Annotated in this window: 54 protein-coding genes, 2 pseudogenes and 3 riboswitches; of the genes and pseudogenes, 16 read left to right on the forward strand and 40 right to left on the reverse strand. The window is 34.5% G+C overall.

The features are described from left to right. Positions 1 to 335: 335 nt before the first annotated feature. The gene (locus tag ACIQ4I_RS19740; RefSeq protein WP_403099267.1) at positions 336 to 1670 is read right to left on the reverse strand and encodes an NCS2 family permease; all 1335 of its coding nucleotides are present in this window, start codon (positions 1668 to 1670) and stop codon (positions 336 to 338) included. 129 nt (positions 1671 to 1799) lie between these two features. Continuing rightward, positions 1800 to 1901, reverse strand: a riboswitch (purine riboswitch). A gap of 188 nt (positions 1902 to 2089) precedes the next feature. Between ACIQ4I_RS19740 and ACIQ4I_RS19745 the strand changes: the two genes are divergently transcribed. Beyond that, positions 2090 to 2716: a pentapeptide repeat-containing protein gene (locus ACIQ4I_RS19745; RefSeq protein WP_403099269.1), complete on the forward strand. Its 627-nt coding sequence runs from the start codon at positions 2090 to 2092 to the stop codon at positions 2714 to 2716. 513 nt (positions 2717 to 3229) lie between these two features. Here ACIQ4I_RS19745 and ACIQ4I_RS19750 read toward each other — a convergent pair. From ACIQ4I_RS19750 to ACIQ4I_RS19815, 14 genes are all read right to left on the reverse strand, one after another. Further along, entirely contained in the window at positions 3230 to 3364 is a 135-nt protein-coding gene (locus tag ACIQ4I_RS19750; protein ID WP_340925378.1) for a hypothetical protein, read from the reverse strand. 413 nt (positions 3365 to 3777) lie between these two features. Beyond that, positions 3778 to 5331, reverse strand: a complete 1554-nt coding sequence (gene guaA, locus ACIQ4I_RS19755; RefSeq protein ID WP_403099271.1) for a glutamine-hydrolyzing GMP synthase — start codon at positions 5329 to 5331, stop codon at positions 3778 to 3780. A 132-nt stretch (positions 5332 to 5463) separates the two neighbouring features. Then, positions 5464 to 5565: riboswitch (purine riboswitch) on the reverse strand. Between the two features lie 35 nt (positions 5566 to 5600). Further along, complete coding sequence (locus ACIQ4I_RS19760; protein ID WP_403099273.1) at positions 5601 to 7841, reverse strand: transglutaminase domain-containing protein; 2241 nt, start codon at positions 7839 to 7841, stop codon at positions 5601 to 5603. Then, the gene (locus tag ACIQ4I_RS19765; protein WP_403099275.1) at positions 7838 to 9058 is read right to left on the reverse strand and encodes a DUF58 domain-containing protein; all 1221 of its coding nucleotides are present in this window, start codon (positions 9056 to 9058) and stop codon (positions 7838 to 7840) included. The genes ACIQ4I_RS19760 and ACIQ4I_RS19765 overlap by 4 nt, the downstream gene beginning before the upstream one ends. Then, positions 9055 to 10002, reverse strand: a complete 948-nt coding sequence (locus tag ACIQ4I_RS19770; RefSeq protein ID WP_397540149.1) for an AAA family ATPase — start codon at positions 10000 to 10002, stop codon at positions 9055 to 9057. The genes ACIQ4I_RS19765 and ACIQ4I_RS19770 overlap by 4 nt, the downstream gene beginning before the upstream one ends. Before the next feature lie 139 nt (positions 10003 to 10141). After that, complete coding sequence (locus ACIQ4I_RS19775) at positions 10142 to 10828, reverse strand: ABC transporter ATP-binding protein (protein ID WP_403099277.1); 687 nt, start codon at positions 10826 to 10828, stop codon at positions 10142 to 10144. After that, complete coding sequence (locus ACIQ4I_RS19780; protein ID WP_403099280.1) at positions 10825 to 11640, reverse strand: ABC transporter permease; 816 nt, start codon at positions 11638 to 11640, stop codon at positions 10825 to 10827. The genes ACIQ4I_RS19775 and ACIQ4I_RS19780 overlap by 4 nt, the downstream gene beginning before the upstream one ends. Next, positions 11637 to 12092, reverse strand: a complete 456-nt coding sequence (locus ACIQ4I_RS19785; protein ID WP_403099281.1) for a nitrous oxide reductase accessory protein NosL — start codon at positions 12090 to 12092, stop codon at positions 11637 to 11639. Before ACIQ4I_RS19785 ends, ACIQ4I_RS19780 begins: the two co-directional genes overlap by 4 nt. Next, positions 12089 to 13375 carry a right-handed parallel beta-helix repeat-containing protein gene (locus tag ACIQ4I_RS19790; protein ID WP_403099282.1) on the reverse strand — a complete coding sequence of 429 codons (1287 nt, stop codon included), beginning with the start codon at positions 13373 to 13375 and terminating at the stop codon, positions 12089 to 12091. Before ACIQ4I_RS19790 ends, ACIQ4I_RS19785 begins: the two co-directional genes overlap by 4 nt. Positions 13376 to 13441: 66 nt before the next feature. Further along, a complete protein-coding gene (locus ACIQ4I_RS19795) occupies positions 13442 to 14056 on the reverse strand; it encodes a nitrous oxide reductase accessory protein NosL (RefSeq protein WP_403099285.1) in 615 nt (204 codons plus the stop codon). A gap of 483 nt (positions 14057 to 14539) precedes the next feature. Next, on the reverse strand, positions 14540 to 15364 hold the full coding sequence (gene nadE, locus ACIQ4I_RS19800) for an ammonia-dependent NAD(+) synthetase (protein WP_403099287.1): 825 nt from the start codon (positions 15362 to 15364) through the stop codon (positions 14540 to 14542). Further along, complete coding sequence (locus ACIQ4I_RS19805; RefSeq protein ID WP_403099290.1) at positions 15364 to 16848, reverse strand: nicotinate phosphoribosyltransferase; 1485 nt, start codon at positions 16846 to 16848, stop codon at positions 15364 to 15366. Before ACIQ4I_RS19805 ends, nadE begins: the two co-directional genes overlap by 1 nt. A gap of 145 nt (positions 16849 to 16993) precedes the next feature. Continuing rightward, positions 16994 to 17497: a methylated-DNA--[protein]-cysteine S-methyltransferase gene (locus tag ACIQ4I_RS19810; protein ID WP_403099292.1), complete on the reverse strand. Its 504-nt coding sequence runs from the start codon at positions 17495 to 17497 to the stop codon at positions 16994 to 16996. Further along, on the reverse strand, positions 17494 to 18069 hold the full coding sequence (locus ACIQ4I_RS19815) for a bifunctional transcriptional activator/DNA repair enzyme AdaA (protein ID WP_403099295.1): 576 nt from the start codon (positions 18067 to 18069) through the stop codon (positions 17494 to 17496). The genes ACIQ4I_RS19810 and ACIQ4I_RS19815 overlap by 4 nt, the downstream gene beginning before the upstream one ends. Before the next feature lie 133 nt (positions 18070 to 18202). Here ACIQ4I_RS19815 and ACIQ4I_RS19820 point away from each other — a divergent pair, with 133 nt between their 5' ends. From ACIQ4I_RS19820 to ACIQ4I_RS19835, 4 genes are all read left to right on the forward strand, one after another. Then, positions 18203 to 19099, forward strand: coding sequence for a DNA-3-methyladenine glycosylase family protein (locus tag ACIQ4I_RS19820; RefSeq protein ID WP_403099298.1), 897 nt, complete (start codon positions 18203 to 18205; stop codon positions 19097 to 19099). A gap of 76 nt (positions 19100 to 19175) precedes the next feature. Continuing rightward, positions 19176 to 19907: an ABC transporter ATP-binding protein gene (locus ACIQ4I_RS19825; RefSeq protein WP_403099301.1), complete on the forward strand. Its 732-nt coding sequence runs from the start codon at positions 19176 to 19178 to the stop codon at positions 19905 to 19907. After that, positions 19904 to 20659, forward strand: coding sequence for an ABC transporter permease (locus ACIQ4I_RS19830; RefSeq protein ID WP_403099303.1), 756 nt, complete (start codon positions 19904 to 19906; stop codon positions 20657 to 20659). The genes ACIQ4I_RS19825 and ACIQ4I_RS19830 overlap by 4 nt, the downstream gene beginning before the upstream one ends. Before the next feature lie 369 nt (positions 20660 to 21028). Then, positions 21029 to 22000 carry a proline dehydrogenase family protein gene (locus ACIQ4I_RS19835; RefSeq protein WP_403099306.1) on the forward strand — a complete coding sequence of 324 codons (972 nt, stop codon included), beginning with the start codon at positions 21029 to 21031 and terminating at the stop codon, positions 21998 to 22000. Between the two features lie 70 nt (positions 22001 to 22070). Here ACIQ4I_RS19835 and ACIQ4I_RS19840 read toward each other — a convergent pair whose 3' ends face one another. The 5 genes from ACIQ4I_RS19840 to desA form a co-directional block, all read right to left on the reverse strand. Next, positions 22071 to 22676 carry a response regulator gene (locus tag ACIQ4I_RS19840; RefSeq protein WP_403099309.1) on the reverse strand — a complete coding sequence of 202 codons (606 nt, stop codon included), beginning with the start codon at positions 22674 to 22676 and terminating at the stop codon, positions 22071 to 22073. A 568-nt stretch (positions 22677 to 23244) separates the two neighbouring features. Then, complete coding sequence (gene bioA / locus ACIQ4I_RS19845) at positions 23245 to 24606, reverse strand: adenosylmethionine--8-amino-7-oxononanoate transaminase (protein ID WP_403099312.1); 1362 nt, start codon at positions 24604 to 24606, stop codon at positions 23245 to 23247. Beyond that, a complete protein-coding gene (gene bioD / locus ACIQ4I_RS19850) occupies positions 24593 to 25306 on the reverse strand; it encodes a dethiobiotin synthase (protein ID WP_403099314.1) in 714 nt (237 codons plus the stop codon). Before bioD ends, bioA begins: the two co-directional genes overlap by 14 nt. Before the next feature lie 22 nt (positions 25307 to 25328). Continuing rightward, positions 25329 to 25871 (reverse strand): biotin transporter BioY, encoded by a 543-nt coding sequence (locus ACIQ4I_RS19855; protein ID WP_403099316.1) that lies wholly within the window; start codon positions 25869 to 25871, stop codon positions 25329 to 25331. Between the two features lie 280 nt (positions 25872 to 26151). After that, positions 26152 to 27234, reverse strand: coding sequence for a Delta(5) desaturase DesA (desA, locus tag ACIQ4I_RS19860; RefSeq protein ID WP_403099318.1), 1083 nt, complete (start codon positions 27232 to 27234; stop codon positions 26152 to 26154). 450 nt (positions 27235 to 27684) lie between these two features. On the opposite strand from desA, the gene rpoN reads away from it, so the two are divergent. Beyond that, a complete protein-coding gene (rpoN, locus tag ACIQ4I_RS19865) occupies positions 27685 to 28980 on the forward strand; it encodes an RNA polymerase factor sigma-54 (RefSeq protein WP_403099320.1) in 1296 nt (431 codons plus the stop codon). An 82-nt stretch (positions 28981 to 29062) separates the two neighbouring features. On the opposite strand, the gene metH is transcribed toward rpoN, so the two are convergent. The 4 genes from metH to ACIQ4I_RS19885 form a co-directional block, all read right to left on the reverse strand. Then, positions 29063 to 32497, reverse strand: a complete 3435-nt coding sequence (gene metH / locus ACIQ4I_RS19870) for a methionine synthase (RefSeq protein ID WP_403099322.1) — start codon at positions 32495 to 32497, stop codon at positions 29063 to 29065. After that, positions 32478 to 34337, reverse strand: coding sequence for a bifunctional homocysteine S-methyltransferase/methylenetetrahydrofolate reductase (locus ACIQ4I_RS19875; RefSeq protein ID WP_403099325.1), 1860 nt, complete (start codon positions 34335 to 34337; stop codon positions 32478 to 32480). Before ACIQ4I_RS19875 ends, metH begins: the two co-directional genes overlap by 20 nt. A 234-nt stretch (positions 34338 to 34571) precedes the next feature. Continuing rightward, positions 34572 to 34670: riboswitch (SAM riboswitch) on the reverse strand. 278 nt (positions 34671 to 34948) lie between these two features. After that, positions 34949 to 35611, reverse strand: a complete 663-nt coding sequence (locus ACIQ4I_RS19880) for a class A sortase (RefSeq protein WP_403099328.1) — start codon at positions 35609 to 35611, stop codon at positions 34949 to 34951. Positions 35612 to 35768: 157 nt separating this feature from the next. Continuing rightward, entirely contained in the window at positions 35769 to 37157 is a 1389-nt protein-coding gene (locus ACIQ4I_RS19885) for a protoporphyrinogen oxidase (protein WP_403099330.1), read from the reverse strand. A 267-nt stretch (positions 37158 to 37424) separates the two neighbouring features. On the opposite strand from ACIQ4I_RS19885, the gene ACIQ4I_RS19890 reads away from it, so the two are divergent. After that, positions 37425 to 39449 (forward strand): Na+/H+ antiporter, encoded by a 2025-nt coding sequence (locus ACIQ4I_RS19890; RefSeq protein WP_403099333.1) that lies wholly within the window; start codon positions 37425 to 37427, stop codon positions 39447 to 39449. A 47-nt stretch (positions 39450 to 39496) separates the two neighbouring features. Here the strand turns inward: ACIQ4I_RS19890 and ACIQ4I_RS19895 are convergent, their stop codons facing one another. The 4 genes from ACIQ4I_RS19895 to ACIQ4I_RS19910 form a co-directional block, all read right to left on the reverse strand. Then, entirely contained in the window at positions 39497 to 41413 is a 1917-nt protein-coding gene (locus tag ACIQ4I_RS19895; protein WP_403099336.1) for an acyltransferase family protein, read from the reverse strand. A 485-nt stretch (positions 41414 to 41898) separates the two neighbouring features. Continuing rightward, entirely contained in the window at positions 41899 to 42837 is a 939-nt protein-coding gene (locus ACIQ4I_RS19900; RefSeq protein ID WP_403099339.1) for a nucleoside hydrolase, read from the reverse strand. A 289-nt stretch (positions 42838 to 43126) separates the two neighbouring features. Then, positions 43127 to 44290 carry an endonuclease Q family protein gene (locus tag ACIQ4I_RS19905; RefSeq protein ID WP_403099342.1) on the reverse strand — a complete coding sequence of 388 codons (1164 nt, stop codon included), beginning with the start codon at positions 44288 to 44290 and terminating at the stop codon, positions 43127 to 43129. A 119-nt stretch (positions 44291 to 44409) separates the two neighbouring features. Continuing rightward, entirely contained in the window at positions 44410 to 44559 is a 150-nt protein-coding gene (locus ACIQ4I_RS19910; protein WP_403099345.1) for a hypothetical protein, read from the reverse strand. Between the two features lie 129 nt (positions 44560 to 44688). Here ACIQ4I_RS19910 and ACIQ4I_RS19915 point away from each other — a divergent pair, with 129 nt between their 5' ends. The 3 genes and pseudogenes from ACIQ4I_RS19915 to cotJC form a co-directional block, all read left to right on the forward strand. Next, entirely contained in the window at positions 44689 to 44913 is a 225-nt protein-coding gene (locus tag ACIQ4I_RS19915) for a spore coat associated protein CotJA (RefSeq protein WP_403099348.1), read from the forward strand. Further along, complete coding sequence (locus tag ACIQ4I_RS19920) at positions 44910 to 45173, forward strand: spore coat protein CotJB (protein WP_403099349.1); 264 nt, start codon at positions 44910 to 44912, stop codon at positions 45171 to 45173. Before ACIQ4I_RS19915 ends, ACIQ4I_RS19920 begins: the two co-directional genes overlap by 4 nt. Positions 45174 to 45213: 40 nt before the next feature. After that, positions 45214 to 45444: pseudogene (cotJC, locus tag ACIQ4I_RS19925) on the forward strand (spore coat protein CotJC); the annotation flags it as partial. Between the two features lie 60 nt (positions 45445 to 45504). Here the strand turns inward: cotJC and ACIQ4I_RS19930 are convergent. Then, positions 45505 to 45654 (reverse strand): hypothetical protein, encoded by a 150-nt coding sequence (locus tag ACIQ4I_RS19930; RefSeq protein ID WP_403099352.1) that lies wholly within the window; start codon positions 45652 to 45654, stop codon positions 45505 to 45507. A gap of 171 nt (positions 45655 to 45825) precedes the next feature. Between ACIQ4I_RS19930 and ACIQ4I_RS19935 the strand changes: the two genes are divergently transcribed. Then, the gene (locus ACIQ4I_RS19935) at positions 45826 to 46350 is read left to right on the forward strand and encodes a hypothetical protein (protein ID WP_403099354.1); all 525 of its coding nucleotides are present in this window, start codon (positions 45826 to 45828) and stop codon (positions 46348 to 46350) included. 354 nt (positions 46351 to 46704) lie between these two features. On the opposite strand, the gene ACIQ4I_RS19940 is transcribed toward ACIQ4I_RS19935, so the two are convergent. From ACIQ4I_RS19940 to ACIQ4I_RS19960, 5 genes are all read right to left on the reverse strand, one after another. Then, a complete protein-coding gene (locus ACIQ4I_RS19940) occupies positions 46705 to 47535 on the reverse strand; it encodes a hypothetical protein (protein WP_403099357.1) in 831 nt (276 codons plus the stop codon). Positions 47536 to 47686: 151 nt separating this feature from the next. Further along, on the reverse strand, positions 47687 to 47923 hold the full coding sequence (locus ACIQ4I_RS19945) for a hypothetical protein (RefSeq protein ID WP_403099359.1): 237 nt from the start codon (positions 47921 to 47923) through the stop codon (positions 47687 to 47689). Further along, the gene (locus tag ACIQ4I_RS19950) at positions 47923 to 48102 is read right to left on the reverse strand and encodes a hypothetical protein (RefSeq protein WP_403099361.1); all 180 of its coding nucleotides are present in this window, start codon (positions 48100 to 48102) and stop codon (positions 47923 to 47925) included. The genes ACIQ4I_RS19945 and ACIQ4I_RS19950 overlap by 1 nt, the downstream gene beginning before the upstream one ends. Next, on the reverse strand, positions 48086 to 48277 hold the full coding sequence (locus ACIQ4I_RS19955; protein WP_403099364.1) for a helix-turn-helix transcriptional regulator: 192 nt from the start codon (positions 48275 to 48277) through the stop codon (positions 48086 to 48088). Before ACIQ4I_RS19955 ends, ACIQ4I_RS19950 begins: the two co-directional genes overlap by 17 nt. 494 nt (positions 48278 to 48771) lie before the next feature. Then, positions 48772 to 49413: a recombinase family protein gene (locus tag ACIQ4I_RS19960; RefSeq protein WP_403099367.1), complete on the reverse strand. Its 642-nt coding sequence runs from the start codon at positions 49411 to 49413 to the stop codon at positions 48772 to 48774. A gap of 517 nt (positions 49414 to 49930) precedes the next feature. On the opposite strand from ACIQ4I_RS19960, the gene ACIQ4I_RS19965 reads away from it, so the two are divergent. After that, positions 49931 to 50101: a hypothetical protein gene (locus tag ACIQ4I_RS19965; RefSeq protein WP_403099370.1), complete on the forward strand. Its 171-nt coding sequence runs from the start codon at positions 49931 to 49933 to the stop codon at positions 50099 to 50101. A 245-nt stretch (positions 50102 to 50346) separates the two neighbouring features. Here the strand turns inward: ACIQ4I_RS19965 and ACIQ4I_RS19970 are convergent, their stop codons facing one another. Continuing rightward, positions 50347 to 51840: a recombinase family protein gene (locus ACIQ4I_RS19970; RefSeq protein ID WP_403099373.1), complete on the reverse strand. Its 1494-nt coding sequence runs from the start codon at positions 51838 to 51840 to the stop codon at positions 50347 to 50349. 58 nt (positions 51841 to 51898) lie between these two features. On the opposite strand from ACIQ4I_RS19970, the pseudogene ACIQ4I_RS19975 reads away from it, so the two are divergent. Then, positions 51899 to 52249: pseudogene (locus ACIQ4I_RS19975) on the forward strand (manganese catalase family protein); the annotation flags it as partial. A 57-nt stretch (positions 52250 to 52306) separates the two neighbouring features. Here ACIQ4I_RS19975 and ACIQ4I_RS19980 read toward each other — a convergent pair. Then, on the reverse strand, positions 52307 to 52807 hold the full coding sequence (locus tag ACIQ4I_RS19980) for a pyridoxamine 5'-phosphate oxidase family protein (protein ID WP_403099376.1): 501 nt from the start codon (positions 52805 to 52807) through the stop codon (positions 52307 to 52309). A 320-nt stretch (positions 52808 to 53127) separates the two neighbouring features. On the opposite strand from ACIQ4I_RS19980, the gene ACIQ4I_RS19985 reads away from it, so the two are divergent. The 3 genes from ACIQ4I_RS19985 to ACIQ4I_RS19995 all read left to right on the forward strand — a co-directional run bounded on the left by ACIQ4I_RS19985 (position 53128) and on the right by ACIQ4I_RS19995 (position 54767). Next, the gene (locus ACIQ4I_RS19985; protein ID WP_403099379.1) at positions 53128 to 53796 is read left to right on the forward strand and encodes a DUF421 domain-containing protein; all 669 of its coding nucleotides are present in this window, start codon (positions 53128 to 53130) and stop codon (positions 53794 to 53796) included. 127 nt (positions 53797 to 53923) lie between these two features. Then, positions 53924 to 54175, forward strand: coding sequence for a DUF3243 domain-containing protein (locus tag ACIQ4I_RS19990; protein WP_403099382.1), 252 nt, complete (start codon positions 53924 to 53926; stop codon positions 54173 to 54175). Between the two features lie 163 nt (positions 54176 to 54338). Further along, positions 54339 to 54767 carry a YugN family protein gene (locus tag ACIQ4I_RS19995; RefSeq protein ID WP_403099385.1) on the forward strand — a complete coding sequence of 143 codons (429 nt, stop codon included), beginning with the start codon at positions 54339 to 54341 and terminating at the stop codon, positions 54765 to 54767. A 140-nt stretch (positions 54768 to 54907) separates the two neighbouring features. Here the strand turns inward: ACIQ4I_RS19995 and ACIQ4I_RS20000 are convergent, their stop codons facing one another. The 4 genes from ACIQ4I_RS20000 to ACIQ4I_RS20015 all read right to left on the reverse strand — a co-directional run bounded on the left by ACIQ4I_RS20000 (position 54908) and on the right by ACIQ4I_RS20015 (position 57636). Then, entirely contained in the window at positions 54908 to 55084 is a 177-nt protein-coding gene (locus ACIQ4I_RS20000) for an asparagine synthase (RefSeq protein ID WP_403099388.1), read from the reverse strand. Between the two features lie 74 nt (positions 55085 to 55158). Beyond that, positions 55159 to 55479 carry a DUF378 domain-containing protein gene (locus tag ACIQ4I_RS20005; RefSeq protein WP_403099390.1) on the reverse strand — a complete coding sequence of 107 codons (321 nt, stop codon included), beginning with the start codon at positions 55477 to 55479 and terminating at the stop codon, positions 55159 to 55161. A 333-nt stretch (positions 55480 to 55812) separates the two neighbouring features. Continuing rightward, complete coding sequence (locus ACIQ4I_RS20010) at positions 55813 to 56877, reverse strand: methyl-accepting chemotaxis protein (protein ID WP_403099392.1); 1065 nt, start codon at positions 56875 to 56877, stop codon at positions 55813 to 55815. Between the two features lie 45 nt (positions 56878 to 56922). Next, on the reverse strand, positions 56923 to 57636 hold the full coding sequence (locus tag ACIQ4I_RS20015) for a hypothetical protein (protein ID WP_403099393.1): 714 nt from the start codon (positions 57634 to 57636) through the stop codon (positions 56923 to 56925). Between the last annotated feature and the right edge of the window lie 35 nt (positions 57637 to 57671).

The raw sequence follows: 57671 nt of genomic DNA on the forward strand, positions 1-57671 counted from the left end.
TTGTCACTAACAGAAGTTAGTGATCAAAGTTTATTGATTAACGTCTTGCTTGTTCAGTTTTCAAGGTTCATATCTTGTCGTCATCTTAACGACTTTTATATCTTATCACGTCTAATTTACAAAGTCAACAACTTTTTATCAGAAGTTTTAAGTCATAATTTGTTTTTTGCTTCCTCGTAACGAGTCAACGTCATTTACTATACTCCCATATTAACTAGTTGTCAACGTTTTAATTTAAAATAATAATGATTTTATTAAAACTTTTACTCTCCTTCTATAGTAAACACAAAAAAACAGCTTCCCTTAAAAGGAAAGCTGCTAAATTATTATTAAAATTATCTTACCCAAATAAAGTATGAAAGGAATACGAAGAATAAAACATACATTAATGGATGTACTTCTTTTTTACGTCCTGCAAGTAACATTGTAATTGGATAGAAAATGAACCCAACTGCTATACCAGAAGCAATACTATAACCCATTGGCATCATGAACATTGTCATAAACGCTGGTACTGCAATTTCGAATTTATCCCATTCAATTAAACGTAATGATGATGCCATCATTACCCCAACAATTACAAGTGCAGGAGTTGTTACCGCTGTTGTTACGACACTTAGTAATGGCGAGAAGAATAACGCTAGTAAGAAAAGCACACCGACTACAACTGCTGTAAAACCAGATCGTGCACCTGCACCAACACCAGCAGTAGATTCAACATATGCAGTAGTAGTTGAAGTACCGAAGATAGAACCAACTGTTGTACCTAATGCGTCCGCTAATAAAGCTTTACCTGCACGGGGTAATTTATTGTCTTTTACTAATCCTGCTTGGTTTGCTACGGCCATTAAAGTACCTGCAGTATCAAAGAAGTCAACGAATAAGAATGTTAATACAACGACAAGGAACTTTACATTAAATAATGATGCTGGATCATGAATAATAGGATCTAAAGCAACACCGAATGTTGGTGCTACACTTGGAATTGATGAAACTACTGTTTTTGGTACGTCTACTAAACCAAAAATCATACCAATAATTGCTGTAATCACCATACCATAGAAAATACCCGCTTTTACTTTACGTGCTAATAAAATAACAGTTATAAATATACCAGCGATTGCTAGCAATACATTACCATCTGTGAAATCACCTAAAGTAACAAATGTACTTTTATTTGCTACCACAATACCTGCATTTTTTAAACCAACAAAAGTTATAAATAAACCGATACCTGCAGAAACAGCATATTTTAGCTGAACCGGAATAGCATTGATAATTGTTTCTCGAATACCTGTTAATGAAAGAATAATAAAGATAACACCTGAGAAGAATACGCCTGTTAAACCTGTTTGCCATGGAATATGGTAAGTTAAAATTACAGTATAGGCAAAGAATGCATTAAGTCCCATACCCGGTGCTAGTCCAATTGGATATTTTGCAATAAAACCCATTATAAACGAACCAACTGCTGCAGCTAAAGCTGTTGCTACAAATACTGAGCCATAATCCATACGCATTGCATCTGGTAAATCTTTCACATCTGCTAGCGTTAAAATAAGTGGATTTAACGCTAAAATATATGCCATTGCTAAGAATGTTGTAACTCCACCAATTATCTCTCGGCGGTAATTTGTGCCAAGTTCTTCAAATTGGAAATACTTTTTCATGATTAATCCTCCGTATGCCGTCTTATACGTCTTAGAGAGTAAAAAAGACAATCAACTTCAATTTCAAGTTGACTGCCTACGATTCTTTACAAGTTATTCAAACCTTGCAAAGATATAATAGAAGGTATTTTCCTTCTTCTTATAAATCGTAGTCAAGTCATTTACGGTAACTCGGTAGAAACTTTCGGGCCATATTCCCGACATTATACGACGACGTTATTTAATTTACTTTGATAATATATCATGCTTTTATTACTATTTCAACACTTTTTCCGAACGTTTTTGGATTTTAATTATCTATAGTTCGTGAATAAGACTAACATTAACGTAACTGTGTTATGCTACCAATAATAATTATTTACTTTTCCAAACAATATGTGACACTATATTCACTAAATAACAACTAGCGAGGCGATTTAATGGACAAGATCATGGAACCTTCAAAAAAATACTCACAAACCATCCAAAATGATTCTATTATGCTCGAAGAAATTGAAGAAAATACACACTTAATTGATTGCGAAGTTGATTGTCGTTTTGGAAGAAAGCAATTACAAGAAGTGCAGTTTGAAAATTGCCAATTCTTAACAAGCGATTATACTCAAACGGAATTCTTAGATATCATTTTCAAAAAATGCGATTTATCTAACTTTGACTTTAATAAATCTATATTTTACCGCTGCCAGTTTCAAGCTTGTAAACTAATAGGCTCCCAGTTTATCGGCAGTAAATTCAAAAATGTATTTTGGCAAGATTGTTTGATGAATTATTCTATTTTCTCCGAAAGCAAGTTGAATCAAGTTTGCTTCGAGGGAAATCAATTAGAAGAAGCTTTCTTTCAGGATGTTCGTTTTGATAAAGTAGAATTTCTAAAGTGCAATTTACAACTAGCAGATTTTACAGAGAGTAATTTAAATCGTTTAGATTTTTCAACTTGTGATTTTATTGATATTAAATTATCACCTAACTTAGCAAAAGGATTATCAATTCGCTTTGATCAAGCAGCTGCAATTGCGATAATGCTTGGTGTTACGATTAAAAACTAGAAAAAGCTCACTTATCGCATAAAGATAAGTGAGCTTCTTTACAATATTGGATTCACTACAAGCGCCATACACAATCCTTTCTTCTAAACAGATTACAGACATACCCTTCTTCGTACTGCTCATCATACGCATCAAGCTTGCCATCTTTAACAACAACCGCATCAAATTCAGCACTGGAAGCATTGCAATTAGGTATAGAGGTTAGCAAATTCTAGGAACAGCAACCTAAGAAAGAAGAAGATAAACGTAATCGTGACGCAATCGGAGAGTATATGCTGAAAGCTAATAAATCTGTGCTACTTCCCCCTTATTCGGTAACAAGAAACAGAAACTTTAAAGATGAAAACACAAATACAGAAAATAAACCTACTGAGTAATCGGGAGGTTTATCACTATTTATACAATAATATGTGGTTGATTATTTAGAAACAAAAAAGAACGCCATTAATGCGTCCTCTTAATTTCTAATTCTATTCTAAGGGAGATTTTAGTCTTCCTATGTTTTCATTCATATTATTTATCTGTTTGTTTTTGCTTTTTTTTCAAATACTCCGCACGTATTTTTTCAAGTTGCTGCTTTTTATCAAATTTGGCAGGCTTGTGTTTTTCATGATACTTTGCGACAGCCACCTGACCTTTGGTATCCAATTGATATTTCCCCACTTTGTTCACCTACTTTTCTTGTCTTTAAAGAGAATCTATTCAACAAATATAATATACCTTATTTTACTGAAGTAAACCTTTTTACTTTATTAGTGTACTGCCTATCCTTGCATATATCAGTAAAAACTTAGTGAAATAATCCATAGCCAAATGGTATTCATTCTACTTATCTTTACGACCTTAAATTTGCTGATTCATTTTAAAGTCATCAATCAAGTCGCTAATTTTAACTAAAACAGAAAACTCTTTTAGTTATTTGTTATAAATAACTAAAAGAGTTTTTAATTTTTGAAATATAAATAGTTGTACGTTAATCACTGATTTAGTTCTTAACAAACTACGTTAGACATTGATATGACTGCATTTATAACCTGTTTAGTTTATATTACTGAACAGTCCTATTCCCACTCAATAGTAGCTGGTGGCTTAGAAGTAATATCATACAGTACGCGGTTAACATGATCTACTTCGTTTACGATACGTACAGAGATTTTCTCTAGTACGTCATATGGGATACGTGCCCAGTCAGAAGTCATACCATCAATTGATGTTACGCCACGGATACCGATTGCGTAGTCGTAAGTACGGCCGTCGCCCATTACTCCGACAGAACGGATATCTGGTAGTACGCAGAAGTATTGCCAAATGTCGCGGTCAAGACCAGCTTTTTTGATTTCTTCACGTAGAATGAAGTCTGCATTACGTACGATTTCTAATTTATCTTCTGTTACTTCGCCAAGTACGCGGATACCTAGACCAGGACCAGGGAATGGTTGACGCCATACTACTGCTTCAGGAAGACCAAGTTCTAAACCAAGTGCACGTACTTCGTCTTTGAATAGAGTGTTAAGTGGTTCGATAAGTTCGAATTTCATGTCTTCTGGAAGACCGCCAACGTTGTGGTGAGATTTGATTGTTTGTGCAGTTGCTGTACCAGATTCGATAATATCAGTGTAAAGAGTACCTTGAGCTAAGAAGTCCATGTCAGTAAGTTTAGCTGATTCTTCATCAAATACGTAAATGAATTCGTTACCGATGATTTTACGTTTTTGTTCTGGGTCAGATACGCCTTTCAGTTTGTTCATGAAGCGTTCACGAGCATCGATTTTGATAAGTTTCATATCGAAGTCTTCAGTGAAAGTTTTCATTACTTGTTCAACTTCACCTTTACGGTTTAAGTTGTGGTCTACGAACATACAAGTTAATTGGTCACCGATTGCTTTGTGGATTAAAACCGCTACAACTGATGAGTCTACGCCACCTGAAAGTGCGCAAAGGACTTGTTTGTCACCAACGATGTTACGGATTTTTTCTGTTTCAATTTCGATGAAGTTCGCCATTGACCAGTCGCCTTTACAGCCACAAATGTCTAATGCGAAGTGACGTAGTAAGTCGTTACCGTATACAGAGTGACGTACTTCTGGGTGGAATTGTACAGCGTAGAATTTACGTTCTGGGTTTGCCATAGCAGCGATCGGGCAAGAGTCGCTTGTAGCGATTGTAGTAAAGCCTTCTGGAGTAGCTGTTACTAAGTCACCGTGACTCATCCAAACAACTTGTTCTTCTGGTGTATCAGCAAATAATCTGTTTGCTTCAAGCACTTTAACTTCTGCTTTACCGTATTCACGGTGAGACGCAGCTTCTACTTTACCACCTAGAGTATGCGCCATTAATTGCATACCGTAGCAAATACCTAAGATTGGTAAGCCTAATTCAAATATTTCTTCGTCGATTTTGAATGCATTGTCGTCATAAACAGAGTTTGGACCACCTGAGAAGATGATACCTGTAGCATTCATGTCTTTTAACTCTTGTGCTGTGATTGTATGTGGGTGCAACTCACTGTAAACACCGAACTCACGAATACGACGTGTAATTAATTGATTATATTGACTACCGAAATCAAGAACGATGATTTTTTCTTGATTTTTTAGTTGTGTACTAGCTGACAACAGTTCCACCTCTTCTATATTTTATAAATGACTACGTCTCTTATATAGTCGCATTATGAAAAGAACGCGTTGAAAGTATTGCTCTTCCTACGCGTTCAGTTTCTCCAAAAGGCAAATAAACTATGTCTAAAACATAGCTATATTTGCCTTCATAGTCAAACTATTTACGGTAGCTTGGTAGAAACATTCGAACCATATTTCCGAACATATACGAGGGTAGTTCAATTATTAATAATTTTTCTCAATTTTACAGGTTATATGAGGCAAAATCAACCGGTTAAATGATTGATTAAATATTTCCAACATTCTTTTATTTTATCCTTATCGATTATAGAAGTCTCTTTACTATATATTTTTTTCTCATATGCTCGAGTCAAAATACTCATGTGATGCGTCCCAAAATGAGCATCTACTTGTTTCGCAAAATCTCCTAAGGTTTGTCCCTGTGCTTTCGACAATCCGATTAAAGAAAGCTGCTTCAATAAATCTTCATACATTTTATCTATTGGAATATTATTATGCCCTCTTAAGCGATATTTCATCAATAACCATTTTGGCATCCATTTTCGGCGAGTAAAGTATATTAGCATTGCAAGTGCTAATATAATGATAACTGGTATGATAATCGCTTTGTTCACTTGATTATTCGTAGCTTGTTTCAGATTGTGTTTTTTTTCTTTTTCCTGTTTTTGCTTTTTCTTTTCTTCTATTTTTGCTTTTTCTTGTTTGTCCTTTTTCTTTTGCTCCGCTTTCTTTTTCTTTTTCTTTTCTGCTTTTGCTTGATCATTTTCTTTTTGCTTAGGATTAATGGTACCTTCCGTTTGATTGTCTTTTACATCATCCAATACATTATCAAATCCATTGAAGCCGATTGTAGGTTCAAAAGCCATCCAACCAACTCCTGGTAAATATGCTTCTACCCATGAATGAGCATTATTGTTTGTTACAACAAAATGATGTGTATCATCATTGGAAATGACCTCATCTCCTTCTGAGAAGCCTTTAACCCAACGTGCTGGAATTCCTAATGTACGGAGCATAACAACCATAGAAGTTGAAAAGTTATCACAATAACCTGATTTTGTTTCAAAAAGGAATTGGTCAACATAATCTTGCTTTTTTGAAGGAATCGCTACATCATTACGTGAATACTTATAACCGTTATATTGAAAATATGAAACAATTGCATTTGCTTTATCGTATAAGTTTGTCTCATCTTTCGTTATTTCAACAGCTAGTTTCTTTACTCGTTTCGGTAAAGAAGCAGGAAGTTGCAAATATTGATTATAGTCCTTCGAAAGTTTCTTTAAATCAGACTTTCTTGTTTTTTCCAATGCCTTCAAGCTATATTCAGGTGTTGAATAGGACATTGAATAATGTGGCAAAAGAACCCTTTTTTCATTTATGGTTGGGCGGATTTTTTCACCATCAATTTCAATATAAAAAGATTTCTCATCATTGGGTTGATCAATGGTTTTCAACCCATTAGGTTGTAATATAAATTTATAATTTTTCTTTAAAGTAATCGTAGCTTCATCTATATTCTTCTTTTTACCAGTTTTCATCGACATTGGAATTTCATCACCATAGCCAAAGGTATGAACATAAATATCGCCTTTTTTACGTTCCCATCCTTTTCCGGTATAGATATTCTTTGTTTCCACACGCCAATATTGATTTTCCTTAGCAGTTGCTTCAAATACAGGACGATTATCTTCTTCGAATGGGCCACCCAGTTTACGATCGTCTTCAACATAACCAATTTTACCAATACCGCTATTTTGACTATTTTGCCAATTTACGAGGCTTTCAATAGGCTCAGGGACATTAACCATTGCCTGTTTTTTAGGCATTATATACGCAAATGCCGTACTACCAATAATCATGACAATAAGCGGAATCATTAACATAGCATAATGCCTTGGTTTCCATTTAACCTGGCTATTTGTAAATAAGCGATTGATAAACAATACACCCATTAGTAATATCCCTAGTACCATAACACGAATGATTGCATATTTTGCATCGTAATTTGTCAGTGTATCTAACAAGCTTAAGAATATGATAGTTGTTAAAAAGAAATAGAGTACAGAATGCTTTACTGTTAGCCAGTGATGAATCAGATAGATTGTCATCCATAACAATACAAAAAATAATATACTGCGAAATGAATCTGTCACTCCATCCCAATTTCCGTCCACGAGCGCTTGAATACTAATAACAAATTCATCTGCAATTTTCATAAAACTCTCTACAGAAAATACTTTCGTCCCCATATACACATACATTAAAAACCAGATTACATAAAGCATTTTTATAATAAACGACAGCACACCATTTAGATTGAGAATATTACTACCTAAACAAATTAATACGAAGATAAGAAATAAACTGAGATGCCCTGTATTTGTAAGTTGTACTACTGGTACAAGCCATTCTACTAACATTAAAAAAATAATGAGATAAAGACCAATTAAGCTCGCCCATTTCATCACAGGTGAATTCATCATTTCAACACCTCCGTAAAGGCATTTGCAAATTCCTGATGCGTTATAGAGATTACAAGAATACCGTTTTCCTTTGCGATAGTTTCTAATTTCTGCTCATGCTCTGAGATACTTTGTGCAGGAGTTCGAACAATAAAACAAATTGCTCCTTGTGACTTTCCAGAAACCTTTTTCAAAATATTAAGCCACTCAGATGTCAATGAATTCGTAACAAAATAGATCATTGCCGCATTTACCAAGGCACGATTTTGTCCAAATTTATGTTCAACTTTTTCAATCGGCTGAGGCTGTATACCTGCTAATTGATACATTGCCTGCTGCAATTGTTCTTCTGTTTGAATCAGATCAAAATAGAACTGCTTTTCACCTGCGGATAGAAAAGACATCGTTAAATGTTGACTTACAACTGCAGATAAAATCGAAGCACATAACTCAACTTTTTCTTCGAATATCTCTGATGGTGAACCATCAAGTACAAGACAAATTTCTTGAGATTGTTGATCTTCAAATTCCTTCGTTTGTAAATTTTGCGTTTTCGCAAATGTTTTCCAATGAATCCATGTCATACGATCCCCTGGTTGATATTCACGAATACCCGACACCATTGTCGTATCACGAACAGCGTTATTTCGTGCTGACCCTGCGCCGCTACTTTTGGTTAAACGCAATGGCGTATAGGTAAGTTTTGTAACTTTTGGATAAACAACAACTGATCGTTTTGCTGGAATTAAAGCTGTTTTTTTGACCCATCCAAAAAAATCAGTAATTGTTAGTTCAATGCCTTCTAGTTGATGATGGCCACGTGGCATATTAGGAATTTCATAGTTCCAAGACAATTGTTTTTTCATACCCATCATGAAGAAATGCCGTGTTTGATCAGCTGCTTCTTCATCGAAAATCTCACTCGGCATGCTTTCTTGAATAACCGTATAAAGTAATGGAAAACGTGATTTTCTAGTTAATGTCATCCTCATACGAAGGGAATCTCCATGTTCCAAATGCCCAGTAAGCATTGTTCTTTCAACCGAAAATTGTTTTAATGGTACAAAAAACAGCATGATAGAATACAGTGCAAAAGGGAAAAACATGAAAAAGATAAACCAACTAACAAATCCCCCCTGCATCAATGCAAAGCAAAGCGAAATAGCTAACAGTAATACAACCATTACAAGACGTGTAATAGCTTGTGATAGCCATCGGATTTTATATCTCTTCATCATTTCGAAGCCCTTTTAATCGGTACAGTTGTATTAATCATAACGCGTCCAATAATTTCTTCAGGTGTAATCCCATCATATCGTGCTTCTGGCTTCAATATTAGACGATGAGAAAAGACGAATGGCGCCAAAAATTGCACATCATCTGGCGTCACATATCGACGACCTTTTAATAATGCATAAGCTTGCGATGCCTTCATCAAAGCAATTGAGCCACGAGGACTTGCACCAAGATAAACATATTGATGTTCTCTAGTTGCCCTTGCAAGATCAACAATATAACCTTTAACCAGCTCATCAACATGAACAGTTTTCACTTCTTGTTGTAATTCCTTTAATTCTTCTAACGAAACAACTGCCTTTAGTGATTCGATCGGACGTGTTCCTTCTGCTCTACGCAAAACTTCAATTTCATCATCATGGCTTGGGTAACCCATCTTCAATTTCAATAAAAAACGATCTAACTGAGCTTCAGGCAGTGGATATGTCCCTTCATGTTCAATCGGATTTTGAGTGGCCATTACAAAAAATGGTTTTGGAATTTGCAATGTTTCACCATCGATGGTTACAGCTGCTTCTTCCATCCCTTCTAGTAGGGCAGATTGTGTTTTTGGAGATGTTCGGTTAATTTCATCCGCCAATACGATGTTCCCCATAATTGGACCCGGACGGAAGTGGAATTCCATATCTTTGGGATTATAAATGGATACACCTATTACATCTGAAGGGAGTAAGTCTGGTGTGAACTGAATACGTTTAAAATTAGCACTTACTGATTTTGAAAGTGCACGTACCATCATTGTTTTCCCTACACCAGGTACATCTTCAAGCAAAACATGACCTTCTGCCAATAATGCTACAACACTTAATTCAGCAATATGTTTTTTACCAATCATCACTTTTTCTATATTTTTGATAATGGATTGTAGCTTTTCCTGTGTCTCCATTCGTTGTCCTCCTGTAAATTTCTCGTCTATGCGTTTTCTCTTTTATTTCCTCAATTAACATTATTATAGCATGACTATTTTCGACACTTACAAAAAACACGACTTAATGATTAGTCGTGTTTTTTAAACGATATTACACTTATTCCTTTTTTGAACTGATTTCATGCATAAAAAGTTCCTCTAAATGTATTGTTTTTGACTCTTGTAAAACAGATTTAATATTACCATGTCTTAAAACCCTTCCTTCATGTAATAAAAGAACATCATCTGCAAGTTCTTCCGCAAAGGAAAGTAGATGAGTAGAAAATAAAATAGTTTTCCCTGCATCCTTTTGTTCCTGTAATATATTCTTCAACTCAGCAATCCAACGAATATCTAATCCATTTGTTGGCTCATCTAAAATAAGTAACTGTTCGTCTCCTAAAAGAGCTTGTGCTAAGTTTAATCGTTGTCTCATCCCTTTAGAAAATTGACGAACACGTTGCTTCCTATATTCCCATAATCCAACTCGTTTAAGTACTGTTTCAATCTCTCCTGATGGAATCTTCTTTAAACCAGCAAGTAACTGCAAGATCTCAAGTGCCGTCAAAGTTGGCGGAAAGTTCACATCATCTGGCATATATCGAATGGAAGGATTAATAGCCCAATTTAATTCCCCACTATTTGGCTTTTCTTCCCCAATTAGAAGGCGGATTAACGTACTTTTCCCAGCACCATTTCCACCCGCTAAAGCTATTATCCTCCCCTCTTGTAAGATAAACGAAACATCTAGTAAACCTTGCTCTTTTGAATATTTTTTTACTAGTTTTTCCCCTTCTACAATCATGCTTGACGCCCCCTTTTCTCCAATAACCATTTTGCTAATAAAATCGGAAACACTATCCATAAGATTGTAATGACTGCATAAAGTAAGTAACCTACTGGAGAACTGTAAAACTCAGTAAAACTATAAAATGATGGTCCTAATACGGATGTTTGATCTGAGAAAAGAAAATAACCAAATCGAATCCATTCAGCTGGATTAATATGAATCATTACAATGGTTATTTTTTGCAAAACATGACCAGCTACCACAGTACCAACAGCCATCAAAGCATACGATATTAACAATAATGACAAAGCCCATACAACTAATGATACAGCTAAAGCATGTAAACGGTTCTTGGCCAAGATTCCACATAGTATAGCAATAGATGAAAAAATAAGCATCGTCAAAATGGATAAGCCTAAAAAAATAGTAGGAAAATGAATTTGCCCGGAAATTCCGTTCATAGTTAATACAACACCAAAAGCTAGCAATAAAATGAGCGTAAAGGATAACAGCAACGCAATGTATTTTCCGATAATATATTGAATAACGCTCAATGGATAGGTTTTTAATAACGAAAACCAACCAGACTCTAAATCACTTGCGACGCCCATACTACCTATTGTTAAGATAAATAAAGGGAGTAGGAATAGTAGTAGATTTAGAAAACTTGCGGTTTGTCTTGTAAATCCTAGATCATTGGGTAAAGCAATTTGTTGAATAAGGGATATAGACGCAAAGACGAAGACAAATAGCAATGCTACCGATTGCATCCATCGGCTCCGTAACATTTGTCTCCATTCTAAACGTATAAATAGGTGATTTCTCAATGGTGCACACCCCATTTAAAAGTTTTTAAATCTGCAAAACCTAATAGTTCTCCCTTATCCGATTTTTTTATATAGTTCTTTGCACTGTCTTTTGTTTTAAATGCAATTACGCCATAAGACATGGGTGTCCAAATATCTTTGTTATAAACGTAGGTTGCTGTTTTAACATTTAGCCATTCCTTACCACTTTGATCCTTGATAAAGGCTTCTCCTAAATCTTTCTCATTCATATTTTTCATATATTCTATTAAACAACCAATATCATCAAACACTTGATAATCACCGTTTGTTAATGCAATTTCACCAGCAAAATCTTTATAGACAATACTCATATTGCAAACTTTACAAACATCCGTTTCGCTTACAATCTCTTTTGGTTTGTATTCTTTATTGCCACAAGCTTGTAGTAGTAATACTGCGGTGAAAATACCTAATAAAAATCGTTTTTTCATGATTGTATTTCCTTTCTCCAAAACCATAGTATTGATAGCATAACAACTATTCCTATAAATACTTTTCCTGTATTTACTGTATTTTCTTGTTCCATGTTAATTGCACTATGCATCATTGGTGCTTTGTCGACTAGTTGTTTTTTCTCAATTGCATTTGTTTGTCGGTCCATTTCATTTAACAAAACGACACTTGGTGATTCGATAAAATATTGATAAGCTGGTTGCCTTACCATCCATTGTCCAAAACTTTGTAGTGCAACATAAGGACGATCACCAATACCATCATCATTTACATCAATTCCTGCATAATCATCATAATAATTTCGAGCTATATGACTGTTTGTCCCATCTGAACGAAGATTCACTATATTACCAATAAAATCGTTTTCCTTCACATGGTTCTTTTCATTGGAACGAATTAATTCTACTGCCGTTTGGTTCATTAAAAAGGTATTCTTTTGTATCGTTGAATTTGTTAAACTTTGAGCAGAAATGGCAGTACGATTAGATTGAAATTTGTTCTCTTCACTTTTAATATTTTTGGATTGAAACAAAGTCATTCCAGATGCATTCAATCCACTTTGAGCAATAATATTATTTGTTGACAGTATTGCATTTTCAGACATCATCAACATAATCCCAGTTACATTTCTTTTAAATGTATTGTTATTTGCTTGACCATTTTTCACAAACATAAAATGGATTCCATATCGGCCATTTTGAATATTATTAGAAACTAGTTTGATATCATTTACACTTTCTAAATAAATACCGTCTTGAACATTATCAATTTTGTTATGCTTTACAATCGCATTCCTACTATTAAAAAAAGCTATTCCATTCCCTTTTTTAGAATAATGTCCATGAACCCCTTTAATCGAAAGATTCTGCAATATAACACCTTTTGAGTTGTAAAGCTGAATCCCACTCCAACTATTTTTTAGAGTTACTCCCTCACATTGAAGATTTTGTACATTCTTCGCCACAATTCCCACATGAGCATTTTGAATAGTGAGATTTTCTATTTTTACGTTATCTGCACCTTCTATTTTGACTACAGCTTCTCGGGTATTACTTTCTATAACAGTTTGCTTTGATCCCTTAATCGTAATAGATTTATGAATAATAACATTTTCTTTATACTTTTTTCCTTGTAGAGACAACACGCCCCCCTCAGGCGTTTGGTCAATTAGCTGCTGCAAAGTTTCTGCTTTTGCATGACCTTGTGGCATCAAACAAAAAGAAGTGATAAAAAAAACGATTAGTATCCAAAAACGTTTCAATTTTGTCCACCTCCATTTAATGACAAAAAGGCCAGAGTCCCCTCCAGCCCTTCCATAGGATTATTATTATTTATGACTATCAGAATTGTTATCATCTGAATGCATATCCATCTTTTTATCGGAATCACTTTTTTTCATATCCTGCATTTTCTCCATTTTCATTTTGTACCGCTCAAGAGCTATTTTATCGATATCAGATACTTTAGCAATCTGAGCACCTTTATTTTTTTCTATAAATGCATCTGCACTTTTTTGATCTTTGAAAAATGCATAGCCATAGTTCATCGGTGTTTTAATATCTGCTTTTACAATAATGGCATCATCTAATTTCAACCATTCTTTCGAATTATAGTCACGAACATATTTTTCATATGTTACTTTATCTTTTCGCTCTTGGTTTAATATACAGCCTATATCATCCAAGAACATAGTTGAGCCATCTTGCTTGATTGCTTGAGCAGTAAAAGCACCCATTTCTTGTTTTGCATCAAATACCTTCATATCACAAAATGCACATTTATCATCTTTTGTTGGTTCTTTTAAACGTTCATTTACTGTATTACTAGCTTTAGTTGTTTGTTCTGTTGATTTATGCTGGTGAGTCGTTTTTTCATCATTCTGATTACAAGCTCCTAATAATGATGCAGTTAGAATAATAACTATAGATAATTCCTTTTTCATATATTTACTCCCCTTTCAATTAATTACCACTTTACCTTGTAATTGTGAAAGAAGTTGAAAATCTATGTGACTAATTCTTGACTAAATAAGCAAAAAAAATCCTATATTCTTATTGGAGCGCCGTTTTCAGAATAAACAATCCAATAATTCAGCTAATATTTCATTTTCAGTATTTACTTAGTATTCCGCTCCAGATGGCGCTTTCCGCGGGCGAGCGTTGAGCCTCCTCGGAAGCCCGTTCCGCGCTTCACTGCGGGGTCTCACCTGTCTCGCTTTCCCGCAGGAGTCGCCATCTTCCGCTTCATAAACAATATTCTAATAGATACGGCATATAACAATCGCCTACTTACTGCTCGTGCTTTCAAATCTTTCAATGATGATATTGATATTATTGTAAAAGAAAAAACTGTAAGCAAACTCAATTTCTTCGAGTTTTTCTACAGTCTCACGGGTTTTAAAAACTTATTTCTTCATTCAAAAAATTTATTTCCAAAAGTCATCGAAAATTGTAATTGGTAGATGACGTTTATGTTCAGAACGTAAATAATGTCCTTCTATTTTTTTACGAGCCTCATCATCAATTTCTTTGCCTTCTAAATAATCATCGATTTGGTCATACGTAACACCTAGTGCCACTTCATCTGGTAATGATGGACGATCTTCTTCTAAGTCTGCAGTTGGTGTTTTTTCATATAAATGCTTTGGACAATTTAGTTCCGCAAGCATTGCCTTACCTTGACGTTTGTTTAAACGGAAGATTGGTGTAAGGTCTGCAGCACCATCGCCAAATTTTGTATAGAAACCTGTAATTGCTTCAGCCGCATGATCGGTACCAAGTACGACAGCACCGTGGTGAGCTGCAATCGCAAATTGAACTTTCATACGTTCACGAGCTTTTTCGTTTCCTTTTAGAAAATCAGAAAGTTCTACACCTACTTCTTCTAATGATTGAACTCCTGCATCTACAGCAGGTTTTATATTTACCGTATATACCATTGTAGGTTTGATAAATTCAATAGCATCTTGGCAATCTTGTTCATCAGCTTGTATACCATAAGGTAGACGAACTGCCCAATAGGAATATTTATCTTCTCCAGCTTCTTCATTTAACTCATCTACTGCAAGCTGTGCTAGTTTGCCTGTTAAAGTAGAGTCTTGACCACCTGATAAGCCAAGTACAAAACCTTTTAAGAAAGTGTTCTTTTTAGCATAGGCTTTTAAAAAGTCAATCGATTTGCGAATTTCTTCTTTCGCATTAATTTGTGGAAGTACATGTAATTCTTCAATAATTTGTTGTTGTAAAGTCATTAAATATTCCCCCCTGATCCAGCAACGATATCGCGAACCATATCCTTTACATCTTCAATATTTCGCATTTTGTTGTCCCAACATTTCTGACTAAGGTCAACTGGATAGGCCTCTGGGTTCAATGAACGTTTATACTCATCCCAGAGTAAGTTTAGATTATCTTCTGCGTATCCCTTCATTTCTTGTACCGATGGACTTTTATAAATTAAATTGCCATCTTCAATGACTTTTGTGTGAAGATTTTTCGCAGCAAAGTTGGTTACGAATTTTGAAATAAATGTATGAACAGGGTGGAACATTTTAATACGTTCTTGTGATTCAGGATCTTCATCATGCATTGTAATATAATCGCCTTCTGCTTTACCGTTTTCAAGATCGATTATGCGATACAATTTTTTCAATCCTGGTGTAGTTACCTTTTCAGCATTTGCAGAAATTTTAATACGATCTTGCATTTTACCATTAGCGTTTTCAAGTGATACAAGCTTGTATACCGCTCCTAGTGCTGGTTGATCATATGCTGTAATTAATTTTGTACCAATTCCCCACTGATCAACCTTTGCACCTTGCGCAAGTAAATTTAAAATTGTGTATTCGTCTAAATCATTTGATGCAACAATTTTCACATCCGTGAAACCTGCTTCATCTAACATTTTACGAGCAGCTTTTGATAAAAAGGAAATGTCCCCACTATCTAAGCGAATACCTAGGAAGTTAATCTTATCTCCTAATTCTTTTGCTACTTTAATCGCAGTTGGTACACCGGACTTTAAAGTATCGTAGGTATCAACTAGGAAAACACAGTCTTTGTGACGGCGTGCATAGGCATGAAAAGCTTCGTAATCACTTTTGTAAGCTTGTACTAATGAATGAGCATGTGTACCAGCAACAGGGATATCGAATAGTTTCCCTGCCCTAACATTACTAGTTGAATCAAAACCACCAATGATTGCCGCTCTCGTTCCCCAAATAGCTGCATCCATCTCTTGTGCACGACGAGTACCAAACTCCATCACCACATCATCTTTGACGATTTGTTTAATTCGACTCGCTTTTGTCGCGATTAAAGTTTGATAATTCACAATATTAAGTAATGCTGTTTCAATTAGTTGAGCTTCTACTAAAGGTGCCTCAATACGTACAATTGGTTCATTGCCAAAAACAAGCTCTCCCTCTGTCATTGAGTAGACATTTCCAGTAAAACGTAGCCCTCTTAAGTATTCAATAAAATCCTTGTCGTATCCTACTTCCTCTTGGAGGTATTCTAAGTCAGATTCACTGAAGTGAAAATCACGTAAATATTCCAGCATTTTTTCTAAGCCAGCAAATACAGCATAACCGTTACCGAATGGTAATCTTCGGAAATATAATTCAAATACTGCTTTTCGATTATGTATTCCATCTGCCCAATAAGTTTCCGCCATATTTATCTGATATAAATCTGTATGTAGCGCTAAGCTATCGTCTGGATATTTTGATTTCATACTTAGTCCCCTTTTCCACCATATTAATAACAAATAGTATACACTATTTAACTTTAAATATGTCTTGATAACAATATCGTTGTCATGACAACTGTATAACCACTGAATCCTCTCTACCTAATTTCACAATAAGTAGATTTATAAATTAATCTTTATAAGATACATTTTCTAATCCCAACAACACTTTTTTTAAAGGAATACCACTTCTGAATCCTGTTAACTTTCCATTTTTGCCTATAATACGATGACATGGGACGACAATCAAAATTGGATTTGCACCAATCGCTCCTCCAACTGCTCTTACCGCCTTTGGATTGTGGATCATATTCGCTATTTCTGAGTAACTAGTCGTCACACCGTATGGAATTTGTAATAATGCTTGCCATACTTGTTGTTGAAATGCAGTTCCTTGTAAATCTAAAGGTACGTCAAAGGTCGATCTTTCCCCTGCAAAGTATTCCTGAAATTGTTTTTTGTATTCTATCATTTTCAAATGGTTTTCTACTAGTACCGCATCCTTATAATGCTTCTGGTACCAACTTTCTAACTCATTCATAGAAGTTCCAACATAGCTTAATCCTTCATCAGAAGCTGCGATGATAATTGCCCATTCTTTTTCATTGAATGAGGTCCAATATATATTTTTCATTTTTCTATTCCTCCATTAATAAATCGATATTTTCTTGGCGTTAAACCGGTTATCTTTTTAAATAATGTAATAAAGTACGGTGTATTCGAAAATCCTACAGCATGTCCAATTTGTTCTATTTTTTGTTCAGTTGTTTTAAGTAACACCTTTGCTTCTTCCACTCGAATATGTTGAATATAATCAATTGGGGCATAACCTGTTACCTTTTTATAAATTTTTTGTAAATGATAAGGGCTTCCATGACATGCATCTGCCAATAGATCTAATGTTAAATGTTCGTGAAAATGATGTTCGATATGATAATTTATTTGCATTACCCATTCTTCATCAGGTATTCGTAAACTACTTGGTTTACATCGTTTACAAGGCCGAAATCCAGCTTGAATTGCTGCCTCTATATTTTGAAAAATACGTATGTTTTCAAACTTTGGGTTACGTGATTGACAAGATGGTCTACAGCAAATGCCTGTAGAAGTGACTGCATAAATAAACTCCCCATCATAGCTTTTATTATTAGTCGTTAGTGCTGTCCACTCCTCCTGAGTTGGTGTTTTGCCAATTTGCCGTTTCATTTTACACACCTCTTAATTGATTCTGTATAGTTGTAGTATACCTGTCTAAAATTACTTGATAATACTTTTTTGATGTAATCGCAACATATCGAAATTTTTCTCTTATACAATCAGCATTGAAAGGAGTGAGATTATGTGTAATCCACTGAAAATTACATTACCAAAAGAATTTAGTTTTCAAGAAAATCTAAGGTATTTACAAAGAAATGATAAAGAATGCATGTTTGAAGTCTATGGAGAAGTAGTACGTAAAGTTATTCCAATTCCACCTAGTTTTCCACTTGTAGAAATTAGCTGTCAAGAACAGCTGCTCAATGTTCAAATACTCTATTCTACAGTACCCTGTAGCTCAAAAGATTATGAAGCCATCATACACTATATCCGTGAGTGGTTTGATCTTGATACAGATCTTCTACCTTTTTATCAAATGGCTAAAAAAGATAGCTTACTATGTTCAGCCGTTCAAGATTATTATGGCTTACGTACTATTGGTATTCCAGATTTGTTTGAGGCGATTAGTTGGGGGATTTTAGGACAACAAATTAATTTGTCTTTAGCTTATACTTTAAAGAAGAATCTTGTCGAAAAATATGGGAATTGTGTCACGTGGAACAATCGACATTATTGGCTATTTCCCGACGCTTCAACAATTGCTAACCTTTCTATAGAAGATTTAATGCCGTTAAAATTAACAACTAAAAAATGTGAATATCTTTTATTAGCTGCACAACTTATCTCTACTGGGGAAATATCAAAAAATACTTTAAAACAAATGGTTTCTTTAAAAAAAGCTGAACAGCAGTTAACATCTATCCGCGGAATTGGTCCTTGGACTGCAAATTATGTATTAATGCGCTGTTTACGATACCCTGATGCTTTTCCAATAGCAGATGTTGGCTTACATAATGCTATTAAATTTATAACAAAGGCTGATTGCAAACCCACAAAAGAAGAAATACTTGATTATGCAAAAGACTGGCGTGGATTTGAATCATATGCAACGTTCTATTTATGGCGTTACTTATACTAATATATTCACCTTTTCTAGAAAATCCTTAGATTATGTTACATTAAGATTAAGAAAAATGTTCGCAGGAGTGTTATGTATGAATACCATTTATCAACCTGCTATTCACTTTCATAACGTTGATTTTGAAGTGAATGGACAGAAAATTTTGCAACAGGTTACAGGTTCTTTCCCTACAGGAGAAATTACAACACTAGTAGGTCCATCTGGAGCTGGTAAAACAACTTTACTTAAACTATGTAACGGTTTAATTTCTCCTACATCAGGTGAAATTTATATTGATAATGAACCTATTACCTCTTTAAACCCAGTTTCATTACGTCGCCATGTTGGAATAGCATTACAATCTGCACCAATGATTAAAGGTACCGTTTATATCAATTTATCTTTACCTAAAACATTACAAGGCTTATCATTATCTCGGTCGGAAGCCATTTCATTCTTAGAGGATGTTGGATTAGATGCATCATTTCTTGATAAGGACGCTTCAGATTTATCAGGCGGCCAACGTCAACGTGTTTCCATTGCAAGAACACTGGTCAATAAATCAGATATTCTATTGTTAGATGAAATTACTTCTGCTTTAGATCGAACGTCCATTAAGGAAGTGGAAGAACTGATTATCAAAATCAATCAGAAATACAAAGTCACAATTATTTGGATTACCCATAATTTAGAGCAAGCAATTAAAATTGGTCACTACACTTGGGTTATGATAAACGGTCAAGTGATTGAAACCGGTGAAAGTACTCTTTTAACTAATCCAACAAAAGAAATTGTGAAACGTTTTGTAGAGGGGGTAATGGAATGAGCTATGCCACTCTTTCTTTAACATTATTATTTGTCTTAATACCACTAATACTGTCCAAAACTTTACATCTTGGTTTAGAAAAAGATACGCTAATTGCTACAATTCGTTCTATTATTCAATTACTAGCGGTTGGATATATTTTAAAATTTGTATTTGAATCGGATAACATTCTTTACATATTCACGATGATTACATTAATGATTGTGGCAGCTACAGCTAACGCTCGAAAAAAAGGCAAAAAGATTAGTGGAATCACATGGAAGGTTGCTCTCACGATGATTACAGTCGAAATCATTGTACAATCGATTTTGCTTGGATTTCATATCGTTCCCGCTACAGCACAATATATTATTCCTATTAGTGGTATGGCAATCGGGAACTCTATGGTACTCTCTATTCTCTTTTTAAATCGATTCCAAGCAGAGTTAGAGGCTTACAGAGATGAGACAGAACTGATTTTGTCGCTTGGTGGTACTCCAAAACAAGCAATCCACAGACAACTAATTAATGCGATAAAAGCAAGTATGATTCCAACAATCGAAAGTCAAAAAACGATTGGTCTTGTTCAATTACCTGGTATGATGAGTGGCCAAATCATTGCAGGTGCTGATCCTGTACAGGCAGTACAATTTCAACTTTTAATATTATTTGTGTTGTTAACAACAGCAGCTATCTCTAGTATCTTATTAGGCTTTTTATCTTACCCTTCTCTTTTCAATAACCGCGTGCAAATGTTGAAAGATAAATTTTAATAGAACGCAAAAAAACGTCTTCCCCATTCCATGTAGGGAAAACGTTTTTTGCGTCATAATATTAATTTTGTACCTCATTACTAAATTACAGATATTATTTAGTTAATGCAACTTGTTTTTCATAAAAAGCAACAAAAATCGACAAAAAAGAGCCTATAAACGCATGTTGCCTTTATTGTTCAATTGTGTTTGAACAATAAATAGCATATACCCTAATCTTAGGACATTCAACACTTTTGCTTTTTCACAAAAAAAATTCATAATAGAGCATTTATATTTATCTATTAAGAAATATATGAATAGAATGACTTTTCCTTCAACTATGATATAATCGAGAAAATACAACTTCACAACAAGGGGAAATGGCATATGTCACTTAAAGATTTCTTTATCGCATTATCAGAAAACCAATTTTTAAATAACAATGCTAAAAAGTATGGGTTAAAGATGGGTGCTGCGAGCGTAGTAGCTGGTACAAACATCGAAGGAGTAATCGATAGCATTAAAGAACTAAACTCACATGGAATCTCATGTACAGTGGACAATTTAGGGGAATTTGTTCATGAAAGATCAGAAGCAACCGCTGCAAAAGAACAAATTTTAGCAGTCATAGAAGCAATCCATCAAAATGGTGTTGACGCTCATATTTCTTTAAAACCTTCTCAATTAGGTTTAGATATTAACTATGATTTTTGCTATGAAAATTTAAAAGAAATAGTAGCTTTAGCAGACAACTATGATATTTTTGTTAATTTTGATATGGAAAATTATGATCGTTTACAACCATCATTTGATTTGCTTGAAGAATTATCTGTAGAACATGATAATATCGGCACAGTTATTCAAGCATACTTCTTCCGTGCAAAAGAAGACATCGAAAAATTCAAAAATTACCGTTTGCGTATCGTTAAAGGTGCTTATAAAGAACCTGGCGATGTTGCTTACCAAGCAAAAGAAGATATCGATCGTAATTACATAGAATTATTAGAGTATCACTTGCTAAATGGTAAATTCACTTCAATTGCAACACATGATCACAATATTATTAATCATATGAAGCAATTTATCGCAAATCATGATATTCCAAAAGAAAAATACGAATTTCAAATGCTTTACGGCTTCCGTCGCGATATGCAGCTTGAACTAGCAAAAGAAGGATATAACTTCTGCACATATGTACCATTTGGGCAAGATTGGTATGGTTACTTTATGCGCCGTTTAGCAGAACGTCCACAAAATATAGAACTTGTCGTAAAACAAGTATTCAATAAGAGAACAAATACAATCATCGGGGTAGCAGCTGCAGGTTTTGCAATTGGCCGCTTAACGAAACGTAAATAAATTTACCAGCTTCAGCACAAACAATCCGGATTAGCCACTCGCCTCAGAGGCTAATCCGGATCTTTTTATATTATTTATTCCAACCTTTTTCCTTAAATCTCGCTATCGCTTCAATACGATTACTTACACCTAATTTATCAAAAATAGTAGAGATATAGTTACGAACAGTTCCAGGAGACAAAAACAATTCATTTGCGATTTCTTTCGTCGTTCTTCCTTTTGCCACAAGATCCAATACTTCACTCTCCCGATCTGTTAAAGGATTTTCTGTCTCTTCTTCATAAACAATATCAATAAGCTCAGGTGCATAAATTCTGCGACCATCTATGATGATTCGAATGGCATTGACTAATTCCTCAATAGGACTATCCTTTAACAAATATCCTCTGACACCTGCTTTTCTAGCTCTCTCAAAATACCCCGGTCTTGCAAAGGTTGTTAAAATGATTACCTTACAGTCTTTTTCCTTTAGTTCTTCTGCAGCGTCTAAACCTGTTTTTTCAGGCATTTCAATATCCATAATGGCGATATCCGGTTGATATTGGTCAACAAGCTTTAATGCTTCTACACCATTGTGCCCTACCCCTACAACTTCCATATCATCTTCCATATTAATCAATGATTTCAAAGCACCGAGAAGCATTCCTTGGTCTTCGGCAATAACTATTTTAATCATCTTGTTTCACTTCCTTTGAATATCCAGTCATTTAACTACTATTATAACAAATAAGAAGGAATTAAGTGGCAGTTCAACTGTCTCAAAAAACATTTAACCCCTGCAATTTATTACTTTGCAGGGGTTATAACTTTTAGAAAGTCTATACCTAATTGAATCAATTTCACAAATCCATTTTCGGTTTATACATACGAACATTTCAACACATTATCTTTTCATCTCTACGTTGAGAGAACTGAAAAAGTGGTTAAATACAAATATTAATAGTATTAATATGCTTGCTAAATGATGTGGAATTAGCTTTGATTTCCGCGGGCGAGCGTTGAGCCTCCTCGGAAGCACGTACCGAGCTTCACTGCGGGGTCTCACCTATCTCACTTTCCCGCAGGACATTGAATGAACTTCACTGAATTAACATCGCACGAAGAAAATGCGGATGCATTTTCGAGGACTCTTCGCTATTTCCACATCAACAAAGATAGATATACAAAATTTTTATTAAATGTTTGTATATTTCATATGAACTTTGCATTATATAATTGATTTAATTATTAACAAGAAAAGAAAATTAAATATTTTCTGAGATAGATTGATATATTATTTTAATCGCTTCTTCTAGTTCGCTCTGGCTCATCGCTAATACAGGCATGAATGTTAGTACTTGATCTAATTGACGGATGATAAGCCCTTTTTCACGTGCAGCCAAGACAATGCTATCAAGTTTGTTTTCTTGTGCTTCGAAAATACCTTTTGACTCTTTGTCTTTAACAATCTCAATTCCGATCATTAATCCCCTTTGACGAATATCTCCTACAATTTCTAGATTATATAAGTCTTCTAACTTTTCCTTTACAAATAAAGCATTCGCCTGAACTTTTTCAATTAATGCAGTTTCCTCCATCAATTGAATATTCCTTAATGCTACAGCACAACTTAATTGGTTACCCGTATAAGTGTGACCATGGTAAAACGTTTTATGCTCCGCTTTTTCACCTAAAAAAGCATCAAAAACCTTTTGACTTGTAACAGTTGCTGCAAGAGGCATGTAACCACCTGTAATCCCTTTCCCTACACAAATAATATCAGGGACAACCCCTTCTTGCTCGCAAGCAAACATGGTTCCTGTTCTTCCAAAGCCAACTGCTACCTCATCACAAATAAGAAGAATGTTATATTTTCTACAAAGTTTTTCTACCCCTTTTAAGAAGCCTTCAGGATGGGTAATAATTCCTGCTGCTCCTTGTACTAAAGGTTCCATGATTAAACCAGCTACTTCATCAGCCTTTTCTTGAAGTAAACTTTCTAATTTCTGTAGGCAGAAATTTTTTACAGCTTCTTCGTCTCCATCTTCCGACATTCGATAAGTATGAGGTGATGGTAAAGAAATACGCTTAAATAGTAATGGTTTAAATATCCGGTGATATAAATCCATGCCACCTACACTAACAGATCCAATTGTGTCACCATGATAAGCATCATCTAATGAGATAAATGTACTTTTTCTTTTATATTTCTCTGAATCGATATTTTGCCAATATTGATAAGCCATTTTCAGTGCAATTTCTACAGAAGCAGAGCCTGTATCTGAATAGAATACTTTACATAAGTCTCCTGGTGTAATTTCTGCTAACTTTTTAGCCAATAAGATTGAAGGAACATTAGCAGAACCCAATAAAGTAGAATGTGCAACTTTATGTACTTGATTTGTCAGTGCTTCATTAAGCTCAGGGATATTATGCCCATGAACGTTAACCCAAAGAGATGCATAACCATCTAAATATTTTTTTCCTTCAATATCATATAAATAGCTTCCTTCCCCTTTTTCAATAATAAGTGGTTTCGATTTTTGGTATTGCTTCATTTGAGTAAAAGGATGCCATACATATTCTTTGTCCCAATTTTCAAGGTCTTGATTTTTATATTGTTTCATAAAGAAAAACCTCCTTCATTTTTTCTTTGAATTGTTCTGATTTGATACATTCATCTGAGTATTTTTCTAATTCTTCTTTTACATTTTTGAAATCAGGAATAGTAAAAGTAGGTAGTTTTAGCATTTTTTCAATAGTATGAATATTATCTTGTTGAATTACATTGTCTTTATCGAATTTGTTGAAAATCACTGAATGGATAGGGATTTCATACGTTTGAGCGTATAAATTTGTTGTAATAACATTGTGTATTGAACCAAGTCCGCTTAAACTAACCAGAATAGCAGGTATGTTCAGTTCTTTAATAAAATCCTTAGTCATATAAAAGCTATCCTCTTGCTCTATTAAAGGCACAGCTAATCCTCCAGCTCCCTCTATTAAAACAAGATCATTTGTTTGTTCTAATTCCTTCTTTCTTTGTAGAGCAGCTTCAATTTTCACTTCTTTTGGTTGCATCTTAATAGCTAAATGTGGCGAAGTCTCTGGTTCGAAAACAAAGCATCCAGTATTTTTTACACCAAGTACCGATTCATACCACCCTAAATCAGGATAAGTTTGTGTTTGCTCAATCAGTCCAGTTTGAAAAGGTTTAAATACTGTCGTTTTAATTCCTAGCTTATTTAATGTGAAGTATAAAAAACCAGTAGCAACAGTTTTTCCTATATCTGTTCCAGTTCCAGTGATAAAAAATGATTTCCCCATCTATACAGCTCCTTCTTTTCATTTAAATGAATTTTTTTATTCTTGGACGAACTTTATGTATTATGACGGCACTTATAGCAGCTAAAATAATATCCCCAGGAACGGGTAAATAAAAGCCAAATAATAGTGTTTGATGAATAGACAATGGTTTTTCAACAACCCACTTCATTGCTCCGTAAAGCCAAATACACCCAAAAAAGTACACGATAAGTAGCGTAACTAAATTCGCGCAGAAAATAGAATAAATTTTATTCAAGTTAAACTTTTGAATAAGCCAACCATTTGCAAATGCACCTAATACAAAACCAATCAGATAACCAAATGTCGGTTTGAAAATATAACTAGGACCGCCTCCTTCCGTAAAAACTGGCACTCCCACTAATCCAATTAATACATAGCTTAATTGACTAATGAATCCTATTTTTGGTCCTAATAGTGCACCAGCTAAGTAGACAAATAGAATTTGTAATGTAAAAGGAATATAAGGAATTGGAATTTTAATAAATGCGCCTACTGATGTCAAAGCAGCAAAAAGTGCAGCAAAAGCGATTGTTTTACTTTTCAAAATATCACCTCTCTTCATTTTTTTAATTGTGATTATTGTGTATCATTTCGAATTATATGTCAACCTAAAATGAAAATAGGTTAACTCATTTTGGGTTTTATAAAAAAATAGCATAATAATGATGGATTGTATTGAAAAGATAAGTATCCGTTAATCGGAACAAACAAAAAAACGCACACCACTAATTTCTTAGTAATGTACGTTTTTCTATATTTTATTTAAGATTATCAATAATTTATGACACACTCTAACATAGTATTTTCCCAAGGTAAATTATTTGTTATATTACATTTTTACTAGACTTAGGCTGATTAACTGTCTTTTTGATTGTTTCTATAGATTGTTTTATTTTACCGTCATGTGTTACCACAAGACTTTTAACATCCTTAAATGTAACGAATGTTTTATTTGGTGTATCATATAATTTATAACGTAATGATTCAAAGCTAGTTTTAAGTGTAATGGTTGTTGCTTGTTGCAATGGTGGTGTCATTTTATGTGCTTCTTCTAATTTATAATTAGGTACTCGCGGTGCTAAATGGTGCACATGATGGAAGCCAATATTACCAGTTACCCATTGTAAAACGATCGGCAATTTATAATAAGAACTACCCTCTACAGCAGCTTTTACATAATCCCATTCAGATTCATTTTCAAAGTAAGAATCTTCAAATGTATGCTGAATGAAAAATAACCAAATGCCAAGTGCCCCTGCAACAAACATTGATGTCCCTTGTACAATTAATAATGATTGTACGTTTGTCAATAAGATGACCCCTGCGAAAAGAGCGACAATGATCGCATTGGATAAATACGTATTGAAACGTTCTTTTTTCCTTGCATCTTTGTGATTAAATCTACTAGAAACCAGTACTAAATATAAAGGACCTAAACCAAACATGACAAGTGGATTTCGATAAGCTCTGTAGCAAAAGCGTTGCCATTTTGATGCTTTTACATATTCATCAACCGTCATGACCCAAACGTCGCCGATTCCTCGTTTATCTAAATTGGAACTTGAAGCATGGTGAATCATATGCTCCTTTTTCCATTTTTCGTATGAAAATAATGTAAGAACCCCTGTTATTAAACCAACGATATCATTAGCTTTTTTGTTTTTAAAGAAAGATCCGTGTGTGCAGTCATGGAAAATGATGAATGTACGAACAACAAAACCTGCCGCAATCACACTTAGTCCAACAGCTCCCCATACAGTGTAAGGTAAAATCATATATGCAGCTATCCACAATGCAATCATTGGTGGAATAGTATTCATTATTTGCATTACACTCTTTTTCGTATCAGATGTTGAATATGGTATAACAGCTTTTTTTAGCTGTTTTGTCTTTTCACGATCTGTCAAAAAAATCCCCTCCAGCCTTTGTACTGTGAGTTCATCATACGTCTCTATTTGTATTTGACATAGACATAGATGTCATAATGATAATATGACATCTATCATATACCTGGTACTAATAATAGGTTGCAAAATTATCAATAATATCCTATATATCCCTCGTTTTAAATAATCTACAATCTAATACCCATTGAATTACTATAGCTAAATATCACGTTTCAGTGGGAAGCTTTTAGCACCGAACTGTTTTTTCATTTAATTCTTTAACTATGGTTAGTGAATATCAGTATAAAAAACTACCTTCTCAATCTACTTTAAATGAACCAAATGACAATTACATATTTGAATAAACGAATACTTAAAGTATAATATTTTATACATATACCAGATTTTTTTAACATTTTAGACTAATGATCATGTTTTTGAGGATAAGAGATTAGTTAGGAGGATTTTGTTATGGAACTTATGATGCAACAACGTCAAGAATTAAAACTTTTAATGACAGCTCAACTTCGGCAGTCCATTGAATTACTCCAATATTCAACTGATGATTTAGAACAATTTATCCGGCAACAAGAGTTAGAAAATCCATTAATTGAACTTCAAGACTCTTCAATTACAACACAAGTTGAAAGGCTTCCGTCTTTTAAGAAATTAAAACGTACGGCTCTGCAACCAACAGATATATCAAAACCTATAGAAGAAAATTTTAGAGATCAATTGATGCAAATGGTCAAATTAAATTTCAAAGATGACTCTACAAAGAAATTACTAACATATATGATTCACAATTTAAATGACAATGGATATTTAGAAATGGAAGGAACAGGTTCAAACTATTCTACAGAATGTATTACGAAAGGTATAGAACTCCTTCAACAAATAGGACCTATCGGAATTGGTGCAAGAAATCTTGAAGAATGCCTTTCATTACAAAGTCAATATCGCTATCCTGAATACCCAATGCTAGAAGAAATAATTCAACATTATTTGCCTTTGCTTGCTGAAAAAAAATGGTCGCTCATTGCTAAAAATCTAAAATGTTCCGTTTCACAAGTTGGACAGCTAAGTGAACTCATCCTTACGCTCAATCCAAGACCATGCTCCCTTATGCAAATCGGAAGTACAGAATATTTACGACCTGATATTATTGTAGAAGAACATCAAAATGAACTAATTTTCTATTTAAATGATTACTATCTACCAAGTATTAAATTGAATGAGTATTATTTAACGGTTCCCAACACAAATCGCGACGATCAACAATATATTCATACTCACTACAAAAACTACCAGTGGCTTATGAACAGTATTGAACAACGCCGTAATACAATTATTAAAATAATGCATGTTTTAATGAAAAGGCAATTACCTTTCTTTAGTAAAGGACTATCTGAATTAATTCCCTTAACTTTAAAGGAAGTGGCGGATGAAATCGAGATGCACGAATCTACTGTGAGTCGAGCAACCTCAAATAAATATATTCAAACACCTATTGGTACGTTTGAGTTAAAATCATTATTCACTTCTAAAGTTGCAACAAATGATGGTGGCAATATTTCTCAAGAAAAAGTAAAAACACTATTAAAGCAATTCATCCAAAAAGAAGATAAACTTAAACCCTTTTCAGATCAGAAAATTGCTGAGTATTTTAATACAGAACATGCGATTCAAATCGCCAGAAGAACTATTAGTAAATATCGAGATGAACTTAATATTCCTTCGGCAAGTATGCGTAAACAGTGGAAATGAAAGCGATACCAAATTAATAATGATTTTTTACGAAGAAAAAGAGTGTACCCAAATGAAATTTGGATACGCTCTTTAGGAATGTTTATTCAACATTAAAGTATCTTGCATCTGGGTGCGCAAAGACGATAGCTGAAACTGATGCTTCTGGTGACATCATATAACCATCTGTCAGTTGTACCCCAATATCTTCGGGCTTAATAAGCTTGAATAATTTCTCTTGATCTTCCAAGTTTGGACAAGCTGGGTAGCCAAATGAAAAACGTTGACCTTGATATTTTGCCGCGAATCGATCACGCATTGTAAAATCGGTTGCGTCAGGGAAGCCCCAATGATCACGCATTTCTTGATGTATACGTTCTGCAAAGCCTTCAGCAAGCTCTAAAGCGGTTGCTTGAAGTGCGTGGCTTTCTAAGAACTTCCCTTGTTCTTTCAAGCGAGTCGCTGCTTCACGAACACCATGTCCTGCAGTCACCTGCATGAAGCCCACATAATCCATTTCTCCACTATCCACTGATTTTAAGAAGTCTGCTAAGCATAAAAATGGCTCCTTATTTTGACGAGGGAATGTAAATCGTTCAATCTCCGTTTTTGCGTCACGAGGATCATATATAATGACATCATCTCCATTTGATTGTGCAGGGAAAAATTGATACATTCCAGAAGGGCTCAATATGTCTGATTGCAAAAATTCTGTTACTAATTCGGATAAATGAACAGCGCGTTCATCACCTTTTTCAAGCATTGCTTCATTATAACCTTTTAGACCCAGATGATGTCCAATGAGTGTTCTCATATTTACATATGGTTGTAAATGAGCAACTGAATAGTCTTTGATTACATGTCTTATTAAGTCTTGTGGAACAAATACAGGGCCATCTGCTCGTACAGTTTTCACTGGTTTTGGTGCAACCGCAACCGCCGTTCTTCCAGCGCGTTTCGCTTCTTGAGCTAAACGTTTTTCTTGAGATGCTTGCAATTCATGTATTAAAATTTCTTTTTCATCACTTTGTAATCGGTTAGCCAGTTCAAGGCCTTGCATTGCATCTTTTGCATAAAGTACTGGCCCATCATATTCTACTGCAATTTTCGTGTCGGTAAATTTGCGAGATAATGCTGCACCACCTACTAATATTGGTGTATCAATCTGTGCTTCTTTAAAATCTTGTGCGGTAATCAACATTTGTTGTGCTGATTTTACAAGTAAGCCGGATAAACCTATGATATCTGGCTTTTCAATACGAATGGCATCAATAAGATCTTGAGGTGATACTTTAATTCCTAAGTCGATTACTTTATAGCCATTATTACTTAAAATAATATCAACAAGGTTTTTCCCAATATCATGCACATCACCTTTTACAGTAGCTAGCAACACTTTACCTTTCCCTGTATCATCTTCATTTTTCTCCATAAAGTCTTCAAGGAATGACACTGCAGCCTTCATCACACCTGCAGATTGTAGAACTTCCGCAACTATTAGTTGGTTATCATTGAAAAGCTTACCGACTGTAGCCATACCTTCCATTAAAGGTCCATTAATAATATCTAGTGGTATATCGTACTGCTCTAATGCTACTTGTAAGTCTGGAATTAGTCCCTCTTTTGTACCTTCCACAACATAATAGGCTAATCGTTCGGGGACAGTTTTTGGAATATCAGCTTCTGTCTTTTCTTTCTTTTTATCACGGTAGAAATCTGTAAAATCTGCTAATGTTTGATCTGTTGTATTAAACAATAGATCATTTGCTTGTTTAATTTCATTTTCTGGGATAGAAGCATATCGCTCAATCTTTTCTGTATTTACAATCGCATAATCAAGTCCTGCTAGGGTACAGTTATAAAGATAGACAGCATTTAATACTTCACGTCCTACTGGTGGTAACCCAAAAGAAACATTGCTTACACCAAGAATCGTTAAAGATCTGGGCAATTTTTCTTTAATTAAGCGGATTCCTTCAATGGTTTCTACAGCTGAACCAATATATTGTTCGTCACCTGTTCCAACTGGGAATACAAGTGGATCGAATATGATATCTTCTGGTGCAATCCCCCATTTATGAACAAGTAAATCATATGAGCGCTCTGCAATTTCTAATTTTCGTTTTCGATCTACTGCCATCCCTTTTTCATCAATAGTACCGACAACAATAGATGCTCCGTATTTCTTTACGATTGGAAGAACAGCTTCAAAACGTTCTTCGCCATCTTCAAGGTTAATCGAATTGATAATGGCTTTACCTTGTGAATATTTCAACGCTTCTTCAATAACTTTTTCATCTGTTGAGTCAATGACAAGAGGAACCTTTACTTTCTTCACTACTTCTTGCATGAAGTTTCTCATATCTTCTAGCTCATTACGATCTGGGTTGGCTAGACAAATATCAATAACATGCGCGCCGTTTTTTACTTGTGCACGTGCTATTTCTGAAGCTTCTTCATATTTCCCTTCAACTATTAGACGTTTGAATTTACGTGAACCAATAACATTCGTCCGTTCTCCGACAAATAATGGTCGCATGGAATCATCATAAACTAATGGGTCAATACCAGAAACAACATGACCATGCTCGGAATCTGGCTTTTGACGTGGTTTAAAATCCTTTACCACTTCACGTATTGCTCGAATATGATCAGGAGTTGTGCCACAACATCCTCCTACAAAGTTCAGCCACCCTTTCTCCGCAAAACCAGCAAGCTTTTTAGATAATGATGCGGGTGTTTCGTGATAATGCCCTTCTTCATCCGGTAATCCTGCATTTGGATAACAACTGATATAACTTGTAGCGATTTCTGATAATGAACGTAAGTGGTCTGTCATAAATTCAGGACCTGTTGCACAGTTCAAACCTACCGATAGAGGTTTAATATGCTCAATTGAAATATAGAAAGCTTCAATACCTTGACCAGCAAGTGTAGTCCCCATCGGTTCAATTGTTCCAGAAATCATGACTGGTATTGTTTTATGCAACTCTTCGAAAGCTTGCTTAATACCGAGCGTGCCTGCTTTGACATTTAACATATCTTGGCTCGTTTCAAGTAATAAAACATCCGCGCCTCCTTCTATTAATCCCTTCGCCTGTACATAGAAATCACGCTTTAATTCATCAAAGGTAATGCCACCAGTAACAGATAAAGTTTTCGTAGTTGGTCCGATTGCTCCTGCAACAAAACGCGGCCACTCAGGTGTAGAATATTCACTTGCAACTTTTTTTGCAATTTCAACAGCTTTTTTATTTATTTCCTCTGCTCTACTCCCAAGATTATATTCATTTAAAACAATAGGTGTACCGCCAAATGAATTTGTACTAATGACATCTGAACCTGCTACGAGGTACGCACGGTGAATAGCTTCAACAACATCCGGACGTGTGACATTCAAATATTCATTACATCCCTCATACTCTTCTCCACCAAAATCATCTGCAGTCAAATTTGCATTTTGTAACATTGTCCCCATGGCACCATCTAGCACTAATATATGATTTTCGAGTCGTTCTTCAATGAGATGCTTTGGCATAGTTGGTTTCTTCCTCTCTCTTGTGGTCTAGTTCACGAATATACTCGATCAATTCAATCGACATATCATAACGCATAAATGGCGTGATTAAGTAAATGCCATTGAACAATTCAGCAGCTGTATCGATTAACTCTTTCGCAATAGTTAGACCTTCTGCTTTTGCTGCCTCTTTATCTTCGCCTGTCGCTCGCATACGTTTTAATACATCTTCTGAAAGCTTGATACCCGGTACTTCATGGTGCAAAAATTCAGAATTTCTTAAGCTAGTTAGTGGCATAATGCCGATGAAAATAGGTGTATCTAAATGTTTCGTTGCTTCATAAACTTCAATAATTTTTTCCTTACTATAAACTGGCTGTGTGATAAAGTAGTCTGCTCCAGCTTCTATTTTTTTCTCTAAACGACCTACAGCACGTTCTACTACTCGAACATTTGGATTGAAAGCTGCTGCGACAGAGAAATTCGCTTTTTTTCGTAGTGGTTTTCCTGAAAAGGATATACCTTCATTTAACTTTTTGATGAGTTCCAAAAGTTCCAAGCTTGAAACATCATAGACACTTGTTGCACCTGGAAAATCCCCTACTTTTGTTGGATCACCCGTGACAGCTAAAATATCGTGGATACCCAGCGCGCTTAAGCCCATCAAATGCGATTGTAAGCCAATTAAATTCCGATCACGGCAAGTAATGTGAGCAAGTGGTCGAACATGATGATCTAACTTTAAAATGGCCCCCATTGCCATATTACTTATACGTGGAGAAGCAAGTGAGTTATCCGCCATTGTAACTGCATCAACGCCGGCTTCATATAGAACTTTTGAGCCCTCTATAAATTTCTCAACCTCTAGATGTCTTGGAGTATCTAGCTCTACAATAATAGAGCGCTCTTTTTTTGCCTTTTCATGAAGGGGTTCATAGCTGTTTTTTGCTGCCTCTTTAATCTTGATAACTTCTTTATGTTTGACCACTTTTTGCTGAATTGGTGGTAAATCCGCTAAGCGTTTTTTCACAGCTTCAATGTGCTTTGGTGTCGTACCACAACAACCACCGATTAATCGAACTCCTTGATCTCGCAATAGGACCGCTGAACGGCCAAAGTAGTCTGCTTCTGATTCATAAAAAATTTTCCCATCCTCAACATCTAGTAAACTAGCGTTTGGGTATGCAGAAAGGAATGCCTTTGTTGGGAGTTCAACATCTTCAAAAGCTTGGATTGTGTGGTGAGGACCTAGCCGGCAATTGACGCCAACGATATCTGCACCAATCATTTCTAATTGATGAAGGGCATCATTTAATAGCAAGCCATTTTGTAAAATACCTGGTTCATGCATAGATACTTGAGAAATAATCGGTATATCCGTTATTTTACGTAAATGCTTCACAGCTGCAGTTAATTCTTCAAAGTCATAATAGGTCTCTAGCAACAGACCGTCTGGATCACCAGCGAGCAAGTATCCTGCCTGCTCATCCAATGACTGAATGATTTCTTCTAATGTCGCATCACTTTTACGTACTCCGCGAATGCCTCCAATAGTTCCTAGTACAAACTGTCCCTCTTTTGAAGCAACTTTTTTAGCAATTTGAATGGCACTTTCGTTTAATACCTTTGCCGAATTTTCTAAACCATACCGCTCAAGCTTGATGGCATTCGCAGTATAAGTATTTGTTTGAATAATATCTGCTCCAGCATCAATGTATTGTTGATGTATATTTTCGATAACTTCAGGCTTTTTGACATTTAACTCCTCATAGCAATAATCAATTCCATACGAATATAATAATGTCCCCATTGCACCATCAGCTGTTAATACTTGCGATTGAAGTTTTTCTAAAAATCCCATACAGTCCATCCTTTCTATTTCTAAGTAGCCCGATTCGGTTAAAAATAAATGCTATTTAATAATACTGTTGGTATTCCATCCGTTTTGCTACAGGCAGACGCTTTCCGCTGGAATCGCCGCCTTTCGCTCATGTAAGATGCATTAAAAAAACCAACAATAGCCTATAACATAGTCAAATAAAAAACCCTTCTTACAAAAAAAATAAGAAGGGTTTCGTTTCATGATATATGTTCCTTCTTATCTACAGGATTACTCCTCTGGAATTAGCACCTGACCATTCGGCTGGTTGCTGAAGCGTCATCGGGCCAGTCCCTCGGCTTCTCTTGATAAGAATCACTATTAAATTGTTAGAATAATTAAAAGAATCATACTCCTTTACAGAGTTTGCGTCAAGCCAATATAAGAAAATAGTTTGAAAACTTTTTCAATAAAATCTTATAATCAAAACAAAAAACGAAATTCATATGAATTTCGTTTTTTTATTATTAGGCTCTATTTATCTTTTTTGAAGTACCATGGCATAGGCTCCTGCGGGAAAGCGAGGCCGCTTTCACGTTTATCAACAGAGTAATTCAACTTAACATAGGCTATTATTAAAATGAGTTCTAAAATTATTTACTTATCTTAAAATAGTTTTTGTTGTCTGAATAGGGGAGTTTTTTAATGAACATTCCACGAACAATCATGCGTTTCTCACCATTATAGTTGCAAGTTACAAGTGTAATTAGCTTTTCATCTGCTTGGTCTTGAATTACTTCAACTTGTGTTGGCTTAACGATAAACATATCTGAAATTTTATATTCATATATATTTTTGAAATCCGTTATATATATCTTCATACCTTTTTTTGCTCTTGTTAATGGGCTGAACAGTGTTTTATCGTTGTTCATATTATGTCCTGCTAAAGCGTAGTTACCCTGCCCCATCGTTTGATCTGCTTTCATCGTTCCTGCACCGATTGTTAAGTTTACATTTGAAATACCATAGACAATCGGAAGTTGCATAGTAATATCTGGTACACTTATTGCACCAATTGCATGGACATCTTTCTTTTTGGTTTGTGCATTGATCACATCTTGTAAACTAATATTCTTCACTTCATTAAAATCGAAAGTTGTATCAGTGGCTACTTTGGCTTTTTCAATACTAGACTTTTGAATGGTTTCATCAGACATATTGGCAACAAGATAGCCCATTATTGGTTTTTGAAAAATTAATACGAGTCCAGCAAATAGAAATAAAATACCTAGTACTAGACTTAATTTTCTCATCATCTTATTAACCTCTTTCATATTCTCTTGTCTTCTCATATTACATAGCTACAACTGTTTTTACAAATTTAAAACCAAGAGAAGCAGATTCCCCCTCTTGGTTAATTAGATTTTTCATTATGAAATTGATTCAGATTGCGCAAGTATTAATAATTCAGCACTATTTTAGTTGCTTTATAATTTTCTCTGCTGTATCTTGACCATTTTGAATACAGTTACCAATACCAACGCCATAGTATGAGCAACCTGCTAAAATAAGATTTGGATACTTTTCCTCTAGTTGTTGATTTAGAGATTTTACTATATCAGCATGTCCCATGCCATAGACCGGCATCAAGTCATTCCATTTGGTTATATTAACAGTAGCTGGTTCCCCATCTACATTCAATGATTTTTTTATATCATCTAATGCGATTGCTGTTAACTCTTCTTCGCTTAGTTTCTGTAACTCATTAAACAATGGATTTGCATTCTTATAGAACATGCGCACCAGTAAATTACCTGATTTAGATGTATGTTTCCATTTCCGACTCGTCCATGTGCAAGCATTACATTTCACATCACTATTTTCAGAAACAATATAGCCTGTGCCATCTGCTGGTAAGTTTTCATCAGGTATATTAAATCCTACATAGATGGTAATAATAGATGCGTTATGAATTGTATTTAGTTCTTCTTCGACTGCTTCGTCTTCTAAAATGTTACTCGTCACAGCATGAGGAGTTGATAGCACAACAAAATCAGCTGTAATATCTTCATGGTTATCAAATGAGCAAATGAATTGATCGCCCTGCTTTGCTACATTTGTTGTTGCTACACCTTTAATAATCTCTACATCTGTCAATGTTTCTTCTAAACGATCAATTAGTTGCGATAAGCCATTTCTAAAAGAAATGAATTTTTTATCTGCTGATTTTTGGAATTGCTTTCGATTGGCTCCGAAACCTTTAATAATACTGCCATATTGTTCTTTATAATCAAGTAAATATGGTAATGTAGACGCCATCGTTAATTTGTATAGATCACCTGAATAAACACCTGATAGCACAGGGGCAATTTGTTTTTCAACTATCTCTTTGCCTAAGAAATATTCAAGAAAATCACCTATCGAACTTTCTTTAGTAAAGTGGTCATTTGGTAAGTCTAAATCTTTTAATGCTTCTTGTTTTCCTTGCGATGATACAAGTGTACTGCTATTTAGTGATTCAATACTTGTTGGAATACCAAATACGCTATCTACTGGAATCGCATGCAACGTATTATTTGTATATATATAAGAAATGCCTGTACCGTTGTAAACTAGGTCATCTTCTAGGCCTAACTCTTGAACGAGTGGCATAACACTTTTATGTCGTGCCACAATCGAATCAGCTCCTGTTTCCAGGATAAATCCGCTTTCGTATGCTGAGTGGATTTTACCACCGAGAAATTCATTTTTTTCAACTAGTACAAGTTGTATATCTAAATTTTTTCCATTTTTTTGTTTTTGTAAATAGTGCATGGTGCAAAGGCCTGTAATACCTCCACCAATCACAACAACTGTTTTCAAGTTGCTCATCTCCTTCGTTATTACGAACAATAGGTTTTTGTCATGTTCTAGTATAAACTTTCAAAGAAATGGATGTCATGATTTTGGTCACATCTGTTATTAGAATCCACGCAATTTATTTAATTATAGTAACAACTTCGTCAAATTTACTGTATTGCCCTTAAATAAGGAGCTATTATTTGTAGAAATTATTTTGATATCTTATTATTTTTCTTATATAAAGGTAAAACATTCTATTTTACTCTAATTGATGGTGAGGATGATGTTATGGATTTATTGATGATTGTTTTATTGTTAATAGGTTGTTTACTTTTTTCAAATATTATAAGTCACTACATACCTTCAATTCCGACAGCTCTGATTCAAATTGCCTTAGGAATTATTATTGCACTTGTATTTAGTGATGTTTCTTTAGAACTCGAAACAGAATGGTTCCTATTATTATTTGTAGCACCTCTTTTATATAATGATGGGCGAAATTTCCCACGCGATGAGTTATGGAATATGCGAATGCCTATTTTAGGAAACGCCATTATTTTAGTACTTATTACCACGTTAGCTGGTGGCTATTTTATCCATTGGTTAATTCCTTCTATACCCTTAGCTGCTGCATTTGCACTAGCTGCCATTCTTTCTCCAACTGACCCAGTAGCAGTAAATGGAATAGCAAAACGTATTAAAATCCCTGAGAAAATTTTAAATGTTGTTCGTGGGGAATCGCTAATCAATGATGCATCTGGTCTTGTTGCATTCAAATATGCAGTTGCTACTGTAGTCACTGGATATTTCTCTATTAAAGAGGCATTATTGAATTTCTCATATACTTTTATTGTTGGTGCCATTTTAGGTTTAGTTGTTGGTACTATTTTAACCCAAATTCGTTTTTCTTTAAGAAGAACTGGTATTCGTGATGTTGTGTTTCATACGCTTTTACAATTATTAACACCTTTTATCGTCTATTTAGTAGCAGAAGATATTTTCCATGCTTCAGGTGTTATAGCTGTCGTGGTTGCTGGTATTGCACAAGCATTAGTAAAAGACAAAACAGAGACTGTTTTAGCGGAAGAGCAATTACTTACTGAAAATACATGGTCAATTGTTTTATTTATCCTAAACGGGGTTGTGTTCTTATTACTTGGTTTGAATATTCCATCAACAATGAAAGAATCGATTGAAAACACAAGTATTAATAATTGGAAGCTAATGGGGTATGCAATTGCAATTGGCATTGTCATATTGGGTATACGTTTTGTTTGGTCACACCTTACTGCTATGTATGAATTTAAAAATAACCGAGATGAAAAACCTACATTAAAGACGAGCTTACTGAGCAGTTTAACAGGGGTACGTGGTGCAGTAACAATGGCCGGTGTATTGTCATTACCACTTATTACAGATAGCGGGGATGTATTCCCAGAACGTTCACTGATACTATTTTTAGCTTCTGCTGTGATCTTATTCACATTAATCGTTGCAACCATTTTCCTTCCTTTACTAATTGATTCAGACGAATTAAGAGAAGAAAACGACGAACAGTTAAATTTCGACGAAGCAAAAAAGCAAATTTTACTTGCTTCTATTAAACAAATTCACCGTGAAATGAATGATGAAAATCGAAATGTCTCTTATCAGTTAATTGGTGAATATCAGCAGATGTTCCGTCAAATTCAGTTAGATGGCAATGCCGCAAAAGCTGGAGAACCAGAACATCAGAATGAAATTACAAATGTACGTTTAAAAGCACTCGAAATTGAAGAACAATATATAAAGGAATTATATGATGGTCATCATTTAGATGCAGATATGTATGTTGCCTTTCAAAGTACCTTCTCAGAAAGAAAACGCGTTATTCAGCACAATATGCAAAAAGGATTTACGTATATATTCTATAGATTTCTACGTGAATGGCGAATTGCTCGAAAAAAATATCATCTCGATAAAGAACAATTTGTCTCTTATGTCCGGATGAAACAAGAGGTACGAAAAAATGCATTCAAGCAGGCTCTAACATTTTTAAAGGAGCAAGCACAGATTGCTCAATATCCTGACATTTATTATATGATCTCCTTTGAATATGAAAGAGCACTTGATCAAATAAGAAAGCCAGTTACAACCGATTCTAGTAGACAAGAAGAATTAAAAGATGAATTACGTGCAGTCATCACAGAAACAGAACGGGCAGAAATTCATAAGATGTACGAAGCTGGTGAGATTAATCGGGAACAAGAAAGAGATTTGCGAAGATTTGTCAACTATATCGAAAGTGTAAACTTATACGAACACGTAGAATAACAAAAAGCATGCAGGAATTATTGATTCATTTCCTGCATGCTTTTTCTTTATTTTTCACCTTTTGCAATTTCACTACTAATTAATGCTGTATAATAAGCTCCACCTTCTTGATTTGGATGAATATGATCATCATAGAACAAATCATACTTTCCCTCTGTCGCACGATACCAATCAATTAGTTTCACGTTTTTATGATCTTTTACAGCAATGTTGATTTTGCGGTTCACATTATCTTGCCAGTTACGTGGAACGCGTGTATTTACAAGATAAATGTGATGGTTATTACCAATTGCATCCAATAAATTATTCATTTGAGCTTCACTGAAATCTCCATTGGAACCTAAGCCTAAAACAACAACTTTTCCTAATCTGCCTTCCTGTTTTAAGCGATTTACAACTTCTATTGAATCATATGCTTGGCGTCCAACTTTTGCATCCACCACTATTTGTGGAATTTGTTCTTTCAATGCAGTTGCTGCACTCAGCATAACAGAATCACCAATTGCTGTCACACTAATGGATGATGGTACTTCCATTGCCGCGATTTTCTTACTATTTGTCTCTTGTTTAGCTTCTACTTCAACTGTTGATTTTTTTTGATTTACTTCTGTTTTCTCTTTAGCAACATCTTTTTGAGTAATTGTTTTTTCTATGTTATGTGGTTTTTCTGTTTTTACTTCCTCTAACTTTTTCTGTTCTTCTTTTAAATGTTGTTCTAATGCTTCGTTATTTGTTTGCTTCTGTTCTGGAGTAAAAATCATCCCCATCACAAAAACAATAATAATACATCCTAAAAATGCTGAACCAATTCGATATGGTAATGTCCATTCTTTCCAATTTAAAGACCATTCATGAGTTTGAAACTTATGTATCCATATTTTCCATTCACCTTTACGAACAGGATCTTCCACAAAGCGCCAAGAAAGTTCAGCAAATAAAAGTGTTAGTGCAATAATTAAAAGCACTTTCCAAAGTGGTACATCTACGCCTTCTATTCCAACCCCCATCAAAACAACTAATGGGAAATGCCAAATATAAATACCATATGATCGAACCCCAACCCATATTAATGGTTTAAAACTCAATACATCCCCAACATGACTCGCTGGGTGTACAATTGTTGCGATTAATACTGCTGTTACAATAGATGCTAAAAACATACCACCGTAGTATAAAAATGGCCCTTCTTCATGCATGAAAAAGAACATCAAAAGAAGAACAAAGAAACTAACTAATCCCGTAACATCTAATAATTTTTTCGCTCCATCTGTTACATTTGCCTTTAGTTTTCTACTTGGCCAAATAAATGCTAAGGTAGCCCCTATTAATAGAGAAAATGCTCTAGTATCAGTACCGTAGTAAACACGACTTGGGTCTTCACCTGGAGTAAACATAATTGCCATTGCAATAGCTGATACCAATGCTACCACCAGAGTACCCAACGCCATTTTTTCTTTATATCGAACAAAGCTCAAAGAAATGATTATGACAAGTGGCCAAATTATATAAAACTGTTCCTCTACCGCTAGTGACCACATATGTTGAAGAGGAGATGGAGGTGAAAACTTCGTAAAATACGAATGATCTTGCAAAACATAAAACCAGTTACTAACATAAAATATCGCTGCTAGTATCTCTGAACGTAATCCAACTAAAAATGATCGTTGAAATAACGTAATCCAAAATCCCACTAAAATCAGCATGATGATTAAAGCTGGGACTAACCTTCTAAATCTACGTATCCAGAAATTCTTTAAATTGATTGTTCCGTATTTTTCCCATTCATTCACTAATAAATCAGTGATTAAGTAGCCTGATAACACAAAAAAAATGGTAACACCCAAATATCCTCCCACAATTCCACTTACATGAAGGTGGTATAAAATAACTGCTATTACCGATATCGCTCTCAGACCGTCTAAACCACTAATGTATCTGTGATTTTTCCTTACCGGTTCTGGCATGAACGTACCTCCTACCTACAAATCAATCCTCACAATATAGCTTCATTAACTAGACGCTAAAAACTCTAATTTAGTTTTAAAAATCTTTTATTAAATTATTAACAGATTAAAAAGACAAAATCTCGATATTTGCTGCGCTATGTAACTTATATTGTATATCCTTTTACCCTCTTAAGTAAAAAAACATAGGCTATTTTTGACAAGGTTCGCCAAATGACCTACATAAAGTATTGTGCAATAATTACGTAGTAATCTCAATGTACCAAAAGATTTATATACAAAAAAATATATGTGAAATTTTATCTATTCTCTATTACTTTTTGTGCCCCAAACTATTTTAGAATGTCGAATTTAAAAAGTCGAGAACAATTAAATGATTGTTCTCGACTAAAAAATATTCTAACACAATGATGAACGAGATTTTAGTATACCATTCGGATAATATGTTTGAAATTCCGCTTATTTACTAGCAGAATTTCTATACTTTACTCTTGTCTAGCAAGATCTACTATATAGTCAAAGAGAGTTTCTCTCTCTACATCATATATAAGATTAACTGTTCGACCGTTAGAAATAGTCTCTGTCCGCCCTTGATTTGGTCCATCAATATGAACAATACTTGGAACTTCTTTTCGCTTAACCAATTTCGTATCAAAAACAGTAAGTGTTGTTAATACCTCTCCCAAAAAGTAGGTTGAGCTCTCATTATTCCGCAATAGTTTTGGGATTATAGCATAACATTGCCCTAAAAATTCGATACCAAAATCTTGACGATTTTTTGCCCAGGAAGCTCTTATTTCTGTTGTTAATGGAACTTTATTGATACTTTCTAGTGCTACCAAATCTATTTCTATAGAAGATTCCCAAACCCTTGCAGTAGCATCTGGATCCCAAAAAGCATTCCATTCTGCAGTCCCATTATGTCGTGTTTCCTCTACATTCCCTTTATCTGAAAATGTCCCACCCATCCATATCAGCTTTTCAATTTTCTCCTCGATATCAGGTGCTTCGTCCAACGCTCTTGCTAAATCCGATAATGGCCCTGTAAATATAAGCGTTATTTTCTCCTGACTATTTCTTAAGTTATCTACTAAATGAAGATGAGCCGGTCTTTCAATGATCATTGGTTTCGTAATATCAAATTCATTTAATATTGGCAATGCATCTACATAAAATACATCTACATGCCAATCTTTTGGAAATGGATTTTTTCCTTTTGAATTGGACTTTGCCACTTCTACCGTGATTCCGTGACCGAAACGATTGATAATCTTTTCAGTTGCAAACAGGGCAGACTCTATATAAGGATTAGCTGGAATTACACCAACTCCTACTAACTCTACATCCTCCATTTGCAATAATAAAAACAGTGAAATTAAATCATCTACACCACCATCATGATTCAAATAAACCTTCTTCGACATATCAATCACCTCACCTATCATTAATAGTTACTGCTCATCTATAATGCTACCAAATATTATTAATATTTTCCATTTTTATTCTATATCATTTTAACTTTGAATTATTCCCTGAATTTTCAATAGAACTATATTGAGCCATGGGCACTAATCATCGGCACTTTCTTACTTCCATGGCATATGTCAATGTTACTTGCTACTGTGGTTCTTTTAGGTATTTGTTGTATTTATTTTGCACTTTATATAAAAAAAGAAAAGGAATGTCGTCTTTAGCAACATTCCTTTGGTTACCCTACTCTGATTTTATTTTCCCATACGTTCCTCCACCACCGACCGATAACGAAAGTCTACCATTTCTCCCCTTATCAATTAATTCTGCAATTTTTAATGGGACGACCTTTTCTAAATCTTCTTTACTTACCTCATGAAGAATAGCCATTTCCGTTCCAAAACTAATAAGCAATTTTTCCATTGTTTTCTTACCAATGCCAGGAATAAAATCTAAAGGGATTTGGTGAATATAAGGTGGACGATCACGCAAAGTTTCATCTGTGTCCGTTAATTCTTTAATCCGTACTGCTACTCCCTTTACAAGATGTTTCCCCCCACAATTCGGACAAGGGACTTCTGTAGTTCGATAGCCACAATCAGAACATGCTGTTTCATGGTATTTCCCCAAAAGAGGATTAAGACCATAATTTGCAATAATTTCTCGCCCATCTTCTTCTTTCAATGCTTTTTGAAATTCATCGAAAGTTGGTTCTTGCATACGAATCTTTTGATACTCACGTGCCATTTTGCCAAGAGAATGTGCATCTGAATTTGTGACAAACGTATAATTTGCTAGTTCACTAATGCCCTTTACCATACCTGTGTCCGAGCTCAGTCCTAATTCAATTGCATCGATTTGATTCATATCAAAAACCTCAGCAAGGCTCTTTTTTACGCCTTTACCATACGCACTTTTGAAAGGCGTAAAGACATGTGCCGGGATAAATAAACCGCCTAGTTCATGGACCGTATTTTGCAAAGTAACCGCATCACACGCGATACGCTGCGTGCTCAAGTTAATATTCGTAACATTATGCTGCATCCATGTAGAAAACTCTCGCATTACCTGCCACGATTTGAAAAATGCAAGCACGTGTAGTGGACCTAAGCAATTTTCATCGTTTACTTCAATTTCTACACCTGGAATAAGCGTCGTATCTTGATAGCATAAACCACCACCAGCTAGTTCTACCAATTTATTTCCTTTTATTAGCACCGCCATTTCTTCTAATACTTCTGGGGAATGACAATCAATAACTCCAACAATATCTAGACCTTTTTTCATTGTTGCAGTATGCAGAATATTTTCAAGTGTTAGTGATTTACTCCCGGTAATCTTCACTGGTTTTCCTTTCCATGTACGGCCAATATGGATATGTAGATCTGCATAAAATTCCGATAACATATGAATCACATCCTTTAGAATTGTAATACCTTTGCAATTAGCAAAACTTCATTTACATTAAAACTGACGAACCTACTCCACATTTAAAAAACCTTGCATTCCTGCAAGGTTAGATACTTTTATAACGAATTCATTTCACTAATCCCAGGTTGATCACCTTTAAAAGAACCTGCCTCATAAGCAACCAGCGTATAACCAAATTCTTCTTCCAAGTCTTTTAACTCTCTTATCTTTTCATCATCAAGTGATGCATATTTGTTTTCTTCCATTTATCATCCATCCTTTCTTTCAGAATTAGTTTATCCATGAGAAGTCGAATTATGTAAAAAAGAATGAATGAAGCTATTATTGACTTCATATAGTTGAAATGATGCAAAAACTACGGGAAGGAGGTTTATATGTTTACACAATTCAAATATTGGGAGCCTTATGTTAGTCCCTTTGATCCTTGTAAACCCATACGCGTGAAAAGCTTCTCAACTCCACCACAACTCTATATTCCATTCCAACCACCTGGATTACCACAATATCCAACTGCAAAACAAGCGTTACATTGTGGCACACTTTGGCCAGACCTGTTCAGCCCTTATCCTAATCCACAAACAAAGGAGAATTTAAAATGACAAAGAAAATGCCTCCTGAGTTTTATACGATGCTTGAGGAAATTCAAGCAAATGATTTCGTGATTCTTGAATTAAATCTTTACTTAGACACCCATCCACATGATTATGCAGCTATTCAACAATTTAATGAGGCTTCACTTAAAAGCATGGAAATGAAAATAGAATTTGAGAAACAATTTGGTCCTCTTATGCATTTTGGTAAAAGTTTTTCTGGATATCCTTGGAATTGGAAGGACACCCCTTGGCCTTGGCAGGTTTAAAAGCTTTTTGATGCGAATGATTGATAGGAGGAATTAGTGCATGTGGTATTACGAAAAGAAGCTGCAATATCCCGTAAAGGTAAGGGAGTGTAATCCTCGATTAGCTAAATTTTTGATTGAACAATATGGTGGTGCAGATGGTGAATTAGCAGCTGCACTCAGATACTTAAATCAACGCTATACAATTCCAGATAAGGTGATTGGCCTCTTAAATGACATTGGTACAGAAGAATTTGCCCATCTTGAGATGATTGCAACAATGGTGTATAAACAAAACAATTATATTATGCAATTAAAAAAATCCAAAAAAATAGAAGGCTCTTCGCCTTCCTTAACCTGTAATGTATTTACTTTCTAATAGCCTTTTTATAAGCTGTTCTATGTCTAACTTCCCCCATTCTCTAACCTTCCCTACTCCTTCTTTTTCACTTTCTCTAGTAATCTTTTTCCCAACAGTGTACTGTCTTAGATAACCATTCAAAGCGATCTCCCCTTTAATTAATCCTATGAAGGATAATGTTTGTCCTAGCACCCTAGAATTCGTTCTATGTAGGGAATAAGTTGCGAACTTTTTAGGGTTATTGATAGTGATTGAGAGAATAAAACAACTATGTTAAGGGGAGAATAGAGAAAAATATTTGAGGTGATAAAAATGAAAAAAGTCATGACTATAATTGGTTTACTATTTCTGATTTTATCTTTTAATAGTCAATCAATTAGTGCAGAAACACCGCCAAAACTAACTTCTGAATGTATTGAAAAAGGTAAGGAAAGAGATAAAGAATTTAATAAAAGGATTATGGAAGACATAATTTCAAGTTTTAAATTAGATATTGATAAAAGTGGTTATGCCGAATTTTCAAATGATGATTTATTGAATGCTAATTTGATGTATGGTGGAAAAGTTGATGATACTTACTATAATTCATTAAACCAATTATTTGAAAACATCGGGAGTACAGTAGGTCATCCTAGAGTGTATATAAGACCTCAGAATGGTTACTTTCTATATAAAGAAACAGATAATACAAATGTTATGGTTAAACTAAAATTAGAGAATGAAAAATGGGTGGTTGTAGAAGAGAAAAAGAAAAGCGGAAAACAAATTGAATATAATAAGTTAAAATGTGAAGAAGAGTATTTAAAGAAACGTAACAAGTATCACAATATTAAATAAGGCTATGGTGTACTTGCCCTCCGCTCCGCTACGGTCAAGGTACACAGGTCACTCACTACGTTCGTGCCCTAATTGTTTTATCTTTAGAGACTAAAATAGCCTTTATCATTAGGGGAGCGTAGCGACCCTGTTAATAATTATAGTTGTGTATCCACGTAGCAAAGCGGAGGGGATACACACTAATTTTAACCTATTAGTATTATTCATCTAAGAATAAAGAGTCTATGTAAATAAGAGAAACCTAGAACTCCTTGTGGCTCTAGGTCTAACAGGTGTTTTTGTTTTGTTTAATTGGGTCGGTTTTTCCTGTACAGAATGCCTAAAACAGTCGGTTTTACTCGTACGTACAAGGTACTATTTTAGGGGGTTCTCCTCTTTTAAATGTTCCTCAAACATTGCCCTTAAACCGTTTGTATAGTCGTCCTGTCCGTTACTGTCTTTTCTATACATTAGATCAGGATGGACGTAATACATTAAACTACCGCAACTTTCAGTAGTCATAATCAGTCCTTTTTTTTTAAGACTTTTTACAATTTTAGTAAGTTCATCAGGGTCAAGATTAATAGCTTTAGCTAAATCCCCTCTGTTCATTTTCCTAATGATACTAAGATCTGTTTCGTCAGGGTTGTGACAAAGAAAGCATTTTTCAAAATGGAAGTAGGGCAATATCTTATAAAGAAAACCTAACTGATTAAGTGATAGATTATCGACAATTGTACTTAATCGCCCCTTTAGTAGCTTTGTAAAAGGTTTCTTTAATAACTTCCCCATACAATGGAAGTTTTCATTAATGTAAAAGACTTTAGAACGTCCTTCTTTCGTTGGGATAAGTATAGAAAGATATTCAAGCCTTTTTACTATTTGCTTTGTCTGTGTTGCTCCTCTGCCTAGTATTGCTTGTAGGTCTTTTTGATATAAGGGTTTTCCTGCTTTAGATAGCTTACCCTTGCCATTTTGTTTTAAATAGTGGAGTAGTTTCATAACCGCTCCACCTTCTATTAATGATAGATGTTGTGTAACCTCTCTGATAGGGTCATGATAACATGCAACAAACGGAATTATGATCTTATTCCTATAAGCGGTTTTCCTTTGTCTTTCCTGAATTGCCCTTTTCCCTTCTTCTGTCATATAACTCGCTACATTAACCACTTCACCTGTAAGTGTGTTTATCATTGGAATACTCACTTCAAAAACCTCCTGTAAATTGTCATAGTCTTTTTAGCAATCGTTTCATGTGATCTAGTTGTTGCATAAAAAAACCACCGTAAGGGGGTAATGGTTATAGAAAACCGCTCCTATGTATTTACTACATAAAAGCGGTGGGTTTGTAGAATGGTTATTCAGAAATGACTACATTAATTTCCTCTTCACTTGCTCCACGTCCTAGTAAAAACTTTACTAGACTATCTTTATCTACGGCAAAATTGTACTTAGTGTTGCGAGAGTAATAGCCATCTTTGATACGATGGGCACTATTAAATAGCCCACGTTGTAAGTAACCTAAAACAGCCCCCTCAGTAAACGCTATGTTAAAATCGTTTAATATTCGGCTAGTTTTTTCAACTGTAATCATTAAATATCACTCCTTAAAACGAGTTTTCTGATAGTGTCTTTTGTAAAATAAAGACTGTTGCCTTGGTAGACTTTTTCAACGTATGGGGACGCAACAAGTTCAAAAAGCCTTGTAGTTGAAATATCTAATACTTTAGCTGCTTGAGAAAAGCTATAAAGATTTTCATTTTTTACTATCATTACTAGCACCACCCCGCTTTAACCACTCCATCACCAATGCCTTGTTAAACCGTACTGACTTACCAACCTTTACACGCCCTGGAATTACACCCTCACGAGATAACCTATAGGCTGTCTGATCTGACATCTCTAAAAGATTAGCTAATGAACGTACTGTAAGGAACTCTGTTTCCATACTCTAAACCTCCTAATTTGTGTTATTTCTTGCTCTTTCACAAAACATTATAAGAATGGTATTTAAATTCATAACCTTAAAAGGAAATAAAATAATATAAAAAAATATACAAAGATAGATAACAATAAATACCTATTGTGCGTACGTGGATAGAAATATATAGGTAAGTTGAGGGAACGAATGTATAGTTATAACCTGTAAAAATGATGGTATCTGTCTTTATTAAAGTTAAAGCTTTTGGGGCGTATGTTTTAAAGCATTGTGCGTCTTGATAATTTGAAAAAAATTTTATGCGGAGCGGATGACCCATACATAAAAATATACTGCTCAAAGTCAATCATTCGATAACGGGTATGTCATATAACAAAAAGAGAGTAGTAAATTAACTACTCCCTTTATTATCTGCATTGCTACATATAACTTCTTCTTTCACGTTGTCCTAACACACCTCACCTAAGGATTAAAATAAAAAAGATAGCTCTCTAAAGCTACCTTTATCGTTTAATATCCTCACGTTCAAGTAATCTATATATTGTTCCTGTACCAACCTTATAAGTTTTTCGTATATCTGCTATACTGTTTCCTTCTAGGTATGCTTTTATAATTGCATTACGTCTTACTTCCTCTTCCCCACCTTCAACAAGTTTAGTCTTTCTCCCCTTGTATTTACCTTTTGCTTTTGCTATTGCAATGCCCTCTGCTTGTCTTAGCTTAATATCTTCACGCTCTTTTTGTGCAAACGCTGCTAATAAAGAAAGAATGACATCTGCTAGTGCTACTTGTACAATATCATCTACTTTTTCTTTTGGCGTGTTCAAAATGGGTTCTTTTATAAACTCTAGGAAGACACCTTTCTTCAAGTAAAATTGGTATTCTTCTTTAATGTCCTCATAGTCACGTGAAAGTCGTGTAATACTGTCAAATACAACTGTATCCCCTTCTTGTACTGCACCCTTTAGTTTTTGATACTTTGGGCGATCTGTATTCTTACCGCTCATTTTATCAATAAACATATTTTCTTTATCAATTCCTAAAGCTTTCATACTTTCGATTTGTCTACTTTCGTTCTGATCTACACTTGATACACGAATATAAGAATAAATTGTCATTACCGCCCAACTTCCTTCCGTTACCATTTTTATTACTCTTACCTTACCGTTAAATACGGTAATAGTCAAACGGTAATTTAAGAACGTTGTTAAATCAAGCTTTTAAGCGTATCATTTTTGTTACCGTTTAAGTGTAGTCTATCGGTAACGACTTTTTTATGTAGAATGTTACATTCGTCAACTGTTGGACTTTCCAAAATTACCAAACCTTCCAAAGTTACCAAACTTACCATTTTTCGAGTTTTTGAAATTCATCTATATACTAGGAAATGTATTATACGGTGGATGCAAATTATATGGGACAATTAAATTTAGATAAAATCTGAAAAATCCTTTTTACATTTTTATAGCGATTGCCTATAACATATCAGAAATGCAAAAAAGTTTTTTTCTGCAACGACACTTTAAACACGAATAAATAGGCGTCTATTATGTTGTCCTTTCTAGATTGCAAAAATATTTAAAAAAAATTTAAAAGATTAAAGAAGGACATTCGAAATTACTTAGCAATTAAAATACATCAAAATTTTAGGGGGATTTACATATGGATTTAAAGTATTTAGAAATGGTCTTAATTGTAGGTGGGGCATTGATAGGGATGGCAATAAATATTACTGGTAATGTGGTCTATCATACACTTAGGATTGGTATGTTGTTCAAAAATGAAGATAAAAATAAAGGCAAAGGCAAAAAGAAAAGACCACCTAAAAAATAGGTGGTTTTTTTATAAGTGGATATTTTTTATTATATTGAATGATTTTGTGGCAATGGTGGTGCGGATCAATCAATCACCGTTTATCGAACTGCTATCGTAACCCAAGGTATATGATAGTAAGCGATGACAAAGCGACTTCAATTGCTATCATATATCGCTATCATAATGCACTAGCAATAGACCGTACCCTATCGGTAAAGAATTGTAATACTATTCATATCTCACCTATTGGTAAAATTAAAAAACTAACTAGTAAAGTCTTTCCAAACAATATCTAACTCGATTTCTTTGTTTATTTTCTTATAGTATATAACATCTACAAATTCCCTTAGAATGTTATTTGTTTCTGTTGGTGGTAATATGTCTTTTCCTTCTAAAAAGCCCTTCATTCTGCTTATCACATGATCTATATAGTCTGTACTCGATAAGGCTTTATTTTCTTCTAGTTGCTCCAATTTAGTTTTTAGAGAGTTTTCTCTTGCTCTTAGGTTTTTAATCTGTTCTGTTGTTTCATCTTCGGTAAATATTTCTGCTAAATATCCCTTTTGAACTCTTCTTATTTCTTGTCCTATCCTCTTCAAGTCATTTTCACTAGTTCTAATTTGTACATTAATTTTATGGCTATCCTCCACTTTTATTTCTTGTATAAGGTCCTTATGGTTTTCTATTTCGTGAAGGTATGACTCTAAATGACCATAAAAAAGTTCTTCAAAGTCATCCATATTCGCCCCTTGATTTTTACATACAGTGTAATTTGTTTGATCTATATAATGCCTTGTTTGACATGAACTAATTCTTTTTTTCCCGCCTTTAGATGTTTGAAAAGAATGTACTCTATTACATAAAGCACACCTTATAAATCCACTAAAAGGATGTTTACCTAATTTTAAAGGTATAGGTCTTGAATTTCTACTTTGTTTTAATTCTTGTACTTTGTTCCAAAGTTCCTTACTTACAATTGGATCATGTGTACCTTCTACTAAAACTTGTTCGTCTTCACTTGTCTTGATATTTCTTTTTCCGTATTCACTTTTAGTCTTTCTATAAAGTGAGTCCCCTTTATAAGCAGGATTATTTAAAAGCCTATTAACACCTGATGGACTCCATACCATGGAATTTGATGTTTTTACACCTTCTAAAGAATATTGATAAGCTATGTCCTTTGTAGACATACCACTTGCATAGTCATTAAAAAGTCTTAGGATTATTGTGGCGTCTTCTGTAGTCTCTAGCCTTTTGGTCTTCCTATTGTATTTGTAACCGATAGGGGTTTTCTTCCCCATCCAATTACCTTCTTTTGCAGATTGTATAGAACCCCTTACAAGCCTTCTTTTAATTGTTTGATACTCGTTTTTAGCTAAAACTGATTGTATGTCACTAAATAGGTCATCTTCTTGCTTTGTAAAGTCATATATTTTATTTGGGGTTATAACTTTACACCCCGCACTTATTAATTCTTCTTTGATTATTCCAAAGTGTGTAGTATTTCTTGAAAGCCTATCTAAATCATTTACTACAACCCCGTCATATGAGTATGCTTTCACCTTATCAAGCATTTTTTGAAGTTGTGGACGATCTAGTGTTTGGGATGACGCAACCTCTTTAAAAATCTCATATGCCCATTTATTTTTTTGGCATAACTCAACTAAAATAGCCTGCTGTCTATTTATAACTTCTTCTGTTTCATCTTCCCTAGATTTTCTAACATAAACCGCTACACTGCTTATTTTTCGTTCCATAAATGCCACCCCGCTACTATTGATATATACCCTATCTTATCAAAGTTGCATAATAGAAACAATCTGTAAACTTACAAAAGACGCTACACCAGAACAATTAAAAGCAGCTGGTCTTGGTGAAAACTTTGTAAATCATGATCAAGCGCTTTTTTACAGTAATGCTGCAGGAAATCCATTTACAGCCACTTATATTCAAGCTAAAGGAGATCCAATTGCTGACTTATATGAGGATATTGCTGCTGAGGAAAAAGCACGTGCTACTTACCAATGGATTATTGATATGTCAGATGATCCGGATATAAACGATAGCTTAAAATTCCTTCGAGAAAGAGAAATTATACATTCACTCCGTTTTAGAGAAGCTGTTGAGATTTTAAAAGAGGATCGAAATACAAAGAAATTCTTTTAAATTAAAATTGGCGTAAGTTACTGAATGTTTCCTTCATGTAACTTACGCCAAAACTTTTTAATGCATTAATCCTTCATTTAATTTACCTGTTATTTTATCAATTTGGACTTCAAAAAGTTCAATTTTAGGAAGAATCGGATATCCTTCTCTTTCAAACGTCCAATCAGGATTACCATACTTTTCTAACAAACAGTCAAAAAACCATGCCTTTTTTTCATCTGCTTCAATGCGGTTGATCTTCCCAAATAGAACAACGCTTGTATAGACAAGAGCTGATTGGCATGCGTACTTTTTGCCAGGGTGTAAGTCCCCCATCTCACTTACCTCAATACAAACATTCGGGTTCTTTTTTATATTTTCCCAAAAGTGGCTGTCACGGATATTGCCAATATGAAGATATACCTTGCCTTCTTCAAAAATATAGATAAGTGGAATTACATATGGAAATCCCTCTTCATCTACAGTTGCTACATGTGCTACTTTAGCCATTTTCAAAAAGTGCTTTGCTTCTTCATCAGATATTTCTACTCTCTTATTTTGAATATGTCCTCGCATCATTTCTCCACACTCCCCTTTTAGATCAAATAAGCCTCTTACAGGAAATCGGTACAAATACCCATTTATTACCAACCTTCTGTAATTTGCCCTCATTTTAACATATATTTTAAATACATGATATATTAGAAGTTAAATTTTTCTATACCTCATTAAAAATGCTTACCTAGATAGGGACTGAAAACTATAAATAAAGAATGAAATAAACTGAACGTGGAGATAATTAAATAAACCTAGATTACACATGGGTTATTCAAGTGAAATATTCACATTTAAAAACGGATGCAACTCTGAAAAATAACTAAGGAGAATTTTCTTTAATCATGCTGTATATAACCTTTAAGCTGTTAGCAGGATTTATCATTTTATTTATCATTATTTCTTTTGTAGGTCGGAAAATTATCAATCAAATTACACCTTTTACGTTTATAGGTTCCATTGTTATTGGAGAGTTTTTAGGAACTGCTGTATATGAAGAACATGTTCGTATATTAGAAATTATTTATACGATTAGCTTTTGGGGGCTACTACTCTTTATAGTCGAATATCTAGATAGAAAGTTTTTACCCTTTCGGAGGCTTTTTCAAGGGGAACCAAGCGCTCTCATTAAAAACGGAATAATTGATCGTGAAGAATTAAAAAAATGCCGTATGAATATAAATCAATTACAAAGCTTACTTAGGCAAAATGGGACTTTTTCCGCTCGAGAAGTGGCCTACTGTTTTTTGGAGTCAAATGGTTCACTTAGTATTTTAAAGAAACCAAAGTATCAGCAGACAATAATAGAAGACTTCAACCTTCCTGAAAAACCCGTTTACGTCCCTGTTACGCTTATTAGTGATGGTAAAGTATTAAAAAATGAATTAAAGAATATTGGTTTTGATGAAACTTGGTTAAAAAAACAATTAGCAATGCATAACATTTCGAAATATACTGATGTCTTTTTAGCTGAATGGCTAGAAGGTGAAGGGATTTTTATACAAAAGTGTTGATTATACCTAATAAATTGTTGCTGTTTTGTTATTTATTCGATCTAACGTATTATGCTAATAATCGATAGGACTACATATTATTTTCACCTTTGGACATACTTAAAGTATAAAGGAGGGATAATATCCTATGTTAGATAACTGGCAAAAATGGACATCTTTTTTAGGGCAAAATGTAGCGCAAGCTGAGCATGCTGGCATGCCCAATAAAGTAATCCAACAAGCTGCAGTGCAAATTGGAGAGTACTTGGCGCAAAATGTTGATCCAAAAAACGAACAAGAACGTGTACTTTCTGATATGTGGGGCGTTGCATCAGAAAGCGAAAAAGAAGCATTAGCAAATTGCGTACTTAAACTCGTGCAAAATAAGAATCTACAGTAAACTATATACTCCCCTCCCATTGTCAGATACATGCTAACAATAGGAGGGATTTTTAATGTGCAAATAACTTAAAACCTTATTTTAAAAGATTTTTCTATTTTTGAATGATATTCATTTTTTTGTTAAGAATAGTAACAGTAAATCCTAACAGAGGTGAATAAGCATGATACAATTCGAATCACGAATTGAAGGTAAAAAAACGGAATTTGGCTATATTCGAGATATTTTCGAACCTTTCAGCTGTAATTTCTGCTCTAACTTTGAATACCATGAAGGGATGTTTGATTCGATTCTTTATCGAGAAGACGGAGAAACCATTTACCTTCGGATGCCTTTTAGGGTTATAGAAGGTGAGTTAGATCACTACTCTGCTTATATTCAGTTTGGAAAACCTTATGTAATCAAGCATGTAGTAAATCTTGGCTTAGACTATGATGAAAACTCATTATTAACTGCTACAGGTGGATTTAGTCAATTTCAAGATCCTTTGGATAGGGATGGTGAAATTAACGATAAAAGTAGATGGGTAAAAGCTGGTAAAGAGAAAATTAATCAAATGCTAAATTCGTTTGAGGATGAATTAGTTTCGTGAAAAAATTGAAGCAAATTAACATATCTAACCTGAAATAATTTCTTCTTTAATGCATTCCCTTCCCTTGATATATATTTATGTACAGGTACCCTACTAAATTGAAAAGGGAGAAGGATAATTCCTTCCCCTTTTTGAATCCATTAGCGACGATGCTCGACTAAATCAATTGTACCTAATACAATATGAGCTAATCCAAAGCCAATAATCGAGCCTCTAATCCACGGCGTAATGCTTTTATTATTCCGTAATACCACTCCTGTGGTTGTTACAGCTGTTCCGAGAACTGCGGGGATTAACCCTTCTCGTGCGTTGTTCATAAAAACACTCCTCTCGTTTGTTGGCTAAGATTCTTTTGCATTAAAATTCGCATAGCTATTGGAATAAAATCGGCTTAATCTTTCTTCTTTTTCTTTTTATCTTTTTTAACATCTGTAAAATCGGCTTCCTCACCAAATTCAGTAGACAAATCAGGATTTCTTCTGAATTCACGGTTTGTATCATACTCTTCATCTTCATCTTCTAGAGGGACAAACAAAAGGGCTATACAAGCTAATCCACTTATACCCACAAGACCATAAATAACTCTAGATATAAATGCAGTTTCCCCTCCAAATATTGCTGATATTAAGTCAAATCTGAAAAATCCAATCAGCCCCCAGTTAATAGCACCAATAATAACCAGAGTTAAAGCAATACGATTTAGTACTGTCATGAAGTACACCTCCCTTATTTAGTTGCTAAGATTCCCTCTTATCTTTTGCATTTAAAGAATTTTAATACTAAGTGAAGGAATACGCTTATAAATATAATTTGCGTTATCCACTATTGTGTTAAATACCGGAACAATCATTTAATGTTTCTACCCAACACATTGGCCTGAATTAAAAAAGTGTAATAACCCATACTTTTCGTAAATACAGACAACATTAAATACGTATACTTACTTTACAAAAGAAGCAAAAAAAGAAACCTCCTATCAATTCAATGAATTGATGGAAGATCTCCGTAATTAACGATATGGTTGACCAACAGATGAATATTTCTCTTAAACTTTATCTAATGAAAAAAGTTTTTCATCATTTTTTAGCTCTATAAGATTTTTTGCTTCTTGAACTAAATTTTGCATTGTATTTAATTCATCATCGCTAATTTCAACTAGCTCTTCAAACATTTCAGCTGATTCTCGAGAAATGAAAGCAATCTCTTTAATTGCTGCCATAATTTGCTGAGAACCTGAAGATAGTTCTTCTGTAAATGCAGATGAATTAGCATTATTTTCAGCAATAATTTTTGTAGCATCTACAATCTTTTCGAACATCGTTCCAATTTCTAAAATTGTAGTATTCGTTTGTGCAAATTCTTCTGTTCCTTGCTCCATTGATTTTACCACTCTGTCCGTCTCTTCTTGAATATTTTTTACAATATTCGATACTTCAGAAGATGACTGACGTGATTGTTCAGCTAATTTACGAACTTCATCAGCAACTACGGCAAACCCTTTACCGTGTTCACCTGCACGAGCTGCTTCGATAGCTGCGTTCAATGCTAATAAATTTATTTGCTCTGAAATCCCCGTAATTACTTTAACAATCTTACCAATTTCGTGCGATTTTTCTCCAAGTATATTGATTGCACCAAATGTTGTATTAATCGTTTGATTAAATTGCTCCATTTCCACCATCGAATCTTTTAGCTTTTCGTTACCTTCTTGCGTCAATTCTAACGTAGTATTCGATTGTTCTGAAATTTGGTTTGATCTTATAGATAGTTCTTCAATAGCCTCTGTCATGTCTTGGATAGAAGTAGAACTCTCTTCAGTAGCTATTAATTGCTTTTTTAATCCTTTACCAACCTCATCTATTGCGGCCCTTACAATATCAGCCTTCTCAGCTGCGTATTCCCCATGTTCAGTAAGTTTTTCACCTTTTTCATTCACATTTTCTGCAAATAACTGAAATTGCTCTCTTACTTGACCTGCTGATGGTTCCTTCACTTCTTTTGTAACGTCATTATTTATATGAGAATGACGTTTAAGCGTAAAATATTGGTAAGCAAAATACAAAGATGTACATAATAAAACGACAATAATTCCTAGCATGATAGCTTCCATGAAAAAAAAAATCTCCTATTCTACTAACGTATTAATGATGAAATTTTATAGCTGTTTTACAATGATGTAAATTCCATCTGCTACAGTCGATGGAATATTGCATAGCTTCTCATTGTTTTCATATTTATGAACAATAAAGTTTCCTTCTACGTCTACATATTTTGTCAAACCATGATACTTCTCCAGCAACCGCATTGACTTCGGATTTGTCGCTTCAGCTAACATAAGTCTTAAGCCTTCTTCTGTTGCTTTTTTAGTTAATATATCGCCTAACCTTTGTACAATGTCATGACGATTATACTCAGCAATTACACCTAATAAAAATACATGTAATACTTCTCCATCTTCCATATCTTTTCCATAACGTTTTTTATAATCTTCTAGGAAACGTATATCGATATCCTCTAATACCCGCATTACTATATTCATGTCAGCAAACGTGCCACCAAAAATATCGCCTTCGATAATTTCAAGGGCATTTGTATCCCCGACTAGTGCGCCTACAACATTTTGTTCTTTATCTAGCGCAACAACACAGTAGCCTTGGTCAGCATTTGTCTCGATATATTCCTTTGTAAATTGATAGAAATCTTCGTAAGGTAATTTTAATGCGTACCCGATTATCGGTTCTTGCACCCATTTACCAGCAACATCTACTCCAATAAATGTTCTTGCTATACATGCTGCTGCCTTTTCAATTAAATCTGGTTGGTCCTTTGTAAGGATTTCATATGTATATAAATCTTCTGTTGTATGCATCGTGATGTTCCTCTCCAAAATAGATTCGATTAGTT

This window comes from Rummeliibacillus sp. NPDC094406 (assembly GCF_044763875.1).
Lineage (GTDB): Bacteria > Bacillota > Bacilli > Bacillales_A > Planococcaceae > Rummeliibacillus.

Excerpts from the sequence above, each read along its gene's own strand:
- ACIQ4I_RS19740 (WP_403099267.1), bottom strand. The coding sequence starts at position 1,670 with ATGAAAAAGTATTTCCAATTTGAAGAACTTGGCACAAATTACCGCCGA.
- ACIQ4I_RS19745 (WP_403099269.1), top strand. The coding sequence starts at position 2,090 with ATGGACAAGATCATGGAACCTTCAAAAAAATACTCACAAACCATCCAA.
- ACIQ4I_RS19760 (WP_403099273.1), bottom strand. The coding sequence starts at position 7,841 with ATGATGAATTCACCTGTGATGAAATGGGCGAGCTTAATTGGTCTTTAT.
- ACIQ4I_RS19765 (WP_403099275.1), bottom strand. The coding sequence starts at position 9,058 with ATGATGAAGAGATATAAAATCCGATGGCTATCACAAGCTATTACACGT.
- ACIQ4I_RS19770 (WP_397540149.1), bottom strand. The coding sequence starts at position 10,002 with ATGGAGACACAGGAAAAGCTACAATCCATTATCAAAAATATAGAAAAA.
- ACIQ4I_RS19775 (WP_403099277.1), bottom strand. The coding sequence starts at position 10,828 with ATGATTGTAGAAGGGGAAAAACTAGTAAAAAAATATTCAAAAGAGCAA.
- ACIQ4I_RS19785 (WP_403099281.1), bottom strand. The coding sequence starts at position 12,092 with ATGAAAAAACGATTTTTATTAGGTATTTTCACCGCAGTATTACTACTA.
- ACIQ4I_RS19795 (WP_403099285.1), bottom strand. The coding sequence starts at position 14,056 with ATGAAAAAGGAATTATCTATAGTTATTATTCTAACTGCATCATTATTA.
- nadE (WP_403099287.1), bottom strand. The coding sequence starts at position 15,364 with ATGACTTTACAACAACAAATTATTGAAGAATTACATGTACTTCCACAA.
- ACIQ4I_RS19805 (WP_403099290.1), bottom strand. The coding sequence starts at position 16,848 with ATGAAATCAAAATATCCAGACGATAGCTTAGCGCTACATACAGATTTA.
- ACIQ4I_RS19810 (WP_403099292.1), bottom strand. The coding sequence starts at position 17,497 with ATGAAAAATATATATTGGACCTCATTCAATGAAAAAGAATGGGCAATT.
- ACIQ4I_RS19815 (WP_403099295.1), bottom strand. The coding sequence starts at position 18,069 with ATGAAACGGCAAATTGGCAAAACACCAACTCAGGAGGAGTGGACAGCA.
- ACIQ4I_RS19820 (WP_403099298.1), top strand. The coding sequence starts at position 18,203 with ATGTGTAATCCACTGAAAATTACATTACCAAAAGAATTTAGTTTTCAA.
- ACIQ4I_RS19825 (WP_403099301.1), top strand. The coding sequence starts at position 19,176 with ATGAATACCATTTATCAACCTGCTATTCACTTTCATAACGTTGATTTT.
- ACIQ4I_RS19830 (WP_403099303.1), top strand. The coding sequence starts at position 19,904 with ATGAGCTATGCCACTCTTTCTTTAACATTATTATTTGTCTTAATACCA.
- ACIQ4I_RS19835 (WP_403099306.1), top strand. The coding sequence starts at position 21,029 with ATGTCACTTAAAGATTTCTTTATCGCATTATCAGAAAACCAATTTTTA.
- ACIQ4I_RS19840 (WP_403099309.1), bottom strand. The coding sequence starts at position 22,676 with ATGATTAAAATAGTTATTGCCGAAGACCAAGGAATGCTTCTCGGTGCT.
- bioA (WP_403099312.1), bottom strand. The coding sequence starts at position 24,606 with ATGAAACAATATAAAAATCAAGACCTTGAAAATTGGGACAAAGAATAT.
- bioD (WP_403099314.1), bottom strand. The coding sequence starts at position 25,306 with ATGGGGAAATCATTTTTTATCACTGGAACTGGAACAGATATAGGAAAA.
- rpoN (WP_403099320.1), top strand. The coding sequence starts at position 27,685 with ATGGAACTTATGATGCAACAACGTCAAGAATTAAAACTTTTAATGACA.
- metH (WP_403099322.1), bottom strand. The coding sequence starts at position 32,497 with ATGCCAAAGCATCTCATTGAAGAACGACTCGAAAATCATATATTAGTG.
- ACIQ4I_RS19875 (WP_403099325.1), bottom strand. The coding sequence starts at position 34,337 with ATGGGATTTTTAGAAAAACTTCAATCGCAAGTATTAACAGCTGATGGT.
- ACIQ4I_RS19880 (WP_403099328.1), bottom strand. The coding sequence starts at position 35,611 with ATGATGAGAAAATTAAGTCTAGTACTAGGTATTTTATTTCTATTTGCT.
- ACIQ4I_RS19890 (WP_403099333.1), top strand. The coding sequence starts at position 37,425 with ATGGATTTATTGATGATTGTTTTATTGTTAATAGGTTGTTTACTTTTT.
- ACIQ4I_RS19895 (WP_403099336.1), bottom strand. The coding sequence starts at position 41,413 with ATGCCAGAACCGGTAAGGAAAAATCACAGATACATTAGTGGTTTAGAC.
- ACIQ4I_RS19900 (WP_403099339.1), bottom strand. The coding sequence starts at position 42,837 with ATGTCGAAGAAGGTTTATTTGAATCATGATGGTGGTGTAGATGATTTA.
- ACIQ4I_RS19905 (WP_403099342.1), bottom strand. The coding sequence starts at position 44,290 with ATGTTATCGGAATTTTATGCAGATCTACATATCCATATTGGCCGTACA.
- ACIQ4I_RS19910 (WP_403099345.1), bottom strand. The coding sequence starts at position 44,559 with ATGGAAGAAAACAAATATGCATCACTTGATGATGAAAAGATAAGAGAG.
- ACIQ4I_RS19915 (WP_403099348.1), top strand. The coding sequence starts at position 44,689 with ATGTTTACACAATTCAAATATTGGGAGCCTTATGTTAGTCCCTTTGAT.
- ACIQ4I_RS19920 (WP_403099349.1), top strand. The coding sequence starts at position 44,910 with ATGACAAAGAAAATGCCTCCTGAGTTTTATACGATGCTTGAGGAAATT.
- ACIQ4I_RS19935 (WP_403099354.1), top strand. The coding sequence starts at position 45,826 with ATGAAAAAAGTCATGACTATAATTGGTTTACTATTTCTGATTTTATCT.
- ACIQ4I_RS19945 (WP_403099359.1), bottom strand. The coding sequence starts at position 47,923 with ATGATTACAGTTGAAAAAACTAGCCGAATATTAAACGATTTTAACATA.
- ACIQ4I_RS19950 (WP_403099361.1), bottom strand. The coding sequence starts at position 48,102 with ATGATAGTAAAAAATGAAAATCTTTATAGCTTTTCTCAAGCAGCTAAA.
- ACIQ4I_RS19955 (WP_403099364.1), bottom strand. The coding sequence starts at position 48,277 with ATGGAAACAGAGTTCCTTACAGTACGTTCATTAGCTAATCTTTTAGAG.
- ACIQ4I_RS19960 (WP_403099367.1), bottom strand. The coding sequence starts at position 49,413 with ATGGTAACGGAAGGAAGTTGGGCGGTAATGACAATTTATTCTTATATT.
- ACIQ4I_RS19965 (WP_403099370.1), top strand. The coding sequence starts at position 49,931 with ATGGATTTAAAGTATTTAGAAATGGTCTTAATTGTAGGTGGGGCATTG.
- ACIQ4I_RS19970 (WP_403099373.1), bottom strand. The coding sequence starts at position 51,840 with ATGGAACGAAAAATAAGCAGTGTAGCGGTTTATGTTAGAAAATCTAGG.
- ACIQ4I_RS19980 (WP_403099376.1), bottom strand. The coding sequence starts at position 52,807 with ATGATGCGAGGACATATTCAAAATAAGAGAGTAGAAATATCTGATGAA.
- ACIQ4I_RS19985 (WP_403099379.1), top strand. The coding sequence starts at position 53,128 with ATGCTGTATATAACCTTTAAGCTGTTAGCAGGATTTATCATTTTATTT.
- ACIQ4I_RS19990 (WP_403099382.1), top strand. The coding sequence starts at position 53,924 with ATGTTAGATAACTGGCAAAAATGGACATCTTTTTTAGGGCAAAATGTA.
- ACIQ4I_RS19995 (WP_403099385.1), top strand. The coding sequence starts at position 54,339 with ATGATACAATTCGAATCACGAATTGAAGGTAAAAAAACGGAATTTGGC.
- ACIQ4I_RS20000 (WP_403099388.1), bottom strand. The coding sequence starts at position 55,084 with ATGAACAACGCACGAGAAGGGTTAATCCCCGCAGTTCTCGGAACAGCT.
- ACIQ4I_RS20005 (WP_403099390.1), bottom strand. The coding sequence starts at position 55,479 with ATGACAGTACTAAATCGTATTGCTTTAACTCTGGTTATTATTGGTGCT.
- ACIQ4I_RS20010 (WP_403099392.1), bottom strand. The coding sequence starts at position 56,877 with ATGGAAGCTATCATGCTAGGAATTATTGTCGTTTTATTATGTACATCT.
- ACIQ4I_RS20015 (WP_403099393.1), bottom strand. The coding sequence starts at position 57,636 with ATGCATACAACAGAAGATTTATATACATATGAAATCCTTACAAAGGAC.